Annotated in this window: 52 protein-coding genes and 6 tRNA genes (2 of these 58 cut by a window edge); 44 read left to right on the forward strand and 14 right to left on the reverse strand. The window is 59.7% G+C overall.

Translation table 11 applies throughout. From position 1 onward, the window contains the following. Both rsmE and gshB read left to right on the forward strand, forming a co-directional pair. On the forward strand, positions 1–149 hold the final stretch of the coding sequence (rsmE, locus tag EDC28_RS01790) for a 16S rRNA (uracil(1498)-N(3))-methyltransferase (RefSeq protein ID WP_123420467.1). Its footprint begins 580 nt before the window's first position; the window shows 149 of its 729 coding nt (coding positions 581–729); the start codon falls outside the window, past its left edge; the stop codon is at positions 147–149. A 27-nt stretch (positions 150–176) separates the two neighbouring features. Beyond that, positions 177–1,091, forward strand: coding sequence for a glutathione synthase (gene gshB / locus EDC28_RS01795; RefSeq protein WP_419177625.1), 915 nt, complete (start codon positions 177–179; stop codon positions 1,089–1,091). Between the two features lie 30 nt (positions 1,092–1,121). Here the strand turns inward: gshB and EDC28_RS01800 are convergent, their stop codons facing one another. Both EDC28_RS01800 and EDC28_RS01805 read right to left on the reverse strand, forming a co-directional pair. Next, positions 1,122–2,627, reverse strand: a complete 1,506-nt coding sequence (locus tag EDC28_RS01800) for an FAD-dependent oxidoreductase (RefSeq protein WP_123420468.1) — start codon at positions 2,625–2,627, stop codon at positions 1,122–1,124. A gap of 56 nt (positions 2,628–2,683) precedes the next feature. Continuing rightward, positions 2,684–4,186 carry an FAD-dependent monooxygenase gene (locus EDC28_RS01805; protein ID WP_123420582.1) on the reverse strand — a complete coding sequence of 501 codons (1,503 nt, stop codon included), beginning with the start codon at positions 4,184–4,186 and terminating at the stop codon, positions 2,684–2,686. 115 nt (positions 4,187–4,301) lie between these two features. Between EDC28_RS01805 and EDC28_RS01810 the strand changes: the two genes are divergently transcribed. The 3 genes from EDC28_RS01810 (at position 4,302) to ruvX (ending at position 5,984) form a co-directional block, all read left to right on the forward strand. After that, positions 4,302–4,865, forward strand: coding sequence for a TetR/AcrR family transcriptional regulator (locus tag EDC28_RS01810; protein ID WP_244946523.1), 564 nt, complete (start codon positions 4,302–4,304; stop codon positions 4,863–4,865). Between the two features lie 130 nt (positions 4,866–4,995). After that, positions 4,996–5,568 carry a YqgE/AlgH family protein gene (locus tag EDC28_RS01815; RefSeq protein ID WP_123420469.1) on the forward strand — a complete coding sequence of 191 codons (573 nt, stop codon included), beginning with the start codon at positions 4,996–4,998 and terminating at the stop codon, positions 5,566–5,568. Then, a complete protein-coding gene (gene ruvX, locus EDC28_RS01820) occupies positions 5,568–5,984 on the forward strand; it encodes a Holliday junction resolvase RuvX (protein WP_123420470.1) in 417 nt (138 codons plus the stop codon). The genes EDC28_RS01815 and ruvX overlap by 1 nt, the downstream gene beginning before the upstream one ends. Before the next feature lie 32 nt (positions 5,985–6,016). Here the strand turns inward: ruvX and EDC28_RS01825 are convergent, their stop codons facing one another. Then, complete coding sequence (locus tag EDC28_RS01825) at positions 6,017–7,126, reverse strand: PilT/PilU family type 4a pilus ATPase (protein WP_050657953.1); 1,110 nt, start codon at positions 7,124–7,126, stop codon at positions 6,017–6,019. A 14-nt stretch (positions 7,127–7,140) separates the two neighbouring features. Then, entirely contained in the window at positions 7,141–8,175 is a 1,035-nt protein-coding gene (locus tag EDC28_RS01830) for a type IV pilus twitching motility protein PilT (RefSeq protein ID WP_050657954.1), read from the reverse strand. Between the two features lie 33 nt (positions 8,176–8,208). On the opposite strand from EDC28_RS01830, the gene EDC28_RS01835 reads away from it, so the two are divergent. The 10 genes from EDC28_RS01835 to EDC28_RS01880 all read left to right on the forward strand — a co-directional run bounded on the left by EDC28_RS01835 (position 8,209) and on the right by EDC28_RS01880 (position 16,060). Continuing rightward, positions 8,209–8,904, forward strand: coding sequence for a YggS family pyridoxal phosphate-dependent enzyme (locus EDC28_RS01835; protein ID WP_050657955.1), 696 nt, complete (start codon positions 8,209–8,211; stop codon positions 8,902–8,904). 11 nt (positions 8,905–8,915) lie between these two features. Continuing rightward, complete coding sequence (proC, locus tag EDC28_RS01840; protein WP_123420471.1) at positions 8,916–9,731, forward strand: pyrroline-5-carboxylate reductase; 816 nt, start codon at positions 8,916–8,918, stop codon at positions 9,729–9,731. Then, on the forward strand, positions 9,731–10,276 hold the full coding sequence (locus EDC28_RS01845) for a YggT family protein (RefSeq protein WP_050657957.1): 546 nt from the start codon (positions 9,731–9,733) through the stop codon (positions 10,274–10,276). Before proC ends, EDC28_RS01845 begins: the two co-directional genes overlap by 1 nt. Next, positions 10,276–10,566, forward strand: a complete 291-nt coding sequence (gene yggU, locus EDC28_RS01850; protein WP_123420472.1) for a DUF167 family protein YggU — start codon at positions 10,276–10,278, stop codon at positions 10,564–10,566. The genes EDC28_RS01845 and yggU overlap by 1 nt, the downstream gene beginning before the upstream one ends. A gap of 34 nt (positions 10,567–10,600) precedes the next feature. Beyond that, positions 10,601–11,020: a DUF4426 domain-containing protein gene (locus EDC28_RS01855; RefSeq protein WP_123420473.1), complete on the forward strand. Its 420-nt coding sequence runs from the start codon at positions 10,601–10,603 to the stop codon at positions 11,018–11,020. A gap of 35 nt (positions 11,021–11,055) precedes the next feature. Continuing rightward, positions 11,056–11,646: an XTP/dITP diphosphatase gene (locus EDC28_RS01860; protein ID WP_050657960.1), complete on the forward strand. Its 591-nt coding sequence runs from the start codon at positions 11,056–11,058 to the stop codon at positions 11,644–11,646. A 7-nt stretch (positions 11,647–11,653) separates the two neighbouring features. After that, on the forward strand, positions 11,654–12,781 hold the full coding sequence (gene hemW / locus EDC28_RS01865; RefSeq protein ID WP_244946530.1) for a radical SAM family heme chaperone HemW: 1,128 nt from the start codon (positions 11,654–11,656) through the stop codon (positions 12,779–12,781). Positions 12,782–12,862: 81 nt separating this feature from the next. Further along, a complete protein-coding gene (locus EDC28_RS01870; RefSeq protein WP_211355710.1) occupies positions 12,863–14,689 on the forward strand; it encodes a DUF885 domain-containing protein in 1,827 nt (608 codons plus the stop codon). Positions 14,690–14,934: 245 nt separating this feature from the next. After that, positions 14,935–15,486: a hypothetical protein gene (locus EDC28_RS01875; protein ID WP_148049781.1), complete on the forward strand. Its 552-nt coding sequence runs from the start codon at positions 14,935–14,937 to the stop codon at positions 15,484–15,486. A 58-nt stretch (positions 15,487–15,544) separates the two neighbouring features. Further along, positions 15,545–16,060, forward strand: a complete 516-nt coding sequence (locus EDC28_RS01880; protein ID WP_123420476.1) for a hypothetical protein — start codon at positions 15,545–15,547, stop codon at positions 16,058–16,060. Positions 16,061–16,087: 27 nt separating this feature from the next. Here the strand turns inward: EDC28_RS01880 and EDC28_RS01885 are convergent, their stop codons facing one another. Continuing rightward, positions 16,088–16,867, reverse strand: coding sequence for a DUF2884 family protein (locus EDC28_RS01885; protein WP_050657965.1), 780 nt, complete (start codon positions 16,865–16,867; stop codon positions 16,088–16,090). Between the two features lie 351 nt (positions 16,868–17,218). After that, positions 17,219–17,923, reverse strand: coding sequence for a tRNA (guanosine(46)-N7)-methyltransferase TrmB (gene trmB, locus EDC28_RS01890; protein WP_123420477.1), 705 nt, complete (start codon positions 17,921–17,923; stop codon positions 17,219–17,221). A 71-nt stretch (positions 17,924–17,994) separates the two neighbouring features. On the opposite strand from trmB, the gene mutY reads away from it, so the two are divergent. The 7 genes from mutY (at position 17,995) to EDC28_RS01925 (ending at position 22,014) form a co-directional block, all read left to right on the forward strand. Further along, positions 17,995–19,035 (forward strand): A/G-specific adenine glycosylase, encoded by a 1,041-nt coding sequence (gene mutY / locus EDC28_RS01895; protein WP_123420478.1) that lies wholly within the window; start codon positions 17,995–17,997, stop codon positions 19,033–19,035. Beyond that, on the forward strand, positions 19,032–19,304 hold the full coding sequence (locus tag EDC28_RS01900; protein WP_050657968.1) for an oxidative damage protection protein: 273 nt from the start codon (positions 19,032–19,034) through the stop codon (positions 19,302–19,304). Before mutY ends, EDC28_RS01900 begins: the two co-directional genes overlap by 4 nt. A gap of 98 nt (positions 19,305–19,402) precedes the next feature. Further along, positions 19,403–19,478, forward strand: a tRNA-Phe gene (locus EDC28_RS01905). Between the two features lie 85 nt (positions 19,479–19,563). Continuing rightward, positions 19,564–19,639: transfer RNA gene (locus EDC28_RS01910), tRNA-Thr, on the forward strand. A 10-nt stretch (positions 19,640–19,649) separates the two neighbouring features. Next, positions 19,650–19,725 (forward strand) — tRNA-Phe (locus EDC28_RS01915). A gap of 385 nt (positions 19,726–20,110) precedes the next feature. Continuing rightward, positions 20,111–20,608 (forward strand): PH domain-containing protein, encoded by a 498-nt coding sequence (locus EDC28_RS01920; RefSeq protein WP_123420479.1) that lies wholly within the window; start codon positions 20,111–20,113, stop codon positions 20,606–20,608. Continuing rightward, positions 20,605–22,014 (forward strand): PH domain-containing protein, encoded by a 1,410-nt coding sequence (locus EDC28_RS01925; protein WP_123420480.1) that lies wholly within the window; start codon positions 20,605–20,607, stop codon positions 22,012–22,014. Before EDC28_RS01920 ends, EDC28_RS01925 begins: the two co-directional genes overlap by 4 nt. Here EDC28_RS01925 and EDC28_RS01930 read toward each other — a convergent pair. From EDC28_RS01930 to EDC28_RS01940, 3 genes are read right to left on the reverse strand one after another with little or no spacing between them, the layout of a single operon-like run. Continuing rightward, the gene (locus EDC28_RS01930; RefSeq protein WP_123420481.1) at positions 22,011–22,496 is read right to left on the reverse strand and encodes a prolyl-tRNA synthetase associated domain-containing protein; all 486 of its coding nucleotides are present in this window, start codon (positions 22,494–22,496) and stop codon (positions 22,011–22,013) included. The genes EDC28_RS01925 and EDC28_RS01930 overlap by 4 nt on opposite strands. A 48-nt stretch (positions 22,497–22,544) precedes the next feature. Further along, positions 22,545–23,303 (reverse strand): slipin family protein, encoded by a 759-nt coding sequence (locus EDC28_RS01935; protein WP_050659169.1) that lies wholly within the window; start codon positions 23,301–23,303, stop codon positions 22,545–22,547. Next, positions 23,300–24,610, reverse strand: coding sequence for an NfeD family protein (locus EDC28_RS01940; RefSeq protein ID WP_170163996.1), 1,311 nt, complete (start codon positions 24,608–24,610; stop codon positions 23,300–23,302). Before EDC28_RS01940 ends, EDC28_RS01935 begins: the two co-directional genes overlap by 4 nt. Positions 24,611–24,746: 136 nt before the next feature. On the opposite strand from EDC28_RS01940, the gene EDC28_RS01945 reads away from it, so the two are divergent. From EDC28_RS01945 to EDC28_RS01975, 7 genes are all read left to right on the forward strand, one after another. After that, a complete protein-coding gene (locus tag EDC28_RS01945) occupies positions 24,747–25,763 on the forward strand; it encodes a LacI family DNA-binding transcriptional regulator (RefSeq protein WP_123420586.1) in 1,017 nt (338 codons plus the stop codon). Between the two features lie 200 nt (positions 25,764–25,963). Continuing rightward, the gene (locus EDC28_RS01950) at positions 25,964–28,693 is read left to right on the forward strand and encodes a TonB-dependent receptor (RefSeq protein ID WP_123420482.1); all 2,730 of its coding nucleotides are present in this window, start codon (positions 25,964–25,966) and stop codon (positions 28,691–28,693) included. A 46-nt stretch (positions 28,694–28,739) separates the two neighbouring features. Next, entirely contained in the window at positions 28,740–31,151 is a 2,412-nt protein-coding gene (locus EDC28_RS01955) for a family 20 glycosylhydrolase (RefSeq protein ID WP_123420483.1), read from the forward strand. Between the two features lie 91 nt (positions 31,152–31,242). Then, positions 31,243–32,142, forward strand: coding sequence for a glucosamine kinase nucleotide-binding domain-containing protein (locus EDC28_RS01960; protein WP_050659166.1), 900 nt, complete (start codon positions 31,243–31,245; stop codon positions 32,140–32,142). Then, on the forward strand, positions 32,139–33,134 hold the full coding sequence (gene nagB-II, locus EDC28_RS01965; protein WP_050659165.1) for a glucosamine-6-phosphate deaminase NagB-II: 996 nt from the start codon (positions 32,139–32,141) through the stop codon (positions 33,132–33,134). Before EDC28_RS01960 ends, nagB-II begins: the two co-directional genes overlap by 4 nt. Further along, positions 33,134–34,264: an N-acetylglucosamine-6-phosphate deacetylase gene (nagA, locus tag EDC28_RS01970; protein WP_123420484.1), complete on the forward strand. Its 1,131-nt coding sequence runs from the start codon at positions 33,134–33,136 to the stop codon at positions 34,262–34,264. The genes nagB-II and nagA overlap by 1 nt, the downstream gene beginning before the upstream one ends. A 52-nt stretch (positions 34,265–34,316) precedes the next feature. Then, positions 34,317–35,627 carry a sugar MFS transporter gene (locus tag EDC28_RS01975; protein ID WP_244946524.1) on the forward strand — a complete coding sequence of 437 codons (1,311 nt, stop codon included), beginning with the start codon at positions 34,317–34,319 and terminating at the stop codon, positions 35,625–35,627. Positions 35,628–35,662: 35 nt separating this feature from the next. On the opposite strand, the gene EDC28_RS01980 is transcribed toward EDC28_RS01975, so the two are convergent. Next, positions 35,663–38,047 carry a putative bifunctional diguanylate cyclase/phosphodiesterase gene (locus EDC28_RS01980; protein ID WP_123420486.1) on the reverse strand — a complete coding sequence of 795 codons (2,385 nt, stop codon included), beginning with the start codon at positions 38,045–38,047 and terminating at the stop codon, positions 35,663–35,665. 77 nt (positions 38,048–38,124) lie between these two features. On the opposite strand from EDC28_RS01980, the gene EDC28_RS01985 reads away from it, so the two are divergent. From EDC28_RS01985 to EDC28_RS02005, 5 genes are all read left to right on the forward strand, one after another. Continuing rightward, positions 38,125–39,150, forward strand: a complete 1,026-nt coding sequence (locus tag EDC28_RS01985; protein ID WP_170163997.1) for a methyltransferase — start codon at positions 38,125–38,127, stop codon at positions 39,148–39,150. Between the two features lie 48 nt (positions 39,151–39,198). Beyond that, positions 39,199–39,284, forward strand: a tRNA-Leu gene (locus EDC28_RS01990). Between the two features lie 165 nt (positions 39,285–39,449). After that, positions 39,450–39,535: transfer RNA gene (locus EDC28_RS01995), tRNA-Leu, on the forward strand. Positions 39,536–39,607: 72 nt separating this feature from the next. Next, positions 39,608–39,693, forward strand: a tRNA-Leu gene (locus EDC28_RS02000). 52 nt (positions 39,694–39,745) lie between these two features. Then, complete coding sequence (locus EDC28_RS02005; RefSeq protein WP_050659160.1) at positions 39,746–39,964, forward strand: DUF1289 domain-containing protein; 219 nt, start codon at positions 39,746–39,748, stop codon at positions 39,962–39,964. On the opposite strand, the gene EDC28_RS02010 is transcribed toward EDC28_RS02005, so the two are convergent. Beyond that, positions 39,961–41,343, reverse strand: coding sequence for a PhoH family protein (locus EDC28_RS02010; RefSeq protein WP_050659159.1), 1,383 nt, complete (start codon positions 41,341–41,343; stop codon positions 39,961–39,963). The genes EDC28_RS02005 and EDC28_RS02010 overlap by 4 nt on opposite strands. Positions 41,344–41,509: 166 nt before the next feature. On the opposite strand from EDC28_RS02010, the gene rapA reads away from it, so the two are divergent. Together rapA and EDC28_RS02020 are read left to right on the forward strand one after the other, a co-directional pair. Further along, positions 41,510–44,380, forward strand: coding sequence for an RNA polymerase-associated protein RapA (gene rapA, locus EDC28_RS02015; RefSeq protein WP_123420488.1), 2,871 nt, complete (start codon positions 41,510–41,512; stop codon positions 44,378–44,380). 26 nt (positions 44,381–44,406) lie between these two features. Beyond that, complete coding sequence (locus tag EDC28_RS02020) at positions 44,407–44,928, forward strand: hypothetical protein (protein WP_211355711.1); 522 nt, start codon at positions 44,407–44,409, stop codon at positions 44,926–44,928. Here EDC28_RS02020 and djlA read toward each other — a convergent pair. The 3 genes from djlA to EDC28_RS02035 are packed head-to-tail and all read right to left on the reverse strand — an operon-like array spanning position 44,909 to position 47,291. Continuing rightward, positions 44,909–45,703 (reverse strand): co-chaperone DjlA, encoded by a 795-nt coding sequence (djlA, locus tag EDC28_RS02025; RefSeq protein WP_123420490.1) that lies wholly within the window; start codon positions 45,701–45,703, stop codon positions 44,909–44,911. The two genes, EDC28_RS02020 and djlA, sit on opposite strands and share 20 nt — an antisense overlap. A gap of 2 nt (positions 45,704–45,705) precedes the next feature. Continuing rightward, the gene (gene murU / locus EDC28_RS02030; protein ID WP_123420491.1) at positions 45,706–46,362 is read right to left on the reverse strand and encodes an N-acetylmuramate alpha-1-phosphate uridylyltransferase MurU; all 657 of its coding nucleotides are present in this window, start codon (positions 46,360–46,362) and stop codon (positions 45,706–45,708) included. After that, entirely contained in the window at positions 46,359–47,291 is a 933-nt protein-coding gene (locus tag EDC28_RS02035) for an aminoglycoside phosphotransferase family protein (protein ID WP_123420492.1), read from the reverse strand. Before EDC28_RS02035 ends, murU begins: the two co-directional genes overlap by 4 nt. 111 nt (positions 47,292–47,402) lie before the next feature. Between EDC28_RS02035 and lptD the strand changes: the two genes are divergently transcribed. The 8 genes from lptD to EDC28_RS02075 form a co-directional block, all read left to right on the forward strand. Next, positions 47,403–49,673 (forward strand): LPS assembly protein LptD, encoded by a 2,271-nt coding sequence (gene lptD / locus EDC28_RS02040; RefSeq protein ID WP_170163998.1) that lies wholly within the window; start codon positions 47,403–47,405, stop codon positions 49,671–49,673. Positions 49,674–49,682: 9 nt separating this feature from the next. Further along, positions 49,683–50,975 carry a peptidylprolyl isomerase SurA gene (gene surA, locus EDC28_RS02045; protein WP_123420494.1) on the forward strand — a complete coding sequence of 431 codons (1,293 nt, stop codon included), beginning with the start codon at positions 49,683–49,685 and terminating at the stop codon, positions 50,973–50,975. After that, positions 50,972–51,949: a 4-hydroxythreonine-4-phosphate dehydrogenase PdxA gene (pdxA, locus tag EDC28_RS02050; RefSeq protein ID WP_050659151.1), complete on the forward strand. Its 978-nt coding sequence runs from the start codon at positions 50,972–50,974 to the stop codon at positions 51,947–51,949. Before surA ends, pdxA begins: the two co-directional genes overlap by 4 nt. Positions 51,950–51,953: 4 nt before the next feature. Next, on the forward strand, positions 51,954–52,754 hold the full coding sequence (gene rsmA / locus EDC28_RS02055) for a 16S rRNA (adenine(1518)-N(6)/adenine(1519)-N(6))-dimethyltransferase RsmA (RefSeq protein WP_050659150.1): 801 nt from the start codon (positions 51,954–51,956) through the stop codon (positions 52,752–52,754). Beyond that, complete coding sequence (gene apaG, locus EDC28_RS02060; protein WP_050659149.1) at positions 52,754–53,122, forward strand: Co2+/Mg2+ efflux protein ApaG; 369 nt, start codon at positions 52,754–52,756, stop codon at positions 53,120–53,122. Before rsmA ends, apaG begins: the two co-directional genes overlap by 1 nt. Then, the gene (locus EDC28_RS02065; protein WP_336391479.1) at positions 53,122–53,928 is read left to right on the forward strand and encodes a symmetrical bis(5'-nucleosyl)-tetraphosphatase; all 807 of its coding nucleotides are present in this window, start codon (positions 53,122–53,124) and stop codon (positions 53,926–53,928) included. The genes apaG and EDC28_RS02065 overlap by 1 nt, the downstream gene beginning before the upstream one ends. Positions 53,929–54,078: 150 nt before the next feature. Further along, entirely contained in the window at positions 54,079–56,085 is a 2,007-nt protein-coding gene (locus EDC28_RS02070; RefSeq protein ID WP_123420495.1) for a methyl-accepting chemotaxis protein, read from the forward strand. A gap of 56 nt (positions 56,086–56,141) precedes the next feature. After that, positions 56,142–56,219, forward strand: partial view of a hypothetical protein gene (locus EDC28_RS02075; protein ID WP_123420496.1) — the start only. 333 nt of this gene lie beyond the right edge of the window; the window shows 78 of its 411 coding nt (coding positions 1–78); it begins with the start codon at positions 56,142–56,144; its stop codon lies off the right edge, out of view.

Here is a 56,219-nt window from a genome sequence, read left to right on the forward strand (position 1 = left end):
CCGAAGGCGGCTTTAGTGACGACGAAGTGGCCATAGCCCGCCAGGCCGGTTTTACCGACGTACTTTTAGGCCCCAGGGTTTTGCGCACCGAAACCGCAGCCCTGGCCGCCATCAGCGCCCTGCAACTGACCCTGGGCGATCTGGGATAAGGAGTAAAGATGAAGATCGGCATAGTGATGGACCCCATCGAGGCCATCAACACCAAAAAAGACACCACCTTTGCCATGGCGCTCGAAGCCCAGCGCCGCGGCCACAGCCTCTATTACATGCAGATGCAGGATTTAATGCTCGAAGACGGCGAGCCCCTGGCACGGATGACCGAATTTACCGTCAAGGACGATCCCAAAGATTACTACCGCCTGGACGAGCCCCAAACAGCCCCCCTCAAGGAGCTGGACATCATCCTGATGCGTAAAGATCCGCCCTTTGACACCGAATACATCTACGCCACCTACATCCTGGAGCGGGCCGAAGAGCAAGGGGTCAAGGTGGTCAACAAGCCCCAGAGCCTGCGCGACTGCAACGAAAAGCTCTTTACCGCCTGGTTCCCCCAGTTTACCCCCACCACTTTGGTGACCCGTTCGGCCAATAGGCTCAAGGCCTTCCACGCCGAGCACGGCGACGTAATTTTTAAACCCCTGGACGGCATGGGCGGCGCCTCGATTTTCCGCTTAAAGCCCGACGAAGCGAACCTTGGGGTGATCATCGAGACCCTCACCGAGCACGGCAGCCGTTACTGCATGGCGCAAAAATACCTGCCCGCCATCAAAGACGGCGACAAACGGGTGCTGGTGGTGGCCGGTAAGCCGGTAGAGCACGTGCTGGCCCGTATTCCCCAAGGCGGCGAAACCCGTGGCAACCTGGCCGCCGGTGGTCGCGGCGAAGTGCGCCCCATCTCGGATGCCGAGCGCCACATCGCCGAGACCTTAGGGCCAGAGCTGATGAAACGCGGCCTTTATTTTGTGGGCCTTGACGTGATTGGCGACAAGCTCACCGAAATCAACGTTACCTCCCCCACCTGCGTGCGGGAAATTGAGGCCGCTACCGGCATCAATATCTGTGCCCGGCTCTTTGAGGCCCTCGGGGCCTGACGCAAAAAAGGGCGCCTGCGGCGCCCTTTTTTATTGCCCAAACCAGCGGGCGATGGCGTCCTCGGCCGCCGCCACATCGGGGGGACTGCCAACAGGGCTTACCCAGGCAACGATGCCGTCAGGCCTTATCAGCATGGCGCCAAGGCCCAGATTGTCCTTGGCATGCAGCGCCAGGTAATCAAGCTCTGCCCTACCCCGGCAAAGGCCGGCCAAGTCTCGGTTATCCTCCAAAGCCACCAACAGGCCCTTAGCGCTTGCCAGGCGCGGGCCAAGGCGGCTGCCATCTGTTAGTTCCAGATCCGGGGCGCTGGCCCCCACCAGCGGGTGGCTGTCGCCCAGCTCATAGCGCAGGGTCAGGCCCCACAGCTTCCCCAGGAAATGGTTGGCGCCATCATCGGTTTGGATAAGGTCGCGAAGCAGCTGGGCCAGTGCCTCACCCTGAGGCCCCGGCGCCATGCAGGCTACCTGGGCGCGGGTCCAGTCCAGCACCCAACTGGCTACCGGGTGGCGCTCAGACTGGTAGCTGTCAAGGAGCTCCGCCGGCGCCCAGCCCTTGATAGTGGCCGCCAGCTTCCAGCCGAGGTTCAGGGCATCACCAATACCGGCGTTAAGGCCCTGGGCGCCAAGAGGCGAGTGGATATGGGCACTGTCACCAGCCAGCAGCACCCGGCCTTGGCGATACTGGGTCACCTGCTTGCACCTGTCGGTAAAGGTGGATGCCATCAGCATGCGCTTGACGGTGACATCGGTGCCGCTGACCCGGCGCAGCACCGCTTGAAAATGCGCCACCGTCACCTCCTGGCTGCGATCAAAGCAGCCGCCGTCGTACTCCATCAGCGCCAGATGGCCGGGGCTGGCCTGCACGTACATGCCATTGGCGGTGTACTGAAAACCCAGGGGCAGCTGCTCTGGGTCGGCCAATTCACAGTGCACCGTATAACCGGTGCAGTTGGCCTCGGTGCCGACAAATTCAAAACCGGCCAGCTTTCGCACCTGGCTGCGGCCACCGTCGCAGCCCACCAGCCAACGGCCTTGGTAAGGCTGGCCACCGGCTTGCACCACCACTTGGTCCGGGCCCTGCTCCAGGGCCGTCACCTCGGCGCCATACACCACAGTAACGCCGCGCTTGGCCGCCTGATGGTTAAGGGCAGTACAGATACGCTCCATGTCGGTTCTGGCGGGATAAAGCGCCGGCCCCGCCAAACGGTAGGGAAATCGCGCCAGCTCCAGTTGGCTGGCGTTCACCATGATGCCGGCAAAGTGGCCGCCAAACTGAAAAGGAACGGCCTTATCCGGGCGCTGGGGGCGCTGGTCGGCGTCGTCCACCAGCGCGTCCAATAGCCCGCGGCGGTAGAAGGCCTCCACCGAGTTGCTGTTGACCCCGCGCAGGCCAAGAGGCTTGCGTTTCCAGGGCATCTGGGCGCTGGGGTCTTTTTCCAGCACCAATACAGCGCAATTGGCCAGGGCCAGTTCGTGGGCCAGAAAAAGCCCCACCGGGCCAGCGCCGGCGATGATGACGTCAAAAAGCCTGTTCATGAATAAATCCTTGCAAGACCGGGCTTTAGCCCGGAAATAAAACGAAAAAGTGAGGTTCAGGCAGGGCCGAACCAGCGCACCAGCGCCGCCTCGGCAGCGGTCAAATCGACTTCGCCTTCGGCAAGCCAGGCCACCACCCCGTCCGGCCTTATCAGCAGCGCCTTGAGGCCAAGGGTGTCCTCGGCAGTGCCCGCCAGGTAATCGAGCCGGCCCTGCCAGGGGCGGCAAAAGACGCAAAGGGCTGGGTCATGGGTAAAGTCCAGCAGCAGGCCTTGGCCGCTATGGAGCCGCTGCCCCAGGCGACTGCCGCTCAACTGAAAGTCCGGGGCGCTGGCCCCCACCAGCGGGTGGCTGTCGCCCAGCTCATAGCGCTGAGTCAGGCCCCAGATCCGGCCGATAAAGTAATTCGCCCCGTCCTGGCTCTCGATAAGGTCCTTAAACAGGGCCCCCAGGGCGCGCCCTTGGGGTGATGGGGCCATAACTGCCGCTTGGGCCCGGCTCCAGGCCAGCACCTGGCTGGCGACCGGGCGCCGCTCCGCCTCATAGCTGTCCAGCAAACCGGGATTGGCCCAACCGTTGATGCAGGCTGCCAGCTTCCAGCCCAGGTTGATGGCATCGCCAAGGCCGGTATTGAGGCCCTGGCCTCCCATGGGAGAGTGAATATGGGCGCTGTCGCCGGCCAGCAGCACCCGCCCCTGGCAATAACGGCTGGCCAGCTTGGCGCGGTCGGTATGGCTGTGGGCCTGGTGCAGGGCCTTGATGGTGACATCAGTGCCGCTGACCCGGCGCAGCAGGGCCTGAGCATAGTCAAGGGTGATGGACCGGCTCCGGTCAAAACGGCCTTGGTCAAACTCGGTCACCATCACCAGCCCTTGCCCTGCCTTGGCGTAAAAGCCGGCCGGGGTGGTTTGAAAACCCGGCTTGAGCTGCTCAGGGTCTGCCAGCTCGCAAAGCAATTGGTAGCCGGTAAAGCTGGGCTCGGTGCCCTCAAAGGCGATACCCGCCAGTTTTCGCACATGGCTGCGCCCGCCGTCGCAGCCCACCAGCCATTGGCTTTCAAAAACCTCACTACCGGCCTGCACCCGAACTCCACCGTCATGCTGGGTGAGCCCCTGCACCTCGGCGCAATAGCGAATGCTGACCCCAAGGGCCAAGGCTCTTTCGGTCAGGGCCCGGTTGAGGGTGGCAAGGTCGGTGAGCGCCGTGCCAAAGGCCGGCCCTGCCGGCCGGTAGGGCCAGCGGGATGGAGCAAACCAGTCTGCGTTTATGGGCAGGCGAGCAAAGTGGCCAGCGGAGCGAAAGCCTTCATTGGGTTTGACGTGCGCCAGCGCCGCGCCGCTATCTACCAGCGCGGCGCCCAACAGGCCCCGGCGATACAGGGCCTCCAGAGAAGGCGTGTTCAGGCCCCTTAGCCCCAAGGGTTGGGCCTTGATGGGGTTGGTATCGGCAGGGTCTCTTTCCAACACCAGCACCGCCAGGCCAGCCAGGCCCAGCTCCGTTGCCAGGAACAGCCCCACGGGGCCGGCGCCGGCAATAATCACATCAAACTGGCTATGCAAGGTCTCTCCCAGGTTGGCCAAAAATAGAACGCCACAAACTTATAGTCACTTAAAAATTTGATCAAGTTAAATTTTAAAAGCATCATAGGCGGCACCATAGAGGGGAGTGACCGCCTTGGGACTGAGAGAACAGAAGAAAAAGCGCACCCGCAAAGCCATTTCCGACATGGCCACGCTGCTCTTTATCGAGCGCGGCTACCATCAGGTGACCACCGCCGAGATCGCCGAAAAGGCCGGGGTGTCGGTGCCGACCCTGTTTAATTACTTCCCCACCAAAGAAGCCATGGTGTTTGATGAAGACCGGGCCATTGAGGCGGGCCTCATCGACACTGTGGTCAAGCGCCGCCCCGGGCAAAGCATTGTGGAGGCGCTGATTGAAGCCGGCTTTAGCGGTATCGATGTAGACCATGCCGAGCACCAGCAACAGGTGGCGAGCTTTATGGCTCTGGTGGACAACACCCCTGAGCTCAGCCGCTACGCCAAGGACATGTGGCTGCGCCACGAAGCGTCGCTGGCCAGCGCCATCCTGGCATCAAGCCAAGCGCCCATCAGCCCTTTGCAGGCACAGGTGATTGCCCATTACATCCTCGATGTCTTCCAACGAGCCATTCGCACCCAGGACCCCAACGGCACCCTCAAGGCGCTGCTGACCTTGCTGGCCGATGGTTGGCGCGGTTAGCCAGGGAATGGTCACGCTTTACCCGCCAAGGCCCGCCTGCCCTTGAAAAGGCCTGCGCCCGCCCCAAGTTAGCTATTTACTGCCGGTCGTAAATGGCCATACTTGGGGAAAGCTCTGACAGGTGCTGCCGATGCGTAGTTTGCAAAATCACTTTCTGATTGCCACGCCTGCCATGCGTGACCCTTACTTTGCCCGCACTGTGACTTACCTTTGCGAGCACAATGACGAAGGGGCCATGGGGTTGGTGGTCAATCATCCGGTCAACATCACCGTGACCGACATGCTGCGCCAGCTCGAACTGGTGGAAGAAGACGAACCCGAAACCCTGAGCGGCCGCTATGTGTTCTCCGGTGGCCCGGTGAACCCCGAGCGGGGCTTTGTTATTCACACCCCCAAACGCGGCTACACCGCCAGTTTGTCCCTGGGTGAGGAGCTGATGGTCACCACCTCGGTGGACATTCTCTCAGCCCTTGGCGGCGAGCACGGCCCAGAGCGGTTTATGGTGACCCTCGGCTACGCCGGTTGGGAAGCCGGGCAGCTGGAAAAGGAGCTGGCCGACAACTCCTGGCTGCTGGTGCCTGCCGACGGCGATTTTGCCACCGAGCTGCTGTTCAATACCCCGCCCTCAAAACGCTGGCAAAAAGCCTGCGAACACCTGGGCTTTGATATCTGGCAACTGTCCAACGACGTAGGCCACGCCTGATGCCCAAAACCGTTATTGCCTTTGACCATGGTGCCAAGAGCATCGGTGTAGCCGTGGGCCAGGATGTCACCGGCTCGGCCCAGCCCCTGGCCGCCATCAAAGCGGTGGATGGCCAGCCCAATTGGGAGCTGGTGGAAAAAGTCCTCAAAGCCTGGCAGCCCAACTTGCTGGTAGTGGGCCTGCCGCTCAACATGGACGGCACCGAACAAAACACCACGGCGGCAGCCAAAAAATTTGCCGGGCGCCTTCATGGCCGTTTTGGCCTGGAAGTGGTAACGCAAGATGAGCGCCTAACCACGGCGGCGGCCAAGGAGTGGCTGTTTGAGAACGGCGGCTACAGCGCCTTGGAAAAAGGCAAAATCGACTCGGTGTCGGCCTGCCTTATTCTTGAATCCTGGTTTGAAAGCCAGTACTGACAGCGATAAAAAAGGCGCCCTGGGGCGCCTTTTTATCGGTCGATGGTGACGTTGTCCAGAGACGTGGTCTTGCCCGTTTCGTTCTGGCTGAGCTTAATCATCAGGCGCAGATCGTTGGGCGAGTCGGCATGGTGCAGGGCGTCGGCGTAGCTTATCTCGCCCTTGGCGTAGAGCTCGAACAGGCTGCGGTCGAAGGTCATCATGCCCAGCTCGCGGGAGCGCTCCATGCTGTCTTTCAAGAGGTGAATGTCGCCTTTGCGGATCTGCTCTGAAACCAGCGGCGAGTGCAGCAAAATCTCGGCCGCCACAATGCGGCCAGAGCCATCCCGTTTGGGCACCAGTTGCTGGGCGACAATGGCCTTGAGGTTAAGGCTCATGTCGAACAGGAACTGCTCGTGCTTTTCACGGGGCACCAGGTGCAGCACCCTTTCTAGCGCCTGGTTGGCGTTGTTGGCGTGCAGGGTGGCCATGCAGAGGTGGCCGGTTTCGGCAAAGGCGAGGGCAAACTCCATGGTCTCCTTGGTACGAATTTCCCCCAGCAAAATGACATCCGGCGCCTGACGCAGGCTGTTTTTCAGCGCCACCTCGAAAGACTCGCAATCGATGCCCACTTCCCGTTGGGTGATGATGGAGCGCTTGTGCTCGTGCACGAATTCGATGGGATCTTCGATGGTGACGATATGGCCGCGGCTATTCTCGTTGCGATAGCCCACCATGGCCGCCAGGGTGGTGGACTTACCGGTACCGGTGGCCCCCACCATCAGCACCAGGCCGCGCTTGGTCATCACGATGTCTTTGAGGATGGGCGGCAGATCCAGCTCCTCGATGGAAGGGATCTTGGTCTGGATGCGCCGCAGCACCATGCCGGCGGCATCGCGCTGGGTAAACACCGACACCCGAAACCGCCCTACCCCTTTGACGCTGATGGCAAAGTTGGCGTCCTTGTGGTCACGAAACTCATCGAGCTGGCGCTCGTTCATCACGCTTTCCACCAGGCTCTTGGCCTCGGCCATGGAGAGGCGCTGGTCGGCCACCGGGCGAATTTCGCCGTTGATCTTCAAGCAAGGCGGCAGGCCGGAGGTAATGAACAGATCCGAGGCCCCCATCTCGCCCATTCGTTGCAGCAGGCTTTTCATGTCCATGGCGCACTCCCCCTTTAGAAGGCGTTTTTATCCACCGCCTTGGCGCGGGCGTCGAGGCGGTTGATAAGGTTACGGTTCACCAGTTCTTTCATGCATTGGTCGAGGGTCTGCATGCCGTGGGTCATACCGGTTTGGATGGCCGAATACATCTGGGCCACCTTGTCTTCGCGGATAAGGTTACGAATGGCCGGGGTACCAATCATGATCTCGTGGGCCGCCACCCGGCCGCCGCCGGTTTTCTTCAACAGCGTTTGGGAGATAACCGCTTGCAACGATTCGGACAACATGGAGCGGACCATGGATTTTTCCGCAGCCGGGAATACGTCGATGATACGGTCGATGGTTTTGGCCGCCGAGCTGGTGTGCAGGGTGCCAAACACTAAGTGGCCGGTTTCGGCGGCGGTGAGCGCCAGGCGGATGGTTTCTAAGTCACGCATCTCGCCCACCAGTACCACATCGGGGTCTTCACGGAGCGCCGAGCGCAACGCGTTGGCAAAACTGTGGGTGTCGCGATGTACTTCCCGCTGGTTAACCAGGCACTTTTTGTTCTCGTGCACGAATTCGATGGGATCTTCGATGGTGAGAATGTGGTCGTGGCGGTTGTCGTTTACATAATCGATCATCGCCGCCAGGGTAGTGGATTTACCGGAGCCGGTGGGGCCGGTCACCAGCACCAGGCCACGGGGCTTGGTGACGATATCTTTAAAGATGGCTGGCGCCCCCAGGTCGTCCAGGGTCAGTACCTTGGACGGGATGGTCCGAAATACCGCCGCCGCGCCGCGATTCTGGTTGAAGGCGTTAACACGAAAACGCGCTACCCCGGGCACTTCGAAGGAGAAGTCCACTTCCAGGAACTCTTCGTATTCCTTGCGCTGCTTATCGTTCATGATGTCGTAGATAAGCGAGTGCACTTCTTTGTGCTCTAAGGCCGGCAGGTTGATGCGGCGCACATCGCCGTCAACCCGGATAAGGGGCGGAACGCCCGCAGAGATATGCAAGTCAGAGGCATTGTGCTTGACGCTGAATGCCAGGAGTTCGGTAATATCCATGTTCTTGTTATCACTCTTGAACTGCGGGCCAACATGACAACCATAGCAGAACGCTTGCATGACGCGGCAGCGCGCATCGCCAAGGCCGCAACGGTTTCAGGCCGGAACCCGGATGCCATTAGTCTGCTTGCGGTAAGCAAGCGAAAACCCCTCGAGGATGTCGTTGCCGCCCTGGCCGCAGGCCAGCTGGCGTTCGGTGAGAATTATGTGCAGGAAGGGGTGGAGAAGATCCAGGCCCTGTCTGCCGCCCATCCCGGCCATAAGGCGCAGTGGCATCTTATTGGCCCCCTCCAGTCCAATAAGACGGCGCTGGTGGCTGAGCACTTCGATTGGGTGCAAAGCCTGGACCGTGCCAAAATCGCCAAACGCCTCGACGAACAAAGACCGGCTCACCTTAAACCCATCCAAATTTGCATACAAGTGAACATCAGTGGTGAACAAAGTAAGTCTGGTGTTAGCCCCGATGAGGTCCTGGCCCTGGCCGCTGCCATCAGCGCCCTGCCTAAGCTTACCCTGCGCGGGCTGATGGCCATTGGCAGTGATGCCGGCCCAGACACCCAGCACCGCGAGTTTCACGCCATGAAAACCCTCTTTGACGAGCTTAAGGGCCGGTATCCTCAGGTAGACACTTTGTCTATGGGGATGAGCGGCGACCTGGAAATCGCTATCATGGAGGGCACCACTATGGTTCGCCTGGGTACCGCCCTGTTCGGTGCCCGTACCAACTGACAAGGTTGAACATGGAACACAAGCACATTGCATTTATCGGCGCGGGCAATATGGCCGGTGCCATCATGGGGGGCCTGGTGGCCTCCGGTTACCCCGCCAAGGCCATCACCGCCGCCAATCGCTCCGAGGGTAAGCTCGAGACCCTGGCCGATGAGCTGGGTATCAATACCACCACCGACAACCTCAAGGCGGCCGAAGCCGCCGACGTGGTGGTGCTGGGGGTCAAACCCAACATGATGGAAGGGGTGGTCAAACAGCTGGCGCACCTCAATGACGGCAAGAAGCTGTTTATCTCCATTGCCGCCGGGGTCACCCTGGCCCATTTTGAAGCCTGGTTTGGCAAAGCGGTCCCGATGATCCGCACCATGCCCAACACCCCGTCCCTGGTGGGCCTGGGCATGACCGGCCTGTACGCCTCAGACACCACCAACAAAGACGACAAAGCCATCAGCGATATGCTGATGCGGGCCGTGGGTAAAACTGCCTGGGTGAAAAACGAAATCGAACTGGACCACATCATCGCCGCTGCTGGCAGCGCCCCGGCCTACTTCTTCCTCTTTATGGAAGCCATGGAAGCCAAAGCCATGGAGCTGGGCTTTGACGCCGCCACCGCCCGCGAACTGGTGCAACAAACCGCCAGTGGCGCCGCGGAAATGGTGCGCCGCCGCGATATGCCCATCCGCGAGCTGCGCCGCCAGGTCACTTCCCCCGGCGGCACCACCGCCAAGGCCATTGAATCCTTCCAGGCCGCCGGCCTTGAGAAGATCGTTGCAGACGCCATGGACGCCGCCATCAGCCGCGCTGCAGAAATGGCCAAGGAGCTTTGATGAACGCCTTAGTATTTTTGTTCAAGACCCTGTTTGAGCTCTACATCATGGTGGTGTTGCTGCGGGTCTGGTTGCAGTGGGCCAAGGCGGATTTTTACAACCCCTTCAGCCAATTTGTGGTCAAGGCCACCCAGCCCATAGTGCGGCCGCTGCGCAAGGTCATTCCTTCCCTTGGCCCCATCGACACCGCTTCGGTGCTGTTTGCCCTGGTGCTGAGCGCCCTGGAAGTGGTGGTGCTGAACCTTCTCCTTGGTGGCGGCATCCCGCCGCTGCTGTCAATACTGTTTACCGGCGCTATTTTGTTGGTCTCCACCATTTTCCAACTGATCATCTACGTGATCTTCGCCGGCGTGATTTTAAGCTGGGTAGTACGTGGCTATCACCCGGTGGCGGCAGCACTGTTCCAGCTCACCGAGCCGCTGCTGCGCCCCATCCGCAGCATTTTGCCCAGCATGGGCGGCCTGGATCTTTCCCCCATGGTATTGCTGCTGGGCCTGTACTTTATTCGCATCTTGCTGACCGATCTCACCGGCATCGGTTTTTAATGAGCGCATTTGAATGGCAGGACCAAGATTTGGTCCTGCATCTTTATGTGCAGCCCAAAGCCAGCCGCGACAGCTTTGCCGGCCTGCACGGCGATGAGCTGAAACTGGCCATCACCGCCCCGCCGGTGGATGGCAAAGCCAATGAACACATCCGCAAATACCTCGCCAAACAGTGCCGCATCGCCAAAAGCCAGGTGCTGATTGAAAAGGGTGGGCTGGGGCGCCACAAGAAGGTGCGACTTTGCGGCCCGTTAACGCCGCCCCCCGACTGGGACTGGCTCACCGGCTAAACTGTGCCCAAGCCCACCACCGACTTGGCATCCCATGAATTACCGCCCGCTGCTGCTGTTATTGCTGAGTTTTTGCCTGCATGCCGAGCAAAAGCAGGACTTTGGCCCCTACAGCGTGCATTACCAGGCGCTGCCCACCACCTTTCTGACCCCGGTCATCGCCGGCCAATACCAAATCCGGCGTAGCCGCTATGAAGGGCTGGTTACCGTCACGGTACTTGATAGCCGCCACGGCAACAGGGCGATAAGGGCCGTGCTGGACGGCACCGCCACCAACAGGGTGGGCAACCAGAGACGGTTGTCTTTTCGGGAAGTGATTGAAGGGGACGCCATCTATTACCTGGCAACCCTGCCGGTCAGCCACCAGGAACATTTTGTCTTTGCCATTACCCTACGCCCTGCCGGTGGCCCGCCCCTGGCGCTACGTTTTGACCACCGTTTCTACACCGACTGATGTGCTACACTAGCGCCCCGAATTTTGGAGGTGCCATGAGTAAGATTGTCCTGGCTACCGGCAACGCCGGTAAGGTGCGCGAGCTGGACGCCATGTTGGCGCCGCTTAAATTGCACGTTGTCGCCCAGAGCGAATTCGATGTGCCGGAAGTAGCCGAAACCGGCACCACCTTCGTGGAAAACGCCATCATCAAAGCCCGCCATGCCGCCCGCATTACCGGCCTGCCGGCCATTGCCGACGATTCGGGCCTGGTGGTGGATGCCCTTGGCGGGGCGCCGGGGATTTACTCGGCCCGCTACAGCGGCGAAGGCGCTACCGACGCCAAGAACATCGACAAACTGCTGGCCGAGCTGCAAGACGTGCCGATGGATGCCCGCAGCGCCCGCTTTATCTGCTGCCTGGTGTACCTGCGCCACGCCGACGATCCCACCCCCATCATCTGCGAAGGGGCCTGGGAAGGGCGTATCGCCCGGGAAGCCTTTGGCGAAGGCGGCTTTGGTTACGATCCGGTGTTTTATGTACCGGCCCTGGCCAAAACCGCCGCCGAGCTCAGCAAGGAAGAGAAAAACGCCGTCAGCCACCGGGGCCAGGCCCTCAAGGCGCTGCTGGCCAAGCTGGGGGAATAAGGTGACGCTGCCGCCACTCTCGCTCTATATCCATATTCCCTGGTGCGTGGAAAAGTGCCCCTATTGCGACTTTAACTCCCACGCCATCAAGGGCGGCATTCCCGAAGCCGAGTACGTGGACGCCCTGCTGGCTGACTTAGAGGCCGATCTGCCCCTGGCCGGCGGCCGCACCTTAACAAGCATTTTCATTGGCGGCGGCACCCCCAGCGTGTTCTCGACCGAGGCCATAGCCCGGCTGCTGGCCGGGGTGAAAGCCCGCATTCCCTTTAGCGGCGATATCGAGATCACCTTCGAGGCCAACCCCGGCACCGTGGAAGCGGATAAATTCAAGGGCTTTGCCGAAGGCGGCGTCAACCGCCTGTCAATTGGCGTGCAAAGCCTACAGCAGGACAAACTCAACCTGCTGGGGCGCATTCATGGCCCGGGTGAAGCCCTGCGCGCCGCGGCTCTCGCCGCCGATTGCGGGGTGAGAAGCTTTAACCTCGACTTGATGCACGGTCTGCCCAATCAGCGCCAGCAAGATGCCCTGGACGACCTTCGCCAGGCCATTGCCTGCAACCCGGCGCACCTGTCCTGGTACCAGCTGACCATCGAGCCCAACACCCTTTTTGCCAGTAAGCCGCCGGTACTGCCCGACGACGACACCCTTTGGGCCATCCAAGAAGCTGGCCACGAGTTGCTGCTGGCGGCGGGGTATCGCCAATATGAGATCTCCGCCTACGCCAAGCCCGGCTTTGAGGCCCGCCATAACCTCAACTACTGGCGGTTTGGCGACTACCTCGGCATTGGCTGCGGCGCCCACGGCAAGCTCACGCAAGCAGACGGCCGCATCCTTCGCACCGTCAAGGTACGCCACCCCAAGGGCTACCTGGACCCAAGCCGCTCCTTTATGGACCAACTGCTGGCGGTAGAGGCAGACGAGCTGCCGTTCGAGTTCTTTATGAACCGGCTGCGGCTCTTTGAAGACGTGCCCAAGGCCGACTTTACCCATCGCACCGGCCTGCCGCTGGCCCTTGCCCAGCAGCAACTGGCCGATGCCTTTGCCAAAGGCCTGATGGTGGAAAATGCCAGCCACTGGCAGGTCACCGAACAGGGGCATCGCTACCTTAACCAGCTGCTTGCCTCATTTTTGTAACCTTTCATAACCAGCAGCCGACAAAAAAATCGCCATTGGGTTAACATTGCCGCTCTTTGAAGCCCTAGCCCTGGAGAACCCATGGTGTTTCGTTCCGGTATCCTGGCCGCCGTGCTGGCTGCGTCGCTATCCGCCTGCACCCAAATGCCCCATAACCACACTAAGGTGCCAGAATCCGAGCTAAGCCAGGCCCAGCTACACGAACGGGCCCAAGCCTTGTTCCAGGCCTACTTTGATGCCGAAGTAGCGGCCAGCCCCATGTGGCAGACCGAACTGGGTATGGACACCAACAAGGGCAAATGGGACGACATATCCGACCGCGCCGAAGAAGACAAAGTGGCCAGGGCCCAACTGATGCTGCAACGGCTTGACCAGTTGGACAGCAATCGCCTCTCCCCCCAGGACCAGCTCAGTTGGACCCTGTTGACCCAGCAGCTGCAAAGCACCATCGAAGGCTTCAAGTGGCGCCATTACGACTACCCGGTCAACCAGATGTATGGCTGGCACAGCGAGCCGGCGGCGTTTCTTATCAATAGCCAGCAGATAAACAGCAATGACGATGCCTGGGCCTATATTCGCAGGCTAAGGGCGATGCCGGATCTGTTCCGCCAACTGGAGAACAACCTCAGGGTACGGGCCGATGAGGGGATCATCGCGCCGGCCTTTGTGTTTGAGCACGTAAAAAGTGATATCGCCAATCTCACCCGTGGCTACCCCTTCGAGACCGGCCAGCCGGACAACCCGCTGATGGCCGATTTTCGGGCCAAGGTAGCCAAGGTTGCCGGGCTCAACCAATACCGCCTGAACGCCGAGGCCGCCGATGCCCTGCGCACCAAGGTTGGCCCGGCCTATCGCCGTTTGCTGAGCACCATCGACAAGCTGGAAAAGCGGGCCGACGATAACGATGGCGCCTGGAAATTCCCCCAGGGCGACGCCTTCTACCAGTGGCGCCTCAAGGAAATCACCACCACCGACCTCAGCGCCACACAAATTCACCAACTGGGGCTCGCGCAGGTCAAGCGTATCCAAAAGGAGATGCTGGCCATCAAGAACCAGGTGGGTTTTAAAGGAGACTTGCAGGCCTTCTTTGAATACATGCGTAGCAGCCCGCAGTTTTTCTACCCCAATACCGAGCAGGGCCGGGCCCGGTACCTAACAGAAGCCACCGCCCTGATTGACGACATGAAAGCCCGCCTGCCGAAGCTTTTCACCCTGATGCCCAAAGCCGAGCTGGATGTAAAAGCGGTGGAGCCGTTTCGGGAAAAATCCGCCGGCAAGGCCTTTTACCAAGGGCCGGCCCCCGACGGCTCCCGGCCCGGGCGCTATTACGTCAACCTCTACAACATGAAAGACATGCCGGTCTATCAAATGGCGGCCCTGGCCTACCATGAGGGCATTCCCGGCCACCACATGCAAATCGCCATCGCCCAAGAGCTCAAAGACATTCCCATGTTCCGCCGTTACGGCCACTACACCGCCTATATCGAGGGTTGGGGCCTCTACGCCGAAGAACTCCCCAAGGAGATTGGCCTTTACCAGGACCCTTACAGCGACTTTGGCCGCTTGGCCATGGAGCTGTGGCGCGCCTGCCGGCTGGTGGTGGATACCGGCATCCATGCCCAGCACTGGACGCGCCAGCAAGCCATTGATTATCTTCTGGCCAACACCCCCAACCCCAAGGGCGATGTGGTCAAGGCCACCGAGCGCTATATCGTGATGCCGGGCCAGGCTACCGCCTACATGGTGGGTAAACTCAAAATCATGGCGTTAAGGGAAGAAGCTCAAAAAGCCCTGGGCAAGGATTTTGATATTCGTGCCTTCCACGACCAGCTCCTCGCCAACGGCCCCTTGCCCCTCAATGTGCTGCAAAAGCAGACAGAGGCCTGGATTAAGGCACAAAGCAATTGATTTATCTTGGGAAAGCAATAAGCTCTAAATAGCTGTGCCGAATATTAGATCACCTTGGGCAGCCTACGAAGCCCCTGTTGTCACGAGCTGTGGAGATATAGGGTGGCTCACAATTAGGAACAGTTATTTAGGAAAGTCATTCGTGAAGCAAAATAGGAGTGAAAGTATGCCAGGCTCAGATCAAAATGGTGATGATCCAGACAAAAAGAAAGACAACTCCGGCAAGTAGTTAAGTGCTTTTTGGCATGAGCCTACATCCAGCAAGCGTTATTGAACTTTTCAATAATTGCTCAGTGTTGGTTATTGCTGCCGCTTGGTTAGTTTCCAAAGATGCCAAGCGGCTTGTTGTGCTGATACTTGCCAACTATGCAATCTGGTACGTCATGAGATTTACACTGACTCATTTCGATGGGAGTGTGTTTGTATATAATCTGGGAAACTCGTATTACCTGCTGCAAGCCGCCAGGGAAGTGGTCATTCTTGCCTTCCTGCTCGATGCCTGGATGCAAAACAAGGCTAGCGCCTTTTGGTGTAAAGCCTACCTCAGCGTGTTGGCCATCTCAGCATCCTGCAATGTGATTATGGCAGCAAATGCCAGTACCGAAGTAGGCCACGCCATAGTAGGCAAAGGTGGTTTTAGAGCCTTTCACTACTACGTAAATCAGGCCATACCCTTGGCTGAAATCCTTATCGCCTGGGGCAGCAGCAATAACGTTATCAGCCGTTTTTTCAAAAGATCCTCCACATCCCCCGTGGAAAACGCCCTTCCGAACGACTCTTCCGGCAAAGCTGATTGACCTTCGCGCCCTGACACCAGACACTAGCCGCTGCGTTTGATTTTGCGGTGTTTGGCTTTTGGAAGACTTCATCAACGGTGACTACCTCAATATTCTGGCTTGCAGTCTGATATTGCTGGCTTTGATAACGGCCAGAAAGGAGCGCCGCCTGCCCCTGGTTATCTTGAGCAACTATGCCGCCTACGGGGTGCTGGCTTGGTTGTCGGATGACTATGAGAACAACGTATTCCTGGGGGACCATGAATTCTACGGGCTTTGGTATCTTATCAACGCGCTGCGGGAAATCGTGATCCTGGCCTTTGTCTTTGAAGGGCTTTTAAAAGCCCAGCAAGGCCGCAAGCCCTACTGGGTGTATTTGGGGGTACTGCTGATCTCTATCTCCGCCAGCCTGCTGCTGGCGCTGTCCGACGTAACCGGCAAGGACTACCTGTGGAGCATCCACCTGCAGGCCATTTACTTGATCCCCTTTGCCGAGGTAGCCGTGTCCTGGTGGGGAAGCGACAATCTTTTCAACCGCCGTTACAGCACCCGGCGCCAACCGGTTCCCATCGAAAAAATCGCCACCAGCTATTAAAAAACGCCGCTTTAAGCGGCGTTTTCGTTATTGCTCGATAACCTCGACCCAGCCGTCGAACTGGGATTTAAAGGCGTTGTCCTGTTTGTCGATGGCCATCAGCTGGCCACACAGGGCATTGGCGTCAGACTTGATGGCGTCGCCCTTGGCGTCGGCCTCGGCTTCAATCTTCTTGGCCTTGCTTTCCAGGTTATCGGCCCAGGCCTGGATGTTTTCCTCAAAGCTGCCGTCGCCGCTGCTCATGGCCTGGCCCAACTGGCTGAACATGTTGCCCATGGACTTTTGCACCGCCCTTTCGATGCGCTTTTCAAAGTCCTTGCCGAGAAAATCGTCGTTGTCTTGGTCCCAGCTGCCGGCCCCGACATACCAGGTGCCGCCCTGCTCATGGAGCTTGCTGTCCAGCTTGACCCGCGCCTCGGCAAGGCCTGCTTCAACTTCATCGGCGGCGTCCGTACCCAGCACGTCTTTGAGTACCCCTGTCGTGACCTCTGCCGCTAAATCCAGGGCTTTTAGCCCCAGGCGAGCGGCGCTTTCGGCGCTGGTGCGAAGGTCGCGATTAAAGCCGTCCAGAGCCTGGCGCTGCTGGGCACTGAGGGACTGGGTTTTACCCCCTATCACCAAGGTGCCGTCCTGGTAACGCATCAGGGTTTTATCTTTGTCGGCAACGGTGAACCCGGATTTATCCAGACGCATGTCGTGGGGCAGGGTCATTTCGCATTTTTCATCCAGGTTCAAATTCATATTGGTTGCCTGGGCCAGCGGCGCCAGCAGCAGCAAAGAAAGGGCGGGGATCAGTGCTTTTTTCATCAGAAGCTCCTTGGCTGATTCTGACTGTGACCAATCAAACTACATGCCAACAGTAAAAACACTGATGAATCAAAAAGATATAAATTCAACTCACTGATCTGGCTGGTGATTTTCACCAGCTTTTGGCGAATTCGCCAAAGGGCGGGTTGGTAAGCTGGTGCCGTGAGAAGGGGACAGGCGAATGGCCTTCGATAGGGCCGCCAACGCCGTGTGAATGAGTTCAATAGCGCAAGGCGCGTAGCGAAGGAAGACAAGACAAGGCGAATTGCCCTGGGAAAGCGCAGTTTACTCTTGTGTAAATGAGCATTGACCAGGGCGATTCAACGCCGTCATGACGAGTGCAGTAGCGCCTTACTCGACGCGCTCGAACATCAGATCCCACACCCCATGCCCCAACCGCTCGCCGCGCGCTTCAAACTTGGTCTTGGGCCTGTGCTCGGGGCGCGGCACGTAGTCGTTGCTGGCGGACTGGTTTTGATAACCCGGCGCCGCGCTCATCACTTCCAGCATGTGCTCGGCGTAGTTTTCCCAGTCGGTGGCCATATGGAATACGCCGCCAATGGCGAGCTTTTTACGTAGGCTCTCGGCAAATTCGAGCTGCACGATGCGGCGCTTGTGGTGGCGCTTTTTGTGCCAAGGGTCGGGGAAAAAGAGCTGCATCCGCGCCAGGCTGGCGTCGGGAATGTTGTCGGCCAGCACCTCCACGGCGTCGTGCTCGAACACCCGCAGGTTGGTGACACCGGCTTCACTGGCCGCCATCAAGCAGGCGCCCACACCGGGCTTGTGCACCTCGATGCCGATAAAGTTGAGCTCGGGGGCAGCCTGGGCCATTTCCACCAGGCTTTTGCCCATACCAAAGCCGATTTCCAGCACCACCGGGTTACTGTTGCCAAAGACCTTGGCAAAATCCAGCAGCCCCATGCCGTGCTCAAGGCCCATGGTGGGCCAGCACTTTTCCAGGGCCTGGGCCTGGCCTTTGGTCAGGCGCCCTTCGCGGCGCACAAAGCTACGTATCTTACGCAGATAAGGCGTATTTTCGGCGTTTTGCTCGGACATCTGCGGCTCCTGTGTTTTGGGGCGGGCATTATCGCTACAATACCGGCCTATTTCCAGACAGAAGATTGCTCATGACCTTTGCTGAGCGGGTGGTCAACTGGTACCACCAACATGGCCGCAAAACCCTGCCCTGGCAGCAGCACAAGACCCCTTATAAGGTATGGGTCTCCGAGATCATGCTGCAACAAACCCAGGTTGCCACCGTTATCCCCTATTTTGAGCGCTTTATGGCGCGTTTTCCCGATGTGGTGGCCCTGGCCGATGCCCCTCAGGACGAAGTGCTGCACCATTGGACCGGCCTTGGCTATTACGCCAGGGCTCGTAACCTGCACAAGGCCGCCCAGCATATTCGCGACCAACATGGCGGCGTGTTCCCGGAGCGCATTGAAGAGGTAGAAGCCCTGCCTGGCGTTGGCCGCTCCACCGCCGGGGCTGTGCTGTCGCTGTCATTGGGGCAAGACCACGCCATTTTGGACGGTAACGTCAAAAGGGTGCTGGCCCGCCACCAGCGTGTAGAAGGTTGGCCCGGCAACAAGAAGGTGCACGATAAGCTGTGGGATATCACCGAAGCGCTCACCCCCAGCAAGGACGTCACCGCCTATAACCAGGCGATGATGGACTTGGGGGCCATGATCTGCACCCGTTCACGGCCCAAGTGCGAGCTGTGCCCGGTGGCCGAAGACTGCGGCGCCTTTATTGTCGGGCGCCAAAGCGACTACCCCGGTAAAAAGCCCAAGAAAACCCTGCCGGTGCGCAGTGCCACCTTCTTGCTGCTCAAAAAAGGCGGGGAAGTATTACTGCAACAACGGCCGCCATCGGGCCTGTGGGGCGGCCTTTACTGCCCGCCAGAGGTGCCACAAGCACAGATTGGCGATTGGTTGGACAGTCGCCAACTGGTGGCCAACCGCCAGCAGCAACTGGCGCTCTTTCGCCATACCTTCAGCCACTTCCACCTGGACATCACCCCCATAGTGCTGGATGTCGAACCTTTGCCCGGCATCATGGAAGCCGGGCAGGGGCTTTGGTATAACTTGGCCCAGCCACCGGCCGTGGGCCTGGCCGCCCCCACCAGCAAGCTTTTGACCCTATTGAAAAACGAGGACAGCCAATGAGCCGCACCGTATTTTGCGCCCATCTGAAACAAGACGCCGAGGGCTTGGATTTCCAACTCTACCCCGGGGAATTGGGCAAGCGCATTTTTGACAACATCTCCAAGGAAGCCTGGGCGGCCTGGCAGAAAAAACAAACCATGCTCATTAACGAAAAGAAACTGAACATGATGGACCCAGAGCACCGCAAGTTCCTGGAAGGGGCCATGACCGACTTTCTTTTCGAGGGTAAAGACCCGCAAATCGAGGGTTACACCCCACCCAAAGCCTGATTTTGCTCAGGCTTTGAGCAAACAGTCTGGAGGGCGCCGAAAAGCCCCTTCAGACTGGTTGACTTGCCTCTCGAAGATCTATTTAATTAGCGCCCGTTGCCTCGATAGCTCAGTTGGTAGAGCAGCGGATTGAAAATCCGCGTGTCGCTGGTTCGATTCCGGCTCGAGGCACCACGAATTGCAAGAAAGATAAGGTTATAGGCCTTGTCTCTGGTCAGAAAATTACGATAAATTGCTGACCTTCAAGCCAGTTTTGGTTGCCGGCTTAGCTCAGTTGGTAGAGCAACTGACTTGTAATCAGTAGGTCGCGGGTTCGACTCCTGCAGCCGGCACCACTTAAAATTTGCCTCGATAGCTCAGTTGGTAGAGCAGCGGATTGAAAATCCGCGTGTCGCTGGTTCGATTCCGGCTCGAGGCACCATTTTAGAAACCCAGCTTCTGCTGGGTTTTCTTTTTTGTCGTCATCGAACAAGTTCGATTGTCAGGCCCATCCCTGGACCTGACCCTTCGGGCCATCGCCAGCGATGTCCCAAAATGCTCCCGGCATTTTGGTCCGGCTCGAGGCACCATAAAAAGAAAAGCCCTGGTCGCAAGACCGGGGCTTTTTGTTATCCGCGCCACAGTGTCGCTGACCTCGGCGGCCCCATTCTATTCCGGCTCGAGGCACCATTTTAGAAACCCAGCTTCGGCTGGGTTTTCTTTTTAGGCCTCGCTCAGGCCTGCCCGACAAACCCCCTTACATTCAGCCTCTTGCTAAAGCCCTGCCCTTTGCGACAATCAGGCCATGTCAAAGGAAGGATGCTTGCATGTATCACAACCATGTTGTCGAGACCCTGCCTGAGGCTAGGCAACTGCCCTGGCAACAGGTCGCGCCGCACTACCCCGCCATGGAGGGTTACCGGATGCTGCTTATAGCGCTGGCCGTGCTGGTGGCGGCCGCCGCAGCGCCGCTGCTGGCAGGGGATAGCGCCATGGCGCTGCTCACCCTGCCGCTGGCGGTGTTGGTGGTGGTACTGGTGGGCTGGCACCGGGTGGAGCTTGCCAAGCGTTTTCGGTATGTGGTGCGTGAACAAGACATCCACAGCGCCGAAGGCATCTTCTGGCAAAAGCACACGGCCTTGAGTTACAGCCGCATCCAGCATATCGCCATCGAGCAGGGCCCTTGGGAGCGCCGCTTCGGGCTGGCCAGACTGCGGCTCTTTTCAGCTGGGTCGTCGTCGGCAGAGCTGGAGCTGCCGGGGCTTGAAGAGGCCCAGGCCCAGCAGCTGCGCCAGTGGCTGCTGGAGAGGATAGGCCCGCAATGACCCATTGGCAGCGGCTCTCTCCCTGGGGTGTGTTTTTCTTCCTGGTGATACAGCTTGGCGCCTGGGCCAGGGCAGTGCCAGCAGTATTTGCTGCCGGGGTTTATGGTGGTGGCGCCAATTGGAGCCGAGTCACCCTGGCAGTGCTCATCCTGGCGCCACTCGCCATGATGGGCAGCGCCCTGGTGAGCTGGTGGCGGTTTTTCTATTTGGTTAAACCTGGGCGCCTGGAGATACGCCAGGGGCTGCTGTTTACCAAACACCTTGAGATCCCGGCCCAGCGGGTGCAGAACATCGAGATAAGCCAGCCCTTTTACTACCGGCCCCTGGGGCTTTACAACCTGACCATTGAAACCGCCGGGGCCAGCGGCCAAGAGGCCAAACTGGCAGCCCTTACCGAGCAGCAGGCCGACGCCATCAAGGCCACCTTGCTGGGCGAAGCTCCAGCCCAGGCTCCCAGCCTTGATACGCCACCGCTATTAACCCGTAGCACCGGCGATTTACTGATTTACGGTTTTTGCCACAACCACCTAACCTGGCTCTTAGTCTTGCTGGCCCCCTTTTATGACAACCTTGGCAAATGGCTTGGCAACCTGCTGAGCGCCGAGGAGCTGCACCTTGGCTGGCGCCTTTACCTGCTGGGCTTTGTGATGCTGGCACTGATATTAACGGTGCTGTCCATGGCGGCGGCCTGGCTTATTTACGCGCCCTACCGCCTGGAACAGCAGGACCAGCGCCTGGTGCAAAGCGGCGGCATCATCACCCATCGGCAACTGGCCATGAAGCGGCGCCGCCTGCAGTGGCTGGTGGCCAGCCAAAGCCTGCTTGACCGGATCTTTGGCCGCTGGGTGTTGACCTTCTACCCAGTAAAAGACGGCAAAGCCGGTAAAGACCCAGGCAAAAGCCAAAAGCTGCTGGCCCCGGCCCTGCGCCCAGGGGAGTTGGCGCCGCTTTTAGCCCTGGGCGGCGCCAAGGCACTGCCCCAGGCGCCCTACAGCCGCCCCTCGCCTTTTTATCTTCGCCGCCTGCTGGTATGGAGCACCCTGCCGCTGCTGGCCGCCACCCTTTCCCTTTGGCATCAATTTGGCGCCCTGGCGGGCCTGCTGTGGCCCCTGGCATGGGCGGCCATCACCATGCATTGGCTGGGCTGCGGTTGGCAGGTCAACGGCAACCGGCTTTGGGTGCGCCGGGGGCTGGTTAATGTCCGGCAATATCTGTTGAAACCGGCCAAGGTGCAGCGGGTGACCCTCAGCCAAAGCCCGGGCCAACGCAGAAGACACCTGGCGAGCCTTAGCATCAGTACCGGCGCTGGTAATCTCAATTTGCCCTGGCTGGCGCTGGACGAGGCCTGTTACCTGCGTGACTGGCTGCTGGCCGAGGCGCAGCAGCAAGCCGATGATTGGCTCTAATCGCCGCCGGGCACCTCGATGATGGCCGGCACCACCCCAAGGTGAGCGCAAAACCGCTCAACATCACTTTTGGCCAGCACCCAGGTGCGGGTAGATACCAGCGGGTGGCATTGAAAGTCCCCGCCCTGCCAAAGCGCTTGGTCAATCCACAGCATCACTTGGCGTTCGCTGTCGTTGACAAGGGCCAGCAGTGACACGGCGCCAGGCTTTACTCTCAGGTATTTTTGCAGACGCTCGGCAGAGGCAAAGCCGAGGCGCGACAAACCGCTGGCCGCCGAGAGCGCTTTAAGATCCACCTTTTTGCTGGCCGGCACCAACAGCAGCACATGCCGGCGGCCATAGTTGTCTCGCAAGAAGAGGTTTTTGATGCGCTGCCCTGGCCGCTTTACGCCTAAGCGCTCTGCTGCCTGACTGTCGTTTAAAGGCGGGTGCTCAAAGGCCTGGTAGCGGATGCCAAGGGCGTTTAGCAGGTCGTTAGGCACACAGGCTCTCCGGCAAAAAGGCCAGCCTAACCGGCCTTGGTAGTCGGCTCAATCCTTATGGCGGCGAGTAAAGGCCTCCATCAGCTCCATGGGCAACGGGAAGATAATGGTGGAATTGTGCTCACCGGAGATCTCGGTGAGGGTTTGCAGGTAACGGAGCTGAATGGCCTGGGGCTGTTTGGACAGCACTTCAGCGGCCTCTTGCAATTTTTTCGACGCTTCCAGCTCGCCGCTGGCGTGGATAACCTTGGCCCTTCTTACCCGCTCAGCCTCGGCCTGGCGGGCAATGGCGCGGATCATCGACTCGTCCAGATCTACGTGTTTTATCTCCACATTGCTGACCTTGATACCCCAGGTGTCAGTGCTGGAATCGAGAATGCGCTGCAAGTGGCTGTTGATGGCCTCACGCTCAGCCAGCATTTCGTCAAGCTCGTGCTGCCCCAGCACCGAGCGCAGCGTGGTTTGGGCCAGTTGGCTGGTAGCTTCGAGGTAATTCTCGACATTGATAATGGCCTTTTGCGGGTCGACCACCCGAAAGTAAATCACTGCATTGACCTTGATGGAGACGTTGTCGCGGGAGATCACGTCCTGGGTGGGCACGTCCATGGTCAGGGTGCGAAGGTCGACTCTTACCACCTGCTGCACGAAGGGCACCACGATGATAAGCCCCGGGCCTTTGACCTTGTAAAAGCGCCCCAGCAGGAAGATGACGCCGCGCTGGTACTCGCGCAGCACCCTGAACATGCTCGATAGCAGCAGTACCAGAAAGATAAACAGAATAAGGGGGAACAGACTGGCGGGGATCATGGGGATACCTCCGGTTGGGCTTTGACGTCCAGCACCAGGCCGTGAACGCCGGTAATAACCACACTCTGCCCCCGGGCCAGGGGCTCTTCGCAACGCGCATTCCAGATCTCGCCCTGCACGCTGACGGTAAGCGCATCAGGGCGGTTATCCAGCACCAGGGCCGGGCAGCCCACAAGCTTACCAACCCCCGACACCACCGGCTGGCGGCGCTGGCGCACCAGCATCCTCGCCACCACCACCAAAAACAGTACCGAGGTCACACAACTGGCAGCCACCAGCGGCCAGGCCACCTGATAGGCCTGGTCGGGGCTTTCAAACAGCAACACCGAGCCAACCGAGAACGCCACCAGGCCGCCGGCTCCCAAAATGCCGAAACTGGGCATCATCGCCTCGGCGGTCAACAGCGCTATCCCCACCAGCAGCAGCGCCAGGCCGGCATAGCTGATGGGCAGCATCTGAAAGGCCAGCAGCGCCAGCATCAGACTGATAACGCCAATGGTGCCGGACACCCCAAAGCCGGGGCTGTAGAATTCGAGCAGCAGGCCGTAGATGCCAATCAGCATCAGGATGTAGGCGATGTTGGGGTCGGTGATGGCGATGATGAATTTCTGGCGCCAGTCCGGCGCCCGATTCACCGCCACAATGCCTTGGGTCGCAAGGGTCACGCTACCCGAGGCGGTGTCTACCCGGCGGCCGTCAAGCTTTGCCAAGAGCGCCGCTTCGTCCTTGGCGAGAATCTCTATCACTCCTTGATCCAGCGCTTGGCTGGCGGTCAGGGTGGCGGCGTCTTTAACCGCCGCCTCGGCCCACTCGGCGTTGCGCCCCCGCTGCTCGGCCAGGGCCCGGATATCGGCAATGGCGTCGTTCATCTGCTTGCGGGCCAGGGTCTTTTGGTTCTCGCTTGGCTCTTTTTGCTCGCCGCCGCTCCCCGCCAGCTGGATGGGGCTGGCTGCCCCCAGATGGGTGGCCGGAGCCATGGCGGCCACATGGCTGGCATAAAGCATGAAAGTGCCGGCCGACGCGGCCCTCGCCCCCTGGGGCGCCACGTAAATCACCACCGGCACAGCGCTTGCCAGGATGGCTTGGTTGATATCGTGAGTGGAAGAAGAAAGGCCGCCGGGGGTGTCGAGGGTTAATAGCAGCAGCACAGGCCTTGGGTTGGCGCTGGCAGCGTCTGTTATCTCGGTTTTAAGGTATTCAGCCACGCCGGGCCCGATGGCGCCTTTGACGCCGAGCTGCCAGTAAACCCCCTGGGCCAGGAGTGGGCAGCAGCACAACAGCAGGGCCCAAAGCAGCGCTTTTACCATGAGTGGTTGGCCGGTGGTGCAGTCTTTAAAGCTTAGGCCCTGTCGGCCAGCCCTGCCGCCCCCCCCTCGCCGGTGGTTGAGACTTGGGCGTCCTTGGTGTTAACTGTTAGCTTCCTTGACCCAAGCCTTCAACGCCTTGAAATCAGCCACTATTAACGACGTCGCCCGCCTTGCCGGGGTGTCCATCAAAACCGTGTCACGGGTGATTAACCGCGAGCCCAATGTGCGGGAAGAAACCACGGCCAAAGTCATGGCGGCGGTCCAGGAGCTCGATTACCAACCCAACCAGGCGGCGCGCAGCTTGGCCGGTTTTAAGTCGTTTAATATCGGCTACCTGTACGACAACCCCAACGCCTATTACGTTATCGACATGCAGCGCGGCTTGCTCACCGCCTGCCGCGAGCACGGTTATGAGCTGCTTATTCACCCTTGCGACGCCTTTACCGACAACATCGTCGAGGAAGTGTTGGCCACGGTGAAAAAAGCGCGGCTGGCCGGGGTGGTGCTGACCCCGCCGCTCTCGGAGATCCCGGCAGTGGTGCAGTGCCTTCAGGAAAAGCAGATCCCCTTTGTGCGGGTGCTGTCAGGCTCACAGGCACCAGACAACCTGAGCCCCTGCGTGATGGTGGATGACCGCGGCGCCGCCTTCGAGATAACCCACCACCTGCTGGCCATGGGCCACCGGCGACTGGCGTTTTTTTGCGGCGACACCGAGCACCACTCCACCGCCGAGCGCCAGGCCGGTTTTGAAGCGGCCCTTGCCAAACACCGGGTAGACGCCAGCCAGGCAACTATTCTGCCCGGCAGTTACGCCTTTGATTCGGGCGTCAAAAATGCCCGCCAGGTGCTGGCCCTTGCCGAGCGCCCCAGCGCAATCATTGCCGCCAACGACGAAATTGCGGCCGGCGCGCTCTTTGCCTGCCGCCTCGAAGGGGTGCGGGTGCCCGAGGACATGGCCATTGCCGGCTTTGAAGACTCGCCCTTTTCTCGCCAAACCTGGCCGCCGTTAACAACCGCCCAACAGCCTAACGCCGAGATCGCTCGCCAGGCCGCTACCCTGCTGCTGGCCGATATCCGCGGTGACAAACGCAATAACCAATTGATTTTCTCCCCAAAACTGCTCGAACGAGACTCCACTTCCGCCGCTCGTTGAGGCGCTCCTGTCAGCAAAGAGATGGGATCAATGTCATCTTTTTGCAAAAAAGCCTTTGCATGGATTTCACATCGTCGTTAGCGTGAAACTCGATTGACAGCGTTGTCATGCCAACGGGAATGACAACGCTGTCATACCCATAACAGAGCTCCAGCTGTAAGGAGCCAAATGCAGAAAACAAGACATCAGGATAAAACGTCATGGAAACTCGCAAACTGAGCTCGTGCGCTCTGGCCGTGAGGGTAGCTCTGGTACTGGGTGGGGCTTTGAGCCTGCCGGCCCTGGCCGCTGACCCCGCGCAGCAGCCCGCCGCTAAAGCAACTGCCAGCAAGGACACCAGCGACATCGAGCGCATTGAAGTCACCGGCATCCGTGCCAGCATGAAGGCCTCCGTCAACACCAAACGGTTTAGCAACTCGGTGGTGGATGCCATTACCTCTGAAGACATCGGCAAGTTCCCCGATAAAAACGTGGCCGAGTCACTGTCACGGATCACCGGCGTATCGGTGACCCGCGACTTCGGTGAAGGGGAAAAAATCGCGGTGCGCGGCACCGATCCGTCGCAAAACCGGACCCTGCTCAACGGCTCGGCGGTGGCTTCGGCAGACTGGTTTGTGCTGGACAACCCCTCCCGCGCCTTTAACTTCACCCTGCTGCCGTCCAACCTCATTTCCTCTCTTGAGGTGTACAAAAGCCCCCAAGCCGACATTCAGGAAGGCTCTTTGGGCGGTACCGTCTACCTCAAAACCTTCAAGCCGATGCAGCTCGATGCCAACACCCTCAAATTGAGCGCCGAAGAGCAGTATTCGGACAACTCGGAGAAGTGGGACCCGCAGCTGTCCGGGCTTTATTCTTGGAAGAACGACGACGAGACCTTCGGCTTTTTAATCTCCCTGACCCGCCAAGACCGCACCCTGGTGCGTGAGGGCCAAGAAGCGCTGGGTTTTGTCCATGATGATAATGGCACTGAAGAGGACCAAAGTGACGACTTCTGGCGCCCACGGGTGTTGGGTGATGCTTACTTCAACCAAAAGCGCGAGCGCAAAACCGGTTTTGCCGCCATCCAATGGCGCCCCGCCGAGCGCTGGGATTTGAACCTCAATATCCTCAACACCAAGCTCGATGCCAACAACACCAACCACAACCTCTACACCTTCCTGGACAAGAACTTTAATCAGGCTGATGCTCAATTCTCGGGCAACCATGTGGTCGCTGGCAGTGCCGATAACGCCATTTCTCAGCTTTATGTGATTGACCGTATCTCCTACTCCAAGAGCAAGGCCTACGACTTTGAAGGCAGCTATGATGCCGATGTCTTCAAGGTCACCATGAAGGCCGGCTTTACCGAGGCAGAAGGTGGCACCAGCCGAGACCGCCATTACCAGTTCTCAAGGGTCATGGACCATGTCACCTTCGACGGCCTAAACCACACCGACTATGTGGATGCTTCCAACACCGAAAGCCGCGACCAATTGCTGGCCCGCCCCTTCGACTGGATGCAAGAAGGCGCTCGCACCATGAAGGACGAAGAGCGCTACGGCGGCTTTGACTTCGAACTGCCGGTAAGCCACGGCATCTTCACCGACATCAAGGCCGGTGTTTATTATCGTGACCACGACAAGAGCCAGCGCCAGACCGGCACTCGCTTCCACTGGTATAAGGACGATCAGCTAAATGGTGCCTGGCCTGACGTGTTGCCAGGGCAAACCAACTGGGCTTCTGGTGTGCTGGGCCAATACAGCCTGAGCGACTTTATCGGCGGCGACTCCACGGCCAACTACCCGTTGCTCGACACCGGCAAAGCCGCCGCCATTGCTTACCCGGCCGCGGCTTTTGCCAGCCCCACCGCCACCTTCCTGTTCCTGGCCGATACCTGGAAAGTGAACGAGAAGATTTACTCGGCCTACACCAAAGGCAACTTCCAGGGGGAAGGGTTCCGGGGTGACGTAGGCGTGCGCTTTGTGAAAACCGAAGTCCGCTCCAGCGGCTATCTCTGGGACGGCGACTCCACCGCCGCAGCCATCAGCCTGCTGGACGGTTACAGCCTGCTGGCCGATGCTGTCGACCCCAGTGCAGATGGTGACTGGAACGTACGCCAAGCGACTGCCAAGCACAGCTATGACGACATCCTGCCCAACCTGAACCTGGTCTTTGACTTGACCGACGATACCTTGCTGCGCTTTAGCGCCGCCCGGGTGATGTCGCGTCCCGACTACGTGGATATTGCCTATCACGAGTCCCTGAACATTCCCACCCGTAGCGGCCAACGCGGCAACCCTAACCTCGACCCGACCCGCGCCAACCAATACGACATCGCCTACGAGTGGTACTTCAGCGATACCGGCATGCTGAGTGGCACCTTCTTTTATAAGGACATCGAGGGTTTGGTGAAATATGAGGATATTCAAACCGAAGCCTACGATGAGAAAGTCGGCAAAAATGTGGTAGTCAACGTCACCAAACCCATCAACGGCGCTGGCAGTGAAGTCAAAGGGGTGGAGCTGTCCTACCAGCAGGAGTTTGGTAACTTCGGTATTCTGGCCAACTACACCTATACCGATGCCAACGCCAAGGAAGAGCGCGACCCGGTGACCAGCCCCGGTTCCGGCCTGACTCTTGGTACCTCCAAGCACATGGCCAACCTGACCGGTTATTATGAGAACGACTGGCTCAGCGCCCGCCTGGCGTACAACTACCGTACCCATTATTACGACGGCATCAGTGAGTATGGCTCCGAGGTCTTTACCGACAACTATGGTCAGCTCGACGGCCGTATCGGCATCAAGGTGATGGAAAACCTGGAGCTGACTGCCGAAGCGGTCAACATCACCGATGAAGACATCGAGCAGTACCACATCGACAAATCCGCACCGTCCAAGAAGTACAGTAACGGCCGCCGCTTTTACGTGGGCCTGAACTACAGCTTCTAAATCAAGCCGGCCCGGGCTTGCCCGGGCCTCTTTAGCGAGTAGCCCGATGAAACTGACCGCATTACCCCTGCTCCTGGCGCCTTTTATGGCCAGCGCCCTTACCCAGCCACAACTGGACAAGATGGCCGCCGGTTTAGAGGTGCAATACCAAGTGCTGGCACAAAGTGGCGCCAAGGCCTGCGCCAAGGACCTGGGCGACGGCCACTGCTTTAAAGCGCGGCTGACCCTGACGCTGCCGTTTGACCAGCCCGACACCCACTGGCAGCTTTACTTGGGATTGGTTAACCCGGTGCAATCCTTTACCAGTGACAGCCTGGCCATTCGCCATCTCAATGGCGACCTGCACCAGATCACTCCCAAGGTCCCCTTTGAAAAGGGCCATCCCCTGCATATCGACTGGTACGCGAGTTTTTGGCAACTGAGCTATGGCGACAGCCTGCCCAACTTCTACCTGGCCGCCCCCGGGTTGAAACCGGCGCTGCTGGCCGCCACCCGCTCGGTGCCAGGCGCCGTGTTGCCTCATCAGGAGATGCCCTTTATCAAAGGCGAGCTGCCCCACAAACGCACCCTGGATGACGACACCCCGGTCGCAGACGCCAACTGGTATTACGGCCGCTACCCCGAGCCGGTGCCAGCCTCCGAAATCGCCTTGTTGCCAAACGCCGCCAAGGTGGTTGCCAAAGGCGGGCGTGTCAAAACCCATGGCTTTGCCCTTGATGCAAAGCTGGCGGCCCTGACCGGCTTGCCGGCAAGCCCTGATGGCCTTGCCGTTGCCACCCGCATTGAACCCGACCTTGGCAGCGAAGCCTATCAATTGAATATTGATAACAGCGGCGTGACCCTGGCAGCGGGCGATGAAGCGGGGCGCTTTTACGGCCTTGAAACCCTAAGCCAGCTCTTTGACGGCGCCAGCCTGCCGGTGGTGCATATCGAGGATGCGCCCCGCTACGGCTTTCGCGGTCTGCATCTCGACCTCGCCCGTAACTTTCTCGGTAAGGCCTTCGTGCTGCAACTGATAGAGGAAATGGCAGCCCTTAAACTCAACAAGCTGCACCTGCATCTCGCCGACGACGAAGGCTGGCGCCTGGCCATACCGGACCTGCCCGAGTTGACTGCCGTGGCCAGCAAGCGCTGCCACGACCTTAGCGAACGCCACTGCCTGCTGCCGATGTTGGGCGCAGGGCCAGTCAGCACCAGCCGTGACGGCTACCTGAGCGTGGCCGACTACCAGGACATCCTCAAAGCCGCCAAGGCTCGCCATATCGAGGTCATCCCGTCGCTGGACATGCCGGGGCACAGCCGCGCCGCCATCAAGGCCATGGAGGCCCGCTTCCAGGCAACCGGCGACAGCCAGTATCGGCTGGTGGAGCCGGCCGATAGCACCCGTTACCAGTCGGTGCAGTATTACAACGACAACACCCTCAACCCTTGCCTTGCCTCCACCTACGCCTTTACCGGCAAGGTGTTTAGCGCCCTTAAAGCCATTCACCAGCAAGCCGGTGTGCCGCTCAAGCGCTACCATATCGGCGCCGACGAGACCGCCGGCGCCTGGGCCGACTCCCCGGCCTGCCGGCAGCTGATAAAAGCGGGTAAGGTGGCCAATACCGGCCAGTTGCTGCCCTACTTTTTGGAAAAGGTAACAGCCCAGCTCGATAACCTGGGAATTGAAGCGGCGGCCTGGAGCGATGGCTTGGAAAAGGTGGCACGCGAGCACCTGCCGGCCCATGTGCAGGCCAATGTCTGGACCCCTCTTTACTGGGGCGGCGAAAAGGTGGCCCACCAGATGGCTAACGCCGGCTTTGACGTGGTGTACTCTTTCCCCGAGCTTACCTATTTTGATTTCCCAGCAGCGCCAGACCCACAGGAACCCGGTTACTACTGGGGCACCCGCTACCTCGATGCGGCCAAACTCTATGCCTTTATGCCTGATAAGCTGGCCGCCAATGCCAGCCAGTTCAAGGACCGCCAGCAGCATCCCTACCAGGCCGACCACTGGCCTTTGGAAAAGCCGCAAAACATCAAGGGCATCCAAGCCCAGCTCTGGAGCGAAACGGTGCGAAGCCCGGCCCAGGCCTGGTACCGGTTGCTGCCAAGGCTTGCCATCATGGCCGACAAAGCCTGGCACAAGGCGCCATGGGAGGCTTTGGAAGGTGACGCAAGGCAGCAAGGGGAAGCCGCAGGGTACGCCCAGCTATCGGCCACCATCTCCCGCCACTGGCTGGCCCGCTGGGACAAAAAAGCGCTGCCTTATCGCATCGGGCCGGTGGGGGCCGAAAAGAGAGGCAATACCTACAGGTTAAGGGCCACCCTGCCCGGTCTGACCATCCAGGTTAAACCCAAGGGGCAAGATAACTGGCAGAGCTGGCAACCGGGCATGGCGCTGAGCGCCCCCTTTGCCGCCAGGGCATTGACCAACACCGGCAGAGCGGGCCGGGCCATTTGGGTAAACCCGCAATGACCTTTTGATTAGCAACGCTTTTTAAGGGCCTGATGGCCCACAGAACACAGACCCCTTTTGGGACGCCATCGGCGAGTGGATGAGGTTTTAAATGACGTCTTTTGGCAACGAGCCACTATTTCTGGGTATCGACGGCGGCGGCAGCAAGTGCCGGGCCGTGCTGTACCGCAAGGACAGCGGCATTATCGGTGAGGGCCTGGCAGGCCCGGCCAACCCGGTACAGGGCCTGGAGCGGGCCCAGGATGCAGTATTGGCCTGCGCCAGCGCCGCCTTGAGCGACGCCGGCCTGTCTCAGTCGCAACTGGGCCATTTGATTGTTGGCGCGGGCCTGGCCGGGGTTAACGCTCCCCGCACCCGCGCCGCCATGCTGTCTTGGCAGCATCCCTTTGCCCAGTTCTATCTCACCACCGATCTGCACATTGCCAGCCTCGGCGCCCACGACGGCACTGATGGCGCGGTGATCATCACCGGCACCGGCTCCAGCGGTTTTTCCCAATGCGCCGGGCAGCAACGCTTTTTGGGCGGCCACGGCTTTCCCCTTGGCGACAAAGCCGGCGGCGCTTGGCTAGGGCTTGCTGCCGTGCAGGCAGCGCTGCTGGCCCTGGATAACCTCGGCCCCGCTACCTCCCTGAGCCAAGCGGTACTGGCCAAGACCCACAGCCAGGACAGCACCGCCCTGATGGACCAATTTTGCGGCCAACCCTCGGCTCCTTATGGCCAATTGGCGGCCCTGGTCTTTGATGAAGCCGCCAAAGGCGATGCCGTGGCCAAGGCCATTGTCGCCGACGGCGCCGGTTACCTGAGCAACATGGTGCTGCAACTGACCGAACTTGGCCCCATCAAGGTGGCCTTTATCGGTGGCCTGGGCGGCATCTGGCAGCCCTGGTTGTCGGACGCGGCCAAGGCCCGTATTACCCCGGCCCTGCAGGGCCCCGAAGTGGGCGCGGTGATCTACGCCCAGCAGCGTTACACAGGAGAGCACGCCCCATGACCACCCTGATGGCCGCCGAAGCGCGGGAAAGCGCCCAGCGCATTGCCGAACAACTGAGCCACAACCAGACCCTGGCCACCATGCTTGGCGAACGGATCCGCAAGCTCAAACCGCAGTTGGTGATGATGGTGGGCCGGGGGTCGTCTGACCATGCCGGGGTCTTTGCCAAGTACCTGATTGAAATAGAAACCGGCGTGCCGGTGGCGGCTTCGGCGCCGTCGGTAACCAGCGTTTACGGCCGCACCTTGCAGCTCGCGGGCGCCCTGGTACTGGTGATTTCCCAAAGCGGCCGCAGCCCCGACATCCTGGCCCAGGCCGAAGCGGCCAAAGCAGCCGGCGCCTTTGTGGTGGCCCTGGTTAACGACGAAAGCTCGCCCCTGGCGGAGCTGGCTGATGCAGTGCTGCCCCTCAAAGCCGGCCCGGAAAAGGCGGTGGCCGCCACCAAAAGCTATCTCACCACGCTGTCGGCCATCGCCCAATTGGTGGCAGCCTGGACCAAAAATAACGACCTGGAGGCGGCCCTTGCCAAGCTGCCTCAAGCCTTGGACAGGGTGTGCAAGGAGCCGGCGCAACTGCACAAAGACAGCCTGGCCGGTGTTGGCCACGGCATCGTGCTGGGCCGGGGGCTCGGCTACGCCATAAGCCGGGAAGTGGCACTCAAACTCAAGGAAGTGTGCGGCATTCAGGCCGAGGCCTTTTCCAGCGCCGAGTTCCTCCATGGCCCGGTGACCCTCGCCTCCAAACCGCTGACGGTGATCGATTTGCATATCGACGACGAGTCCGCCGCCAACCACAGCAGCCAGATAGCCGACGTGAAAAGCCGCGGCGCGCACATCCTGCCGATGCGGGTGTTGGCAAGCGACGTGCACCCACGCCTCGCTCCCCTTTGCCTGCTGCAACGCTTTTACCTGGATATCGCCGAGATTGCGGTGGCCATGGGTCTCAACCCCGACGCCCCAGCCGGCCTTAACAAAGTAACGAGGACCCTCTGATGGCCAGCCAGCACTATCTGGCCAGGCGGCTTTTTGACGGCTGGCATTGGCACGAGAACCGCACCATCAGCGTTGAAAATGGCGTTATCGCAGGGTTTTCCCTGGTAGACGACAGCGCCGCCACAGTGCTGGAGGGCACCCTGGTGCCCGGCTTTATCGATGTGCAGGTCAATGGCGGTGGCGGCGTGCTCTTTAACCAGACCCCGACCCTCGCCTGCCTGGACACCATGGTGGCGGCCCACGCCCGCTTTGGTACCACCGCCATGCTGCCCACCCTTATCACCGACGACATCCACAAGATGGCCCAGGCGGCAGACGCGGTGGCCGAAGCCCTTGCCCGCCAGCGCCCCGGCATCATCGGTATCCACTTTGAGGGCCCGCACCTTTCGCTGCCGAAAAAGGGCATCCACAAGGCCCAGCATATTCGCCGCCTAAGTGGCGCCGAAATGGCTCTTTATTGCCGCACCGACCTGGGAGTACGAGTGGTGACGGTGGCCCCGGAGAACCTGCACCCGGACGATATCCGCGCCCTGGTGGCTGCCGGGGTTAAGGTCTGCCTTGGCCATTCGGACGCCGATTTTGACCTGGTGCAGCAAGCCCTCGCCGCCGGCGCCAGCGGCTTTACCCACCTTTTTAACGCCATGTCGCAGCTGGGTTCGCGCCAGCCAGGCATGGTAGGGGCGGCCCTGACCGGCAATGGGGTGTGCGGCATCATCCTTGACGGCCACCACCTGCACCCGGCCTGCGCCCGCCTGGCCTACCTCGCCAAAGGCGCCCAGGGGCTGATGCTGGTCACCGACGCCATGGCCGCGGTGGGCAGCAGCGCCAGCGAATTTGCGTACTTCGACGACACCCTTTATCGCCAGGGTGACCGCCTCACCGACAAGGACGGTCGGCTGGCTGGCTCGGCGCTAGACATGGCAAGCGCCGTGCGTAACGCCATGGCCCAGATGCATATCGCCCAAGACCAGGCCCTGGCCATGGCCAGCCGCACCCCGGCGCAGTTTCTTGGCCTTGCCGACAGGGGCCTTCTAGAGCCCGGCAAGCAAGCCGACATGGTGCTCTTGGATGACCAAGGGCAAGTCAGCGCCAGTTGGATAGCCGGCAAGCAGGCCTGGCCCCAGCCCTGAGCCCGGATTTTTACGCAGCAGCACATCAAGGAAGCAACCGATGGAAACAACAATGAGTGCATCAGAACAACAACGCAGCAGCCTGATGCCGATGGCAATCATTGGCACTCTGTTTTTTATCTTCGGCTTTATCACCTGGCTTAACGGCGCGTTAATCCCTTTTTTGCAGATCGTCTGCGATCTGAGCAGTACCCAGTCGCTGTTTGTGGCCTTCTCCTTCTACATCGCCTACACGGTGATGGCCCTGCCCATGGCCTGGCTGCTGGAACGCACCGGCTATAAAAAGGGCATGAGCCTGGGACTGGCCTTTATCGCCATCGGCTGTCTGGGCTTTATTCCTGCCGCCCTGGAGCAGACCTTCGCCATCTTTTTACTGTCGCAGTTTGTGGTGGGCACGGGTTTGACCATATTGCAGACCGCCTCCAATCCCTACATTGTGCACATAGGCCCGCAGCAAAGTGCGGCGGCGCGGATCTCGGTGATGGGCCTGTTGAACAAAGGGGCCGGGGTGGCAGCGCCCTTGATCTTCACCGCCCTGGTGCTGGGGGATTTTGAAGGCATTACTGCCAAAACCGTGGCCGAGATGGCCCCGGCCGCCCGTATCGAACATATCCAGGCCCTGTCCCATGGCTTGATAGCGCCCTACCTGGGTATGGCCATTGCCCTGGCGGTGCTGGCGGTGGCGCTGAAGTTCTCGCCGCTGCCGGAACTGCAAATCGAATCGTCCCAGGAAGAGTTGAAAAACCAGGGCGGCAAAAGCTCGGTATTGCAGTTCCCGCAGCTGGTGCTGGGGGCCATTACCCTCTTTTTCTACGTGGGGGTAGAGGTGATCGCCGGCGACACCATCGGCCTGTTGGGCTCCAAGCTGGGGGTGGCCAATGCCACCTCCCTAACCTCCTTTACCATGGCCTTTATGGTGATGGGTTACCTGCTGGGCCTGGTGCTTATTCCAAGGCTGATAAGCCAGGCCAAGGCGCTGGCCATCTCGGCGGTACTGGGGCTGGTATTGGCGCTGTCGGTGGTGATGAGTGACCCTGGCCATCAGTGGGTGTCGGCGCTGGTGTGGGGCTGGCTTGGCTTGCCGCTGCTGCCCAATACCGTGGCCCTGGTGGCGCTGCTGGGTTTTGCCAACGCCCTGGTGTGGCCGGCGGTCTGGCCCTTGGCCCTGGAAGGCCTGGGGAAATTTACCGCCCGCGGCTCGGCGCTGCTGATCATGGGGATTGCTGGTGGCGCCGTGCTGCCGCTGCTGTACGGGGTGCTGTCGGACCTGATGAGTAACCAGCGCGCCTACCTACTGATGCTGCCCTGTTACCTGTTCATCTTTTACTTTGCGGTGGCGGGCCATAAAAAACGCCGCTGGTAACCACCTTGCCGCCATGGACCTTGTCGTTCTCTCTGTTAGCCCGGTGTTCCCGGGCTTTTTTTATGGCGTATGCGCGGCCATTCCAGCAGGCTGCCGTCCTGGCGGCGGATAAGCTCCTCTTCGCTCATGGGCGGCCCCAGCAGCAGGCCCTGACCCATGTCGCAGCCCATCAGTTGCAGCCATTGCAGCTGCTGGTCGGTTTCGATGCCCTCGGCCACCACCTTGCCTCCTAACTCATGCACCAGGGTAATAAGGCTTTTGACGATATGCTCGGTGGCGCCGTCCTTGCCCAGCTCCTGGGTAAAGCTCTTGTCCACCTTGACCACATCGAAGGGCAGTTTGTGCAGATAACTCAGTGACGAGTAACCAGTGCCGAAGTCGTCGATGGCGATGTCCACCCCCAGGCGCTTGAGGCTGTGCAGGGAGGTCAGTGCGTGTTGAAAGTGATCCACCAGGCTCGACTCGGTCACTTCCAGCTCCAACATGGCAGGGTTGATACTGTGGCGCTTGAGCGCCGCCTCCACAAAGGTGGGCAGGCTGGCGTCGAGAAACTGCCGGCAAGCCAGATTTACCGCCAGCCGGCATTCTTTGCCGTCCCGGGCACGGGCTCGGCTCAGCATCGACAAAGCCTCCTCGATAACCCAGTAGCCCAGCTCGATGATCCTGTCGGTATTTTCCAGCTGCGGAATAAAAGCCTGGGGCATCACCAGCCCCCGCAGCGGGTGGTGCCAGCGGATCAAGGCCTCAAAGCCAGCGGCGGTGCCATCGGCCAGCCAGTACTTGGGCTGCAGGTAGAGCTCAAACTGTTGCAGCTTGAGGGCTTGGTCCAAATCCCGCTCCAATTCCAGGCGGCTTTGCAGGCGGTTTTGCATGGCGTCGTTGAAAAAGCTTTGCGACAGTCCTTTTTCCTTGGCGTGGTGCAGCGCTAAGTCGGCCCGGCGCAGCAGTTCAGGGGCGCTCAGCACTTCGTCTTTGGCCAGCGCTACCCCCAGCACCGCCGCTATCTGGCAGTGCATGCCGGCTTTAATCACCGGCGGCTCCAGGTGCCAATGAAGCTGTTGAAGCAGCAGTTGCAGCCGCTCCTTTTCCCGATAACGCATCAGCACCACGAACTTGTCGCCACTAAAACGGCCCAGGCCATGACAGGCACCGGCCACCTCTTTGAGTCGATTGGCCACCTCTTTTAGCAGCAGATCGCCTTTGTCGTACCCGAGGCTGTCGTTGATGGCTTTGAACTGCTGGATATCCACAAATACCACCGCCAGGGTTTCGCCCTCGGCGTATTCCAGTAGCAGGGCGATTTTTTCTTCCAGGTAATGGCGGTTGGCAAGGCCGGTGAGCTCGTCAAAGCGCAGCCGGTATTCCAGTAGCTCCACCTGGCTTTGCAACTGGCTATTGATGTGTTGTAAATGGCCAGAGAGCTTGAAGGTGTCTTCCCCCAGTTGGTCCAGCTCGTCGCGAAACCAGTTTGCTTGCGGCGGCTGCACTTTTTGCGGCTCTTCTGCCAGCCAACCCAGTTGCTGGCGATGCAGCGCCAGGCGCTGCACCAGTTGCCATACCCACCAGGCCAACAGCACGCACACCACCAGCACCAGCGGGATCCCAAACCACAGCAGCAGTGCCCTTTGCTGCCGGTAACCGGCTTGGAGGGCGCGCACGTCTTTGGCTACCAACAGGCCCCCTACCGGCATATGTGCCAGCGGTTGCCACCACAGCAGCCATTGGCCCAGTTGGCGCTGGTCGTCAGTGGGCCTTTCCTGGCCAAGGGCCGAGAGCATGGGGGCAAAACCCGGGGTCGTGGCCGACTCGGCAATGCCCATGCCCCAAACCCGGTCGCCGCCGCCTGGGCGCAGCAGCAGTAGCTCCAGGCCCAGTTCCTGATGCAGTCCTTCCAACAACGGCGCCAGCGGCAACAACAGCCCAAGACGGGTGTCTTTATCCACACTTAAGGTCAGAAGCTGCATGCAGCGCTGGCGGCACACCAGGTGGCTACCATCCTGGCCTTGTGGCCACAGGGCGCTGTCCCCCAAGGCAACCAGCACCTCTTGATGCTGGCGCAGCACCAACCCTTGCCAATTGCGGCTGCGCTGCAAGGCCGGCCACTGCTGGGCCAGGATAGCGGCCAACACCACCGGATCGTTGCCGCTGCGCTCAACCCACCCTTCCAGCAGTAGGGCTGCCTCCTGGCGCCGGGCGGCCAGGCGGGCGCTCAATTGCGTGGCAAGGGTGCCTTCAACCTGCTGGCGATCGGCGTCAAGATAGGCTTGCTCGGCGCTGCGCTGCCACAACCAAAGACCCAGAAACAGCAGTACTGTTACCGGTACCATCACCAGCAGCAACTTGAGATAAAGACCGAGAAAAGGCCTGCGGATAGAGGCCACCGGGGCGGGGACAGGCCTGACACTTGGCACGGTGCTCATGCCTCCCTGGCATGGTGAAATCCGTTTTTGAGTATAGCCGGTGCTATACTGCGCGCCTTGCTTTCACGAGGCCCGTCATGCTTTCCAACATCAGCCAGTTATTGCTGCGCAATCAAGACCATTTTGCCCAGCACAGTCTCCTTGTCTGCCAGTCTCCCCGCGACAACCTGGCCCAGCAGTGGGAAGGTGGCCCCCTTTATACCCACCATACCGATTTTGTTGCCTGGCAGATGGCGGAGCGCGCCTTGGGAGAAAAAGCCCTGTTTGCCCCAGCGCCGACCGGCGTCGAGGTGGACCAAGCGCTGCTGGCCATGCCCAAAAGCAAGGACGAAGCGCGGATGCTGCTGGCAGCCCTAGCGGCCCTGCTGCCGGTGGGCGGTAAATTGCTGCTAGCCGGCGAGAACAAGTCCGGCATTAAATCGGCGGTGAAGTTGCTGGAGCCTTACGGCGAGCCGGTGAAAATCGACAGCGCTCGCCATTGCAGCCTATTTGAAGTGGAGCTGACCGAAAAGGCCCCGGCGTTTAACCTGGCCGACTGGCAACAGACCTTCGAGCTGACCGTTGCCGGCGAAAACCTCAAGGTGGTGAGCCTGCCAGGGGTGTTTAGCCACGGCGAGCTGGACAGCGCCACGGCGCTGCTGCTTGAAGCCCTGCCTCGGGTGAAAAGCGGCCGGTTACTGGATTTTGGCTGCGGCGCTGGCATCATCGGCAGCTATCTTGCTAAAAAAGCCCCCGACGCCCAAGTAGAAATGCTGGATGTTTCGGCGCTCGCCATCGCCGCCTCCGAGCTGACCCTCAAGGCCAACGGTATCGAGAACGCCAAGGTAACTGCCTCCAATGGCCTTAGCGCTCTTACCGGCCGTTTCCACCAAATCATCACCAACCCGCCCTTTCATACTGGGGTAGGCACCGACTACAGCGCCACCGAGCAGCTGCTGGCCGAGGCCCCCAAACGGCTGATACAAGGGGGCGATCTGGTGCTGGTGGCCAACCGCTTCTTGAAGTACGAGCCGCTGCTGGCGGCCGGCTTTAACAACAAGGTGGACACCCTGGCTCAAAGCAACAAATTCAAGGTGCTCTACTGCCGGGGTTCGGGCCGTTAAAAAGCCCTTGATCTTTTTGGGTGCATAGCTAGAATGCTCCTCCACAACGCAGATGTGGCGGAATTGGTAGACGCGCTAGCTTCAGGTGTTAGTGACCTCTGGTCGTGGGAGTTCAAGTCTCCCCATCTGCACCACCTTCGAAAAACCCGGCTTAGGCCGGGTTTTTTATTGCCTCAATGACCCATTGCTCAGCTTTCGCGCAAACGGGCGCCAGCCGTTAAAAAAACCGTTGACGGAGCAGTCTGGATGGGTAGAATGCCTCCCCGTGGAAAGCGAAGCTTCCCACCACAATTTGGTGTGCAGATGTGGCGGAATTGGTAGACGCGCTAGCTTCAGGTGTTAGTGACCTCTGGTCGTGGGAGTTCAAGTCTCCCCATCTGCACCAACAGATTTTAAGACCTCGAATCATTCGAGGTTTTTTTAGCCCGGAACAAGGCGTAAAACGGTTCGACAATTTGCAGATGTGGCGGAATTGGTAGACGCGCTAGCTTCAGGTGTTAGTGACCTCTGGTCGTGGGAGTTCAAGTCTCCCCATCTGCACCACCTTCGAAAAGGTCGGCTTTTTAGCCGGCCTTTTTTCGTCTAAGCTGGCGCCATGGAGCAGCTTGAATTCTTCGCCATCCCCTCCCCCTGTATCGGGGTCTGCCAGGCAGACAACCGTGGTTATTGCCTGGGCTGCCTGCGCTCGCGGGACGAGCGGTTCGGCTGGAACGCCATGAACGACGCCGAAAAACGCAAAGTCATCGAGCTGTGCCAGCAGCGCAAAAAAAGACGGGCCCTCAAGGCCCGCCTGCAACAAGACGACGATCTTTAAAGGTTCTCCTCCGCAAAGGACGCCAACCGGCTCCGCACTACCCCATCCAAATACACGTTGGCCGACCCAGGGAAATCCTTGAACCGTTCCACTATGTAAGTGAGGCCCGAGGTCACCGGGCTTAAGTAGTTGGAGTCAATCTGCGCCAGGTTGCCCGAGCAGATCATCTTGGTGCCCTCGCCACAGCGGGTGAGGATGGTTTTAAGCTGACTGGCGGTGAGATTCTGGCTCTCGTCAATCAGCACGATGGCGTTCTGGATAGAGCGCCCGCGCATGAAGTTCACCGATTTGAACTGGATATTGGCCTTGTCCATGATGTATTGCAGGCTGCCGGACGGGTGCGCGTCGGAGCCGTGCAGCACTTCCAGGGTGTCGGTAATAGCCGCCAGCCACGGCAGCATTTTCTCTTCCTCGGTGCCCGGCAAAAAGCCGATGCTCTCGGCTATCTCCGGGGTGTTACGGGTCACAATCACCTTGTCGTACTGGCCCCGCTCTATCACCATTTCCAGCGCCGCGGCCATGGCCAGCAGGGTTTTACCGGAGCCGGCCGGGCCGGTGAGCATCACCAAGTCCAAACTTGGGTCCATCAACGCATGCAGGGCCAAGCCCTGGTAGATGTTTTTGGGGGATATCCCCCAGGCGTGCTGGGCCATCAGCCGGTCATAGCCGAGATCCAGCAGTTTGACTTGCTTGTCGCCGTGCTCTTGCACCCGGCCGACAAACTCGTGGCTGTCGTCGAGGATGTATTCGTTGGTGTAGAGGTTCTCCAGCACCCCGGCAGCGATGGTCTGGATGGTGTCGCGGCCCTGAGTCTGGCTTTCAACTTTGCCCACTTTGTCCCACAACCGCCCTTCCACTTCCTGGTAGCCCTTGGCCAGGTAGCGGATGTCGTCCACCAGCTGATCGGTGCGGTAGTCTTCCACATGGCGAAGGCCGGCACCCTTGGCCTTGAGCCGCATGTTGATGTCTTTGGTCACCAGCACCACTTTGGTGGGGGCCTTTTCCTTTTGCAGGTGCAGGGCAGCGTTAATTATCTTGTTGTCCGCCTCCGACCCCGGCACATGGGCCAGTTCGCCTTTGATTTCGTGGTCGGGGTAGATGGAGATGTGGCCGCGGTTGCCTTCCAGGTCTTGGCTTGGCAAGGGCACACCGGCGGCGATTTCTTCGGGGCTGGTATTTTTAAAGACATCGTCCAGGGCCCGGATCGCGGCGCGGGCATCTCTGGAAATGTCGCTACGTCTGTCCTTGATGTTGTCCAGTTCTTCCAGAACCGTCATCGGGATCAGTACGTCATGTTCGTCAAAGGAGTAGATGGCGAGGGGTTCGTGCAGCAGGATGTTGGTATCAAGGATGTAGACTTTTCTTTCGTCTGGAGCCATAGCGCTCTCCCTAACTGAACGGCCAAAGAAGGTGCAATCTCACCTCAATGTCACTTTAACCATAGTTGGCGGCAAAAGGGGAGACCAAGATCAAGGCTTATCGCTTTTGCCTAGGCTTTAGGTCTTGGGTAACATACGCCGCCTTCTTCGCCTTCGGAGCTATTTGATGTCACTCGCCCTTGGCCAACGTTTTATTGCCGACGCTGAATCCGAGCTGGGTTTGGGTACCGTGGTTGCCATTGACAACCGCACCCTGACCGTCCTTTTCCCCGCCAGTGGCGAAACCCGCCTTTACAGTAAAACCGAGGCCCCCATCACTCGGGTCACCTTCCGCGAAGGTGATGCGGTTAAAAGCCACGAAGGCTGGACCCTGACCGTCGAGCAGATAGAAGAAGAAAAAGACCTGCTCACCTATATCGGTATCCGCCAAGACAACGGCGAGCAAACCGCCCTGCGCGAAACCTTTATCGACGGCACCATCCAGCTCAACAAACCCCAGGACCGCCTCTTTGCCGGCCAACTGGACCGCACCGACTGGTTTACCCTGCGCTACCAGACCCTGGAGCAGATGCACCAGTTGTCGCAGAGCCCACTGCGTGGCCTGATTGGCGCCCGCATGGACCTTATCCCCCACCAGCTTTATATCGCCGAGGAAGTGGGCAACCGCCAGGCGCCCCGGGTATTGCTGGCCGACGAAGTGGGCCTGGGTAAAACCGTGGAAGCAGGCATGATAATCCACCAGCAGCTGCGCGCCGGCTTTGCCGAGCGGGTGTTGTTGCTGCTGCCGGAAAACCTGATGCACCAGTGGCTGGTGGAAATGCGCCGCCGCTTTAACCTGCAGTTCGCCCTCTTTGACGAAAGCCGTCTCGAAGAAGCCGAGCACGACGCCGACAACCCCTTCGACACCGCCCAACTGGTGATGGTGAGTCTGGAGCTGATTGCCAAGCGCAAAACCCGTTTTGACCAGTTGCTGGAAGCGGACTGGGACATGCTGGTAGTGGACGAAGCCCATCACTTGGCCTGGGAAGAAGACAAACCCAGCCGCGAATACCAGGTGGTAGAAGCCCTGGCCGAATCCATTCCCTCGGTGCTGCTGCTCACCGCCACCCCGGACCAGCTTGGCCACCAGAGCCACTTTGCCCGGCTGCGCCTCTTGGACGGTGAGCGCTTCCACGACTATGAAGCCTTCTGCGAAGAAGAAGCCCAGTACAAGCCCCTGGCCCAGGTGGCCCAGAAGCTACTGGACAACCAACCTCTCGATACCGACGACAAAGCCAAGGTGGCCGCCTGGGGCGACGACCTACTGGCGCTCGCCGACGGCAGCGACAGCGACCGCAAAAAGCTGGTCTCGGCGCTGATTGACCGCCACGGCACCAGCCGGGTGCTGCTGCGTAACACCCGCGCCGCGGTGCAGGGTTTCCCCGGCCGTGAGCTGATCAGCGAGGCCCTGGCCCTGCCCGACGCCTACGCCACCGCCATCCGCGTCGGTAAGATGATGAGCGGCCGCAAAGCCGAGGCCGAGAAGCTCGAAGAGCAGCTCAACCCCGAGCTTATCTACCAGGCCTTTGAAGGCGACGAAGGCAACAGCTGGTGCCAGCACGACCCACGGGTGCAGTGGCTGGTTAAACACCTCAAGCACAACAACAACGAAAAAGTGGTGCTGATTGCCCACAGCCGCCGCCAGGTGCAGGCCATCAACGATTACCTGCGGGAAAAACACGGCATTCAAGCCGCCGTGTTCCACGAAGATTTGTCGATCATCGAGCGTGACCGCGCTGCGGTGTTCTTTGCAGACGAAGACGGCGCACAGATTCTGCTGTGCTCCGAGATTGGCTCTGAAGGGCGCAACTTCCAGTTTGCTCACCAATTGGTGCTGTTTGACCTGCCTCTGAACCCGGATTTGCTGGAGCAGCGCATCGGCCGCCTGGACCGTATTGGCCAGGAGCGGGTGGTGAAGATTTACGTGCCGCACCTGGCGGCCTCTGCCCAGCAAAAGCTGGTGGACTGGTATCACCAGGGCCTGAACGCCTTCGAATCCACCTGCCCGGTGGGCGGCGCCGTGTTCGAAGCCCAGCAGCAAGCCCTGACTGCAGCGCTGTTAAGCGAAGAAGCCGATGCCATGGGCGAGCTGATTAGCGAGGCCAGCGATCGTCGCCAGGCGCTGATGGCGGAAATGGAAGCCGGCCGCGACCGCCTGCTGGAGCTGGCCTCCCAAGGCGCTGGCCGGGGCGACAAGCTGGCCACCGACATCGCGGTATTGGATTACGATCCAAAACTCCCCATCTTCCTGACCCAGGTGCTGGACGTGTTCGGTGTCGACCAGGAAGACCTGGACGACTACACCCAGCTGCTGCGCCCCGGTGAGCGCATGCTGACCAGCCTGCCGGGCCTTGATGAAGAAGGGATACAAACCACCTTCGACCGCGAATATGCCCTGAGCCGCGACAACGTGCAGTTTTTGAGCTGGGATCACCCCTTGGTGCTGGAAGCCATGGATGCAGTGCTGACCGGCGACATGGGTAACGCCTCGGTGGCACTTTTGAAGAACAAGGCGCTGCCGGCCGGCACCACCTTTGTGGAGCTGGTGTTTACCACCCAGCATCAGGCGCCCAAAGAGTTGCAGCTGGACCGTTACCTGCCGCTGACGCCGCTGCGCATGCTGCTGGATAAAACCGGTAAGGATCTGGCGCCCAAGGTGCCCTTTGACAACTTCAACCGCCAGCTGACCCCCATCAAGCGCCACACCGCCTCCAAACTGGCGGTGGCCTCCCAGGAGCTTATTCATACCCTCATCCGCCAGGCTGAAGCGGAAGTGGCGCCACAGCTCGACACCCTGGTGGCCAAGGCCCAGGACGGCATTGCCCAGCATCTGGGTGGTGAGCTGGCACGGCTCAAGGCACTCAAAGCGGTGAACGACAGCATCCGTGATGACGAAATCACCGCCCTGGAGACCCGCCAGGCCAGCTTGCTCAAGCACATCGGCGATGCCGCCTTGCGCCTGGACATGGTGCGCCTTATCGTGGTGGTGAACGAGTAACCCAAAGGCCATTTATGAAGCGCTGTTTGCTCCTGCTGATACTCCTGCCCCTGGCAGCCAAGGCCGAGGAGCCGCAGCGCTTCATTCCAGTGGGTGAGCCCAAGGCCGAATTGGTGGCCAGCGGCACCCTGCCGCCGCCCCTGCCCAAGGCCCTGGCCGCCGATGGCCTGAGTGTCGAACTCTACTCCGCGCTACCCAAAGACAACTGGCAACCCAAGCCAGAGCAAGTGCTGCTGACCTCAAACGGCGCCTTGTTCAAAGCCTGCCAGGAAGGGCCCTACAAGGCCTGTATCTTCCTCAACGCCCAATACCGCCCAGACGCCATTGCCAAACCCACCTTGGACTTGGTCAACGCCCCGCGTTTGCCGCTGGAAGGAGATATGGCGCTTCGGCAAAAGCTGCTGCCGGCCCAACCGGACAGCCGCTTTTACGCCTTGGCGCTGCGGGAGAATACCCCGGGAGAGAGCCAGGAGCTTGCCACCATCATCAGTGGCTGGCTCGAGGCATTGAAGAAAAAAGGCCCCGGACTTAGCCCTTCTGCGCCTTGATTTGCTGGTAGGCGGCCTGGATGGCCTGGGTCCGCTCTTTGGCCAGTTCCATCATCTCCGGCGGCAGGCCCTTGGCCATCAGTTTATCGGGATGATGTTCGGCCATGGCCTTTTTGTAAGCACGGCGCACCGCCTGCATGTCGGCGTCCGGGCTCAAGCCCAGTAACTCGTAAGCCTGGTTGAGCTGAGCGTAACGGGATTGCTCCGGCGCTTGGGTGAATGCCTGGCCGGCCTTGGCCATGCGAATAAGGCTATCGAGCATCCGCTCCGGTAGCCCCAAGCATTTACGCACCCGCTCCAACACCCGGCGCTCTTCGGCCTGCAACTGGCCGTCGGCCAGGGCCAGGGCGACTTGGATCTCCATAAACAGCTGGATAAGGTCGCGCTGGCCGCCAAGGGCTTCACGCAGGGCCTGCACCGCCGCTTCAAGGGGATAACCGGCGGATTTTCCTTCGCGAAAGGCCTCTTGGGCGGCGCGGCGTTTCTCGCCACTCAGATGCAGCCTGTCCATCAGCGCGCTGGCGGCGGCAATGTCCTCTTCACGGACCCGGCCCTTGGCCTTGGCCAAATGCCCCATCACCGCAAAGCTGGTGTGAAAGTACAAGGTTTCGCGGCCTGCCTCGTCCAGGCGGTGCCAGTGTTTGCCAAAACCGGCGCCGTTAAAATCCCGCTTCAGAGCCTTGTCAAACCACCAGCCAACGATAAACCCAAGAATGGCGCCCGGCAGACGGGCAAAGGCAAGGCCAAGCAGCAAGCCGACGATACGTCCCCACATGATTACGCCTTGTCCTCCAGATAATGATTAAGCGCCTCAAGGCGCGCCGGGGTGCCCACATCCTGCCAGTAGCCACCGTAATGAAGGCCGCCTAGCCGCCCCTCATCAGCCCATTGGCGCAGCAGTGGCCCAAGGGCGCCGTACCCCTCGGCCAGGCCTGCAAAAAGCGCGGTATCCAACAGGGCGATACCGGCATAGGTGTAGTGGCGAGGTGCGTTGACCACCCACCCGTCGATGAGGCCAAAATCGCCATCGGGGTGCTGCGGCGGGTTATCCACCAGCAGCAGGGTTGGCGCCTTGGCGGCCATCAGCCGGGTCACATCGGCGTCGCAATAAACATCGCCATTGACCAGCAAAAAAGGCCCGCTGCCCAGCATTGGCAGCGCCCGGCGGATGCCGCCGGCGGTTTCCAGGGCCTCGCCCTCGTGGGAGTAATCAATGCACATGCCAAAGGCGCTGCCGTCTCCCAACGCCTTGGGGAGCTGCTCGCCAAGCCAGGCGGTGTTAATCGCCACCTCTTTGATGCCAGCAGCGGCCAGGCGCTCAAGGTGATGAACGATAAGCGGCTTTCCACCGGCCACCAGCAAGGGTTTTGGGGTGTGGTCAGTCAGGGGGCGCATCCGCTCGCCGCGGCCGGCGGCCAGGATCATTGCCTTCATGAGATTTGCTCCAATAGGCTGACCAGCGGGGCAAGCTCCGGGTAGTGGCGCGCCACTCGCAGCAGTTTTTGCCGGGTGGACTCGAGATCGCCAAGGTAGCCCGACTTTCCGTCCTGATAATGCAGACGGCAAAAGATACCGAGGATCTTGAGTTGACGTAGGATACCGGTGAGATCGAACCAGCGCCGAAAGAGCGCCGCATCGTCTGTATACTGCTGCTGGCCAAAGGCCTGGGCAATCAAACGCTCTTCTTCTTCAGTGCTGAGCGACACGTAGCTGTCGCGCACTAAAGACACCGCATCGTAGGTCAGCGGCAGGCGCTGGATGTCCTGAAAATCAATCACCGCCAGGGCGTCGCCAACTCGATGCAGGTTGCGGCCATGGTAGTCACGATGGGCCGGCACCAGGGGCTGGGCGAAAAAGTTGGCAAACAGGGACTGAAAAACCCCGTCCAGGCTGGCACAATCGACCTTTAAACCAAGATGCCTGCCCAGGTACCAATCCTGGAACAGGTCGCGCTTGCGCTGCACAAAGGGCTGGCCCGCTGCTGTTAAAGGCAGGTTAAGCTGCTGAAGTTTTGCGATAATACAGACAGCCCGGCCATACCAGAGCGGCCGCTCGGCCTCACTCAGGCCCGCCAGCTGCGTATCGCCAAGGTCCGGCAGCAGCATCCAGGTGTCTTGGGTGGCCAAGGGCTTTGGTACCAGAATGCCTTGTTCGTCCAGCGCCTTGGCCAGGCGCATAAAGGCGTCGCGCTGGGCCAGTTCATCGGCCTGGTAGGCCACAACGATGGCGGTGCCGCCGTCAAAGCTAAGCCGCCAGTAGCGGCGGCTGCCAGCGTCGCCAGTCAGGGCGACCAGGCTGGCATCTTTGCAGCCCAGTTGGCTGCAAGCCCATGATTTCAGGGCATCGACAGGAATATCTCGCATAGTGGCGGCCACTATAGCTCAATAGCCCGAGCGGGAAAATTGCATTATGATTCGCCTCTCGGATAAATCGGCCGAGAGGGCCAACAGAGCGAGAGCGACATGGGAAGGAGCGTGACTAAAGTCCGCCATTGGTTGCTGTTATCAGCTGTTGCTGCCAGTGTCAGCCAGGCCCTGGCAGCAGAACAAGAATTCGGCAAGACCTGCCAACCGCCCCCGCTTCCGGTAAAAAGCAGCGAGGGCCAGGACATCAAACCCCTGAATGAATCCGCGATCCAGGCCACCGCCAAAGAAACGGTGATCCAGGGCCAGGATTCTGCGCTCCTCAAGGGGAACGTCAAAATCAACCAGGGCGGCCGGGAGCTCAGCGCCGATGAAGCCCTGCTTGACCGCAAAAACAACCGCATCAAGGCCAAAGGCACCGTCAGTTTTAATGATGGCCGCTTGCATCTAAGCAGTGACTCTTTGGATGCCCACACCGACGAAAACCGGGCTGACCTCGAATCGGTTACTTATAAGCTGCTTGGCACCAATGCCCGCGGCAGCGCCAAGAAGCTGCATGTGTCTCAGGACGACGGCATGACCCTGGAAGGCGGTAACTTCACCACCTGCCCGGCGGACGACCCGGCCTGGGCCATCGATGCCAATGAGATCCATGTCGACCCGGATGAAGGCTGGGGCGAGGCCTGGGGCGCCAAATTCCGCCTCTACGATGTGCCGGTCTTTTATTTTCCTTACTTAAGCTTCCCGGTGTCTGGGGAGCGTAAAAGCGGCCTGCTCTACCCCACTTTCACCTCCAGTGACAAGCGGGGGTTGGAGTATGCCCAGCCCATTTACTGGAATATTGCCCCCAATCTCGACGCCACCATTACTCCCAGGTACATGTCTTACCGGGGCACCCAGCTCAATACCCAATTCCGCTACCTGGTGGGCGATGACGACCTCGGCCAGTTCAACATCGAATATCTGCCCAATGACCGTAAGTTCGCGGGTGCCGACGACACCCGCTATTTGTTCAACTGGCAGCACAGCGGCAAGGCCGACGAGCACTGGCGCTACAACGCCGATTACACCACCCTCAGCGACGATGCCTACTTTGTCGATATGGACTCGAAGATGGGCTCGTCTACCGACACCCAGATCACCCGCACTGGCAGCGTGGCTTATCTTTCTTACGGTTGGAACTTCCTGGCCGAGGTGAAAGATTTCGAGGTGCTGGGGGACTACCCCGAACCTTACAAGGTGGTGCCGCGCCTGGAATTGTCTCGGGATGACACCAACTTCTGGAACGGTCTGGATTTCAGCTTCTACTCGGAGTTGTCGTCTTTCGATAACAACGACAACACCCAGCCCACGGCCGAGCGTTTGCACCTGGAGCCCACTATCTCCTTCCCGCTCAACAGCCCGGCCGGTAACCTGACTACCGAGCTTAAGCTCTACCAGACTTTCTACGAGCAGCACGATCCGACCCGCCGTCTCAACGACAGCGTGTCTCGGACCTTGCCGCAGTTGCGGGTATACGGGCAGCTGAACTTCGAGCGACAATTGGAGCTGGCCGGGCGCAACTACCGCCAGACCCTGGAACCGCAGTTCCAGTACCTGTACATTCCCAAGGAAGACCAAAGCGACATCGGCCTGTACGACACCACCCTCTTAGGCGAGGACTACCACGCCCTGTTCCGCAACCGCCGCTATTCGGGTCTGGACCGGATAACCGATGCCAACCAGGTGACCCTGGGTGTTACCAGCCGCATCTTCGACCAGAAGAACCAGGAGCGGATGCGGGTGTCCATCGGCCAGATCTTCTACCTGCGCGATGCCACTGTGGGGCTTGAGAACGATGTGGGTCAGGTCACTAACTCCACCTCGGCCCTGGCCGGTGAAATTGACCTGCGGGTTGATAAGAACTGGAGCCTTTCCAGTAACATTCTTTACGACACCGACACCGGAAAAACCAACAAAGGGAACTTCCGGGTCGATTACAGGGTCAGTGATGACAAGCTGGTCCAGTTTACCCACCGTTATGTCCGTGACATTTCCGACGGGGTGAACATCGATCAGGCAGGCATCAGCGGTGCCTGGGCTGTGAATTCCAACTGGAAGGTGTTTGCCTCTCACTATGAAGACCTTAACTTGCACCGCGCTGAAGAAACCTATGGTGGTTTCGAGTATGAAGCCTGCTGTTTTGCCGTTAGGGTAACGGCCAGGCGCCACCTGAACACCATTTTGTCGAACAGCATCGAGTTTGCCGGTCAGCCTACCTATGAAAACAGCATCAGCTTTGAGTTTATTTTCAAAGGCTTGGGCGGGCATGGCACCAGCGGCGACCAACTATTAAGCAAAGGGCTTTTCAGCTATCGTGAGCCCTATAACCTGAGTTACTGATCCATGAGAATGACCCCGAAAATGCTCGCTGCCATGGTTGGTGGCGTAATGATGTTTAGCCAGGCACAGGCCCAGCCTGAAGTCCTGGACAAAGTAGCCGCCATCGTCGACCAAGGGGTGATCCTTGAGTCTGATGTCAACGACATGATGCGCGACATCAAGGCCAGTGCCCTCAAATCCGGGCAGCAGCTGCCCTCCGACCGGGTGCTGCACGTACAGGTGCTTGACCGCCTGATCACCGAAGAGCTGGAAATGCAGACCGCCAAACGTATCGGCCTGCAAATCTCCGACGCTCAGCTCGATCAAACCATCGGCAACATCGCTAAAGATCAAAAACTGAGCGTGGAGCAGCTGCGCCACAAAATCGACTCCGAAGGCGGTAACTTCGAGAGCTACCGCGAGCACGTACGTACCGAGCTGACCCTCGGCGAAGTGCGCCGCATCGTGGTCAGCCGCCGCATTCAGGTGAGCCCTCAGGAAATCGAGGCCATGGTCAAACAGCTCGACGAGCAAGGCGACCGCAATGTTGAGCTGCACCTGCGCCACATCCTGATTGACGTACCCCAGAACGCCAATGCCGCCCAATTGGCCGACGCCAAAGACCGAGCCGAGAAAGTATTGGCCCGCCTCAACAAAGGTGAAGACTTCGCCCAGTTGGCCATCGTGTCGTCTTCTGGCAACCACGCCCTGGAAGGGGGCGACCTTGGCTGGATGAACGCCAACGAAGTGCCCACCCTCTTTGCCGATGCCCTCAAAGACGCCAAAAAAGGCGAGATCATTGGGCCCATCCGCTCCGGCGCCGGTTTCCACATCATCAAAGTGGACGGTATCCGTGGCCAGCAAACCGTTGAACTGGAAGAAGTGCACGCGCGCCACATTCTGGTCAAACCCTCGGTTATCCTCAGCGACGACAAAGCCAAAGCCGAGCTGGAGCAATGGCGCAGCGAGGTATTGGCCGGTAAAGCCGACTTTGCCGAGCTGGCCAAGGAACATTCCGAAGACCCCGGCAGTGCCAGCCAGGGTGGCGATTTGGGCTGGGCCGATCCGAAGATTTACGACCCGACCTTTTCCAACACCATCGAGCACCTGAAGAAAGGCCAGATCTCCGAGCCCTTCCGCAGCTCCTTTGGCTGGCACATCGTGCAGCTGATTGACACCCGCACTACCGACGCCACCCAACAGGCCAAGAAAGAGAAGGCCTACCGGGTACTGTTCAACCGTAAGTTCAACGAAGAAGCCCTGGCATGGCTGCGCGAGATCCGTAGCCAGGCCTATATCGATATCCTGGACAAAGAAAAATGATCCAGCGTATCGCACTGACACCCGGCGAGCCGGCCGGCATCGGGCCAGATTTGGCGGTGATGCTGGCCCAGCAAGACTGGCCGGTTGAAGTGGTGGTCTGTGCCGATGCCGACCTGTTAAAAGCCCGGGCCAAGTGCCTGGGCTTACCGCTTCAATTACGCCCTTATGAACCCTGGGCGCCGGCCCTGCCCCAGCAAAAAGGCACCCTGACTCTGGCGCCTTTTGGGCTCAGGGAAGATGTTGTCCCCGGCGAGCTTAACGAGGCCAACGCCCACTACGTGTTGGAGACCCTCTCCTTTGCCGGTGAAGGCAACATGGATGGCCGGTTTGCCGCCGTGGTCACAGGCCCGGTGCACAAAGGCATCATCAACCGTGCCGGCATTGCCTTCTCCGGCCATACCGAGTTCTTTGCCCATCAGGCCAATGTCAGTGACGTGGTAATGTTGCTGGCCACCGAGGGCCTGCGGGTGGCCCTGGTGACCACCCATATCCCTCTGGCCTATGTGGCTAAAGCCATTACCCCGGAGCGCCTGACGAAAGTCATCGGTGTGCTGCACCAGGACTTGGTCAGTAAATTCGGCATCGAAAAACCCTGTATTTACGTGTGTGGCCTTAACCCCCACGCCGGCGAAGGCGGCCATCTGGGCCGCGAAGAAATCGATGTGATTGAGCCGACTCTGGAAGGGCTTAGAGAGCAAGGCATGAACCTGGTCGGCCCGTTACCGGCCGACACCCTGTTCCAACCCAAGTATCTGGATAATGCCGATGCGGTGCTGGCCATGTATCATGACCAGGGGCTGCCGGTACTCAAGCACAAAGGTTTCGGCAACTCCGTCAATATCACCCTGGGTCTCCCCTTTGTCCGCACCTCGGTCGACCATGGCACAGCCCTGGATCTGGCCGGCACCGGCAAGGTAGACGCAGGCAGCATGAAACTGGCCCTTTCCCAGGCCATCGCACTGGCAAACCGTTAATTAGATGACAGACAACGTCCATATGGGCCACAGGGCCCGCAAGCGCTTCGGCCAGAACTTCCTCAACGATCAGGATGTGATCGCCAATATCGTCCGGGCCATCAACCCGCGCCCTGACGACGTGCTGGTGGAAATCGGCCCCGGCCTTGGCGCCTTGACCGAGCCGGTACTGGAACAGGCCGGGCAACTGCAAGTGGTGGAGCTGGACCGCGACCTGGCGGCTCGCCTGCGTCAACGCGACGGCATTACCGTCAACGAAGCCGACGCCCTGAAATTCGACTTCGGCACCCTGCACCAAGAGGGCAAACCCTTCAAGGTGTTCGGCAACCTGCCCTACAACATCTCCACCCCGCTGCTGTTCCACCTCTTTACTTGGTCTGACTGCATCAACGAGATGCACTTCATGCTGCAAAAAGAAGTGGTAGAGCGGATGGCCGCCGGCCCCGGTACCAAACAGTACGGCCGCCTGTCGGTGATGACCCAGTATTTTTGCCAGGTGATCCCGGTGCTGCACGTCGGCCCACACGCCTTTACCCCACCCCCTAAGGTGGACTCCGCCGTGGTGCGTCTGGTGCCTTACAAAGACAAGCCGGTCAAGGTCAAAGATGAGCGCAAACTGAGCCAGGTGCTGACCGAAGCCTTCAACCAGCGCCGCAAGACGGTGCGCAATACCTTCAAGGCCCACTTCAGCACCGAACAGCTCGAAGCGCTGGGTGTGGATCCCGGTGCCCGCCCCGAAAACCTCAGCCTGGCCCAATATGCGGCCCTGGCCGATGCCTTGGCTGGTCGATCCTCGGAGGCCTGATGCTGCGTTTTCAGATCCACGTAGACACCCGGTATCTGGACGACCGCTCGCTGCCGGACGAAAACAAATACGTTTTTGCCTACACCATCACCATCCGTAACCTCGACACCCAGCCGGCCAAGCTCATCAACCGTTACTGGTTGATAACCGACGGTAACGGCAAAACCACCGAGGTATCCGGTGCCGGGGTGGTGGGCCAGCAGCCCACCATTCAACCAGGCAGCGAATATAGCTATACCTCAGGGGCGGTACTGGAAAGCCCGGTGGGCACCATGGAAGGCCACTATGAGATGGAAGTCCAGGGCGGCGGTAACTTTAAGACCCCGGTGCCCATTTTTCGCCTGGCGGTGCCCAAGGTCGTTAACTGATGCACTATGTGGTGGGTGACATTCAGGGCTGCTATCGCGAGCTGATGGCACTGCTGGAAAAGGTAGCGTTCAACCCCAGCTCTGACCGACTAATTGCCGTTGGCGACTTGGTGGCTCGCGGCCCCAACTCCCTGGATGTCTTGCGCTTTTTTATGCGTCACCCCGAGTCCTGCCAAACTGTGCTGGGCAACCACGATCTGAACCTGCTAGCCGTGCTCTGTGACCTTCGCAAAGCCAAGAAAAGCGATCTGCTGGATGAGGTACTGGCGAGCCCCGAACGCGGCGCCATCATCGACTACCTACGGCGCCAGCCCTTGGCGCTGTGGTTTAACGAGCTCAAGCTGTTGGTGACCCACGCTGGCTTGCCGCCCCTTTGGGACTGCCAGCGCACCCTGGCGGCCAGCAGCCTGGTAAGCCAGGCGCTGCAGGGCGACGACTGGCAACAGCTCCTGGCCGACATGTACGGCGACCAGCCAGACAGCTGGTCGCCGGAGCTTTGCGGCACGCCTTTGCTGCGCTACATCATCAACGGCCTGACCCGGATGCGCTTTTGCCGCCCTGACGGCAGTCTCGACCTCAAATGCAAGCTGGGCCCCGCCGAAGGCGCCAAGCAGGGGTTTGTGCCTTGGTTCGAGCTTCAGCCTCCTCTTCCCTTTACCCTGGCCTTTGGCCACTGGGCATCCTTGCAAGGGGCACTGCCCCGTTCCGACATCAAGGCATTGGATACCGGCTGCGTGTGGGGAGAATCCCTCACTTTGTGGTGCGCCGAGACCGATACCCTGCATCAGCAAATAGCAATTTCCTAAAGCATTTCAAATTTTTGCCGATACATATCTGTAACCTGCCTCAAACCATCTGTTAAGGATGAAAAACAGCCGTTACACTAGGCAGCTCGAATTTTTGGGCAAGCCTTTTGCATAGGTTATGTCGTCAAGTTTTTGTCAGAGGAAGCCCCGATGAACCTCACTGTTGCCAAGCGGATAGTCCTTGGCTTTGCCATCATTACGCTGTTGTTGTTCGGTAACGGCCTGAGTTCCTATCTCGGCTTTGATAAGGTCGAAAGCAATGTCCAGCGCGCCACGTCCCTTGCGGTGGGTGCCGTGGTCAGCGTCGGCCAGCTGCAGCAAAGCAGCTCTACCCTGAGCGAGCTGGGCCTCAAGGCCTATCACAGCGACAGCATCAACGAGATTGAGGGCTACCAGCAGACCGCCCAGTCCACCTCAGACGAGCTGAATAGGTCCCTGCGCAAATTCAAAGACCTCATTAAAAACGAGGCATCTTTGGTAGAAACCGCCAAAGTGGTTGAAGGCAGCTTCAGCGGCCTGCAGGGGGCTCAGGGACGGTTGTTTGACGCCAAGCTGACCAGCCTCAAACTGCGCGACCAGCTGAAAAAGATGCAATCGTCGGTGTCCGATACCGCCGATGACGCCAGCGCCGACATTCTCGATTTGACCGACGCCGGGGTACCGGACGTAGCCGCCAACACCACCAGCAAACTCGAGAACATGTTCCTGTCGCTGTCAACCAGCATCATCGAGTACAACAAGTCCACTACCCTGACCAAAGCCGATACCATCGCTGGTGAAATCAATTTTGCCTTGAGTGATATCGACTCCAACCTCGCTTTTGTGGCCCGCTCGGTCGGTGCCGACAACAAGTACATCAAGTCGCTTCAGGACAAAGCCAAGGCGCTGCGCGCCAAAGTAACCGATGCCGGCACCGGCATTATCGATCTGCAAAAATCCCGCCTGAAGGAAAACGAAAAAGCCGAAGGCGCGTTGACCGAAGAGCAGATCAACCTTGACGGCCTGCGCGGCGCCCTGAACAAGCTGCAAAATGCTTCCCAGGCCATTGCCGCCGACACCAAAGAAGCCATAGACCACTCCATTGCCACCGCCAACACCGCCACCTTTGTGGTGATGGCCATCTGCGTTATCGCGGCAGTGCTGATCAGTACCTACGTGGTGCGCTCCATTACTGCGCCGCTGGACAAGGTCAAAGAGATGCTGACCATCCTGGCCTCAGGCGATCTTAGCCGCCGCCTGGACGCCAGCGCCAAGGACGAGTTTGGCGAGCTAGCCCGCTCCACCAACAGCCTTACCGATTCGCTGCGAAACCTTATCGAGGGGATCTCCAGCGGCTCGACCCAACTGGCCGCCAGCGCCGAAGAAACCTCGGCCATCACCGCCCAGACCAAGGTGGCTATCCAGCAGCAAAAAGGCCAGGTTGATCAGGTAGCCACTGCCACCACTCAGATGTCAGCCAGTGCCGATCAGGTTACCCATGCTGCTTCCGATACCTTGTCTTCCGTGCTGCGGGCGGAAAAAGAAGCTGAGCGGGTACGCCAGCTGTCTGCCGACACCAAGAGCACCATCCAGATGCTGGCCGCCGAAGTGGAGTCCGCTTCTCAGGTGATCAACAAGCTACATCAGGACAGCGCCAATATTGGCTCTATCCTCGACGTCATTCGTGGTATTGCCGAACAGACCAACCTGCTGGCGCTGAACGCCGCTATTGAAGCGGCCCGTGCCGGCGAGCAAGGCCGCGGCTTTGCGGTGGTTGCCGATGAAGTCCGTACACTGGCGTCCCGTACTCAGCAGTCCACCCAAGAGATCCAGTCCATGATCGAGGCCCTCCAGCAGGGCGCCGAGCAGGCAGTAAGCGTTATGGACCAAGGCAAATTCCAGGCTGAGAGCTGTGTGTCTAAATCGGTGGAATCCGATGTGGCCCTGAGCCATATCACCGATGCGGTTCACGAAGCCCGCGACAAGAGCGAGCACATCGCCCAGGCCGCCAAGGAGCAAGGGATCGTGGCCCAGGAGATCAATGAGAAGCTCACCTCTATCGTCAATATCGCCGAAGAGACCGCCCAAGGCGCCGAGCAAACCGCTACTTCCAGTGAAGAAGTGGCCAGGCTCTCCGAGGAGCTGCGTAATTCGGTCAGGCGCTTTAGGATACAATAAGCCCCACCTTTACTGTGAAACGCGGCCCAAGGCCGCGTTTTTTATTGGAAAGCGCCATGAAAAGAACCCTGCTGTTACTGCTGTTGCTGCTCAGCGCCTGTACCCCGGCGCCACCGGGCCAGGAAGCCCTCAAA

It is taken from the genome of Gallaecimonas pentaromativorans, assembly GCF_003751625.1.
GTDB lineage: Bacteria > Pseudomonadota > Gammaproteobacteria > Enterobacterales > Gallaecimonadaceae > Gallaecimonas > Gallaecimonas pentaromativorans.

What these genes read in the sequence shown, in the direction of transcription:
- gshB (WP_419177625.1), top strand. Translation starts at nt 177, where the DNA reads ATGGACCCCATCGAGGCCATCAACACCAAAAAAGACACCACCTTTGCC.
- EDC28_RS01800 (WP_123420468.1), bottom strand. Translation starts at nt 2,627, where the DNA reads ATGAACAGGCTTTTTGACGTCATCATCGCCGGCGCTGGCCCGGTGGGG.
- EDC28_RS01815 (WP_123420469.1), top strand. Translation starts at nt 4,996, where the DNA reads ATGCGTAGTTTGCAAAATCACTTTCTGATTGCCACGCCTGCCATGCGT.
- ruvX (WP_123420470.1), top strand. Translation starts at nt 5,568, where the DNA reads ATGCCCAAAACCGTTATTGCCTTTGACCATGGTGCCAAGAGCATCGGT.
- EDC28_RS01825 (WP_050657953.1), bottom strand. Translation starts at nt 7,126, where the DNA reads ATGGACATGAAAAGCCTGCTGCAACGAATGGGCGAGATGGGGGCCTCG.
- EDC28_RS01830 (WP_050657954.1), bottom strand. Translation starts at nt 8,175, where the DNA reads ATGGATATTACCGAACTCCTGGCATTCAGCGTCAAGCACAATGCCTCT.
- EDC28_RS01835 (WP_050657955.1), top strand. Translation starts at nt 8,209, where the DNA reads ATGACAACCATAGCAGAACGCTTGCATGACGCGGCAGCGCGCATCGCC.
- proC (WP_123420471.1), top strand. Translation starts at nt 8,916, where the DNA reads ATGGAACACAAGCACATTGCATTTATCGGCGCGGGCAATATGGCCGGT.
- EDC28_RS01845 (WP_050657957.1), top strand. Translation starts at nt 9,731, where the DNA reads ATGAACGCCTTAGTATTTTTGTTCAAGACCCTGTTTGAGCTCTACATC.
- yggU (WP_123420472.1), top strand. Translation starts at nt 10,276, where the DNA reads ATGAGCGCATTTGAATGGCAGGACCAAGATTTGGTCCTGCATCTTTAT.
- EDC28_RS01855 (WP_123420473.1), top strand. Translation starts at nt 10,601, where the DNA reads ATGAATTACCGCCCGCTGCTGCTGTTATTGCTGAGTTTTTGCCTGCAT.
- EDC28_RS01860 (WP_050657960.1), top strand. Translation starts at nt 11,056, where the DNA reads ATGAGTAAGATTGTCCTGGCTACCGGCAACGCCGGTAAGGTGCGCGAG.
- EDC28_RS01870 (WP_211355710.1), top strand. Translation starts at nt 12,863, where the DNA reads ATGGTGTTTCGTTCCGGTATCCTGGCCGCCGTGCTGGCTGCGTCGCTA.
- EDC28_RS01875 (WP_148049781.1), top strand. Translation starts at nt 14,935, where the DNA reads ATGAGCCTACATCCAGCAAGCGTTATTGAACTTTTCAATAATTGCTCA.
- EDC28_RS01885 (WP_050657965.1), bottom strand. Translation starts at nt 16,867, where the DNA reads ATGAAAAAAGCACTGATCCCCGCCCTTTCTTTGCTGCTGCTGGCGCCG.
- trmB (WP_123420477.1), bottom strand. Translation starts at nt 17,923, where the DNA reads ATGTCCGAGCAAAACGCCGAAAATACGCCTTATCTGCGTAAGATACGT.
- mutY (WP_123420478.1), top strand. Translation starts at nt 17,995, where the DNA reads ATGACCTTTGCTGAGCGGGTGGTCAACTGGTACCACCAACATGGCCGC.
- EDC28_RS01900 (WP_050657968.1), top strand. Translation starts at nt 19,032, where the DNA reads ATGAGCCGCACCGTATTTTGCGCCCATCTGAAACAAGACGCCGAGGGC.
- EDC28_RS01920 (WP_123420479.1), top strand. Translation starts at nt 20,111, where the DNA reads ATGTATCACAACCATGTTGTCGAGACCCTGCCTGAGGCTAGGCAACTG.
- EDC28_RS01925 (WP_123420480.1), top strand. Translation starts at nt 20,605, where the DNA reads ATGACCCATTGGCAGCGGCTCTCTCCCTGGGGTGTGTTTTTCTTCCTG.
- EDC28_RS01935 (WP_050659169.1), bottom strand. Translation starts at nt 23,303, where the DNA reads ATGATCCCCGCCAGTCTGTTCCCCCTTATTCTGTTTATCTTTCTGGTA.
- EDC28_RS01940 (WP_170163996.1), bottom strand. Translation starts at nt 24,610, where the DNA reads ATGGTAAAAGCGCTGCTTTGGGCCCTGCTGTTGTGCTGCTGCCCACTC.
- EDC28_RS01950 (WP_123420482.1), top strand. Translation starts at nt 25,964, where the DNA reads ATGGAAACTCGCAAACTGAGCTCGTGCGCTCTGGCCGTGAGGGTAGCT.
- EDC28_RS01955 (WP_123420483.1), top strand. Translation starts at nt 28,740, where the DNA reads ATGAAACTGACCGCATTACCCCTGCTCCTGGCGCCTTTTATGGCCAGC.
- EDC28_RS01960 (WP_050659166.1), top strand. Translation starts at nt 31,243, where the DNA reads ATGACGTCTTTTGGCAACGAGCCACTATTTCTGGGTATCGACGGCGGC.
- nagB-II (WP_050659165.1), top strand. Translation starts at nt 32,139, where the DNA reads ATGACCACCCTGATGGCCGCCGAAGCGCGGGAAAGCGCCCAGCGCATT.
- nagA (WP_123420484.1), top strand. Translation starts at nt 33,134, where the DNA reads ATGGCCAGCCAGCACTATCTGGCCAGGCGGCTTTTTGACGGCTGGCAT.
- EDC28_RS01975 (WP_244946524.1), top strand. Translation starts at nt 34,317, where the DNA reads ATGAGTGCATCAGAACAACAACGCAGCAGCCTGATGCCGATGGCAATC.
- EDC28_RS01980 (WP_123420486.1), bottom strand. Translation starts at nt 38,047, where the DNA reads ATGAGCACCGTGCCAAGTGTCAGGCCTGTCCCCGCCCCGGTGGCCTCT.
- EDC28_RS01985 (WP_170163997.1), top strand. Translation starts at nt 38,125, where the DNA reads ATGCTTTCCAACATCAGCCAGTTATTGCTGCGCAATCAAGACCATTTT.
- EDC28_RS02005 (WP_050659160.1), top strand. Translation starts at nt 39,746, where the DNA reads ATGGAGCAGCTTGAATTCTTCGCCATCCCCTCCCCCTGTATCGGGGTC.
- EDC28_RS02010 (WP_050659159.1), bottom strand. Translation starts at nt 41,343, where the DNA reads ATGGCTCCAGACGAAAGAAAAGTCTACATCCTTGATACCAACATCCTG.
- rapA (WP_123420488.1), top strand. Translation starts at nt 41,510, where the DNA reads ATGTCACTCGCCCTTGGCCAACGTTTTATTGCCGACGCTGAATCCGAG.
- djlA (WP_123420490.1), bottom strand. Translation starts at nt 45,703, where the DNA reads ATGTGGGGACGTATCGTCGGCTTGCTGCTTGGCCTTGCCTTTGCCCGT.
- murU (WP_123420491.1), bottom strand. Translation starts at nt 46,362, where the DNA reads ATGAAGGCAATGATCCTGGCCGCCGGCCGCGGCGAGCGGATGCGCCCC.
- EDC28_RS02035 (WP_123420492.1), bottom strand. Translation starts at nt 47,291, where the DNA reads ATGCGAGATATTCCTGTCGATGCCCTGAAATCATGGGCTTGCAGCCAA.
- surA (WP_123420494.1), top strand. Translation starts at nt 49,683, where the DNA reads ATGACCCCGAAAATGCTCGCTGCCATGGTTGGTGGCGTAATGATGTTT.
- pdxA (WP_050659151.1), top strand. Translation starts at nt 50,972, where the DNA reads ATGATCCAGCGTATCGCACTGACACCCGGCGAGCCGGCCGGCATCGGG.
- rsmA (WP_050659150.1), top strand. Translation starts at nt 51,954, where the DNA reads ATGACAGACAACGTCCATATGGGCCACAGGGCCCGCAAGCGCTTCGGC.
- apaG (WP_050659149.1), top strand. Translation starts at nt 52,754, where the DNA reads ATGCTGCGTTTTCAGATCCACGTAGACACCCGGTATCTGGACGACCGC.
- EDC28_RS02065 (WP_336391479.1), top strand. Translation starts at nt 53,122, where the DNA reads ATGCACTATGTGGTGGGTGACATTCAGGGCTGCTATCGCGAGCTGATG.
- EDC28_RS02070 (WP_123420495.1), top strand. Translation starts at nt 54,079, where the DNA reads ATGAACCTCACTGTTGCCAAGCGGATAGTCCTTGGCTTTGCCATCATT.